Source organism: Mariniflexile sp. HNIBRBA6329, assembly GCF_043558645.1.
Lineage (GTDB): Bacteria > Bacteroidota > Bacteroidia > Flavobacteriales > Flavobacteriaceae > Mariniflexile.
Genome location: NZ_JBIFXS010000003.1, coordinates 230,686 through 288,356, shown reverse-complemented (window position 1 = coordinate 288,356; position 57,671 = coordinate 230,686). Strand labels below are relative to the sequence as shown.

Here is a 57,671-nt window from a genome sequence, read left to right as displayed (position 1 = left end):
GGGTAACTAAAACTGTTTTAAGTAACAATCAAGCTGCTAAAACCAGAAATAATGGCTTTACACCATGGATTTTTGTAGATTTAGAAACCGTTGGAGTTGGCGAACTCTATGAAATTTTAGTAGATAACCCGAGTGTAGATCCAAGTTTCATTTACACCGAGCATACAGACAATACCATTCATTTAAGTTCAAGTGATATCACTTCAAGACCAACAACCTTCACTATTTTAGACGATTCAACGTTAAAAGTCGATTATTCTGAAACCGGTGAAAATGCTTTGCGTTTTGAAGTTGATGGTGTTATTACTGACGATTTTGGAAGTTATGATATGGGAATTCAACAAGCATTAGCCCAAGGCGATTTGAGATATGGTTATCCAAAACGTATTTACCAGTTTGCTTCTCATGCTAAATTTCTAGAGTACCTTACTGAAAATGGCGTATATAAAGATGAAAATGATAATGACCAATTGTATTTTATCATCAAGGAATATTTACCTAACAGACGTACTTTTCAATATACCGAATTTCCTATACGTGTAAAGATTATGAACGCGCCTGCATCTGGTGTGTTTGCTAGTCCACAGGTAGAAAGTGCTATTGCACTTGCACCTAAAAACCAGATGATTAGCAGGTTGGCAACCGTGTCGCAAAGCAGTACAAGAACTGGAATAACCTATTCAGATGGTAATGCTGTAAGTGGCACTGCAACTATTGATTGCTCCGCTGAAAAAGCTATAGATGGTAACATTAATGGTCGTATAAACGCACAATATTACCAAAGAGGTTTATTGCCTGTTGGTAGTTTTTCCCAAACTCAATTTGAAAGTGAGTCTTATTATGATCTAGATTTTGGCGAAGAAAAAATCATAGATTATTTTGATATTTGGAGCACCGTAGAGCTCAATGGTACTGCTCTGGAAACTATCACAGACCAATTTAAAAACTTTTCGGTTTTTATTTCAGATACGCCATTCACCGGTACTACATTTGCGCAAACACAGGCTGAGGCAGATTACGAATATGTTAAAGACGGAGCACCAACACGAAAATTTTCTCAAAACAATTTAAATGCCGTTGGTCGTTATATGCGTATTCAATCTTATCATCCTTCTACTATAGAATTGCAACTTGCAGAAATAGAAGTGATTGGTCGTAAAAATGAAGGTACATTAAGTAATGATGAGCTTGCCGAAGAATCAATTAAAATATATCCAAACCCCACAAACGGTACTTTAAACTTAAATTTGAACAAAACATATACGCAAGTGAATATTGGCATTTATAATATTTTAGGACAAACCGTTTTATCTACTTATCACGATAAATTACAGGATACTGAACTTAAGTTAGCTGGTGAATCTGGAATATACTTTGTAGAAATTAAAGGTGAGAATAACCTAAATGTTGTGAAAAAAATTATTAAGAAATAAGTATTGGTCTTGACAATTAATGTCTTGTAGAGTTTAAAACTTTACAAGACATTAAACTATTTATAATTTAAATTTTCTGACTTGTTATTTCGCTTTCCTTATAACCAATACGTTGTGCCATAGTATAAACTGTTTTTCCTTTTTCTACTGAAAATGGCTTTGTGTAGAGTTTCCAACCACTATTAAAATCCAATGTTTCGTTTGGGTTGTCTGAAATGATATATGCGATAGACGCACCGTTTGTTTTGGTTGAAAGGGTTATCTTATCTCCTTTAGACGTTTCGACTGCGCTCAACGTGACAACATCTGTTGTTGGCTGTTCAAAATTTGGCCACATTTGATTGATAAGTTGTGCTTCAGGCATCATGCCGTAATCTATGTGCGTATCACGGAATTCCAATAAAGTCGCTCGCATACGTTTTCGAATTTTAGCAAATTCTGGATTGTTCGCCAAATTATGTAATCTATGTGGATCCTTTTTTATATCAAATAATTCGTCGGCTTCTTTGGTTTTGAACCAAGTAGATTGAACGTCATTTAATTTATTCTGATTACGAAGTTGAATCATTTCTTCCATCATGGGTACTTGCAAGCGGTATGAAACATCCTTGTACCACATTTTTTCTGGAAAATCATTAATCACATAAAGATATTGTTTATCGTAAACTGCACGAGAACGGTCAGTTATTTCATCAAAACGGTCTGATGTCCCAAAAACATAATCACGAGGCTTTGTATCTTTTTCACCCATAAAGGCTTTACCTTGTATATATTCTGGAATATCAACACCTGCAAGACTTAATACTGTAGGAGCTAAATCTACAAACGAAATTAAACGATCGGTATGCCCTTTTGTGCCTTTTAAATCTTTCACCATAAACGGAACATGTAATCCACTTTTATGGATGTCTCTTTTTTGTCTTGGTAATGGCCCACCATGATCACTGTAGAAAAAGATTATGGTATTATCATATAGTCCATCTTCTTTAAGTTGCCCAATAAGTTTTCCGACTTGTTTATCCAGTAATTCAATATTACTATAATTGCGAGCCACATCTGTACGGGACGTTTTTGTATCTTGAAAATAAGGTGGCAATGGCACACTGTCGGGATTGACTGTTAGAGGTAAATTACTATTTTTCCAAATTTTACTTTCGTGTGTTACATCAAAATTAAATACAGAAAAAAATGGCTGTCCTTTTGCTCGATTTCTCCAATGCGATTCATCACTATTTTGATCCCAAACCGTTACAGGAACTGCAAATTGATAGTCTGTTTTTTTATGGTTGGTTGTAAAATAACCTGCTTTACGCAAGTATTCCGGAAATGCTTTTACATACTCGGGAATAACGGCAGCATATTCAATAATGGGATTGCCTTCTATATCGACTATGTCAGTTTCTTTGTCATAGTTTCGGGTTCCCCAAGATTGAATGTCTTTTCCAGTACGCATGTGCATGGTTCCCAAACTTGTTGGATACATGCCGGTTACAATGGAGGAGCGACTTGGTGCACAAACACCCACAACCGAATAGGCGTTCTCATAAACCATACTTTCTTTGGCTAAAGCATCTAAATTGGGAGTTTTAGCTGTATGGTCTCCGTAAAAGGATAGGGTAGGACTGATGTCTTCACAAACAATCCAAAGGATGTTAGGCTGTTGTTTTTTGGTTGCAATTTCTTTCTTTCTAACCTGAGAATTGCAGGATAAACATAGGAATCCTAGCAAAACGATTAATAAATGCTTCATTATAATTCGATTTTTATAGTCCCTTGTTGTCTTGGTTTTAATTGAAACGTGCCTGTTACAAGCCTTCCTTCGTCTACTAATGAAAATTGATATTCACCAAAAAAACCGTTACCAGTTATAAGCCCTTCAGTAGTTGTTTCTAAGTTCAAATTTGTATTCCAATCGCCATCAACTAAAGAAAAATAGGCTTTACCCATAGCTCCAATATCGCCGTTAGGTTTATAGATATCTACTTTTTTCTTGGCATTTTCTGTATATCCCCAGAATAGAAATTCGCTAACATTTGGGTGTGAAAATGCAGCAATCATAAAATCCCGAGTGTACTGCTCTCTAATTTCAGGTTCTTGAATGTCCATGGTAAATTCTGAAATACTAATTTGTTTGCCAAGTGTAGCATAAAATGCTAAAATCTCAAGGACACGTTCTGGCGGTGTTAAATCGCTACCAATATGGCTTTGTATACCAATACCTTGTACCGAACCATCTGTGTTTTCATCGATACGTTTTATGAAATCGTAATACCATTGTTGCTTTTGGGTGTCCAATCCGCCTTTGCTTATAATACCGTATTCGTTGGTAAAACGTCTCGCTTTGGGTTCTAAAGCTTTTGCTAGCCTAAAACCTTCATATAGAATATCTTCCGATCCTGTAATGGTTTGCAAATCAGTATTGGTGTAGGCTTCGTTAACCACATCCCAATTTGAAATAGTTCCTTTTGTAGTGGTTAATACATCTGTAACATGCTGTTTTATCAGCGTTTTTACCATTTCAGGGTTGTTTTTATTGGCTTCAATTTCGGGTATTAAATATCTAAATCCTGGCCAAATTAAAACATGCCCTTTAACATTTATGTTATCTTTTTTTAATTGCGCAATGGCGTCAATTGTTTTTTGTTTTCCTTTTGGGGTGCTCCAACTTTTAATTTTTAAATCATTTTCAAAAACAGCCAGATTAAACGACTTTTTAAAGTTTTTATATTTGAAATTATCTTCAACCACATCGTCTGCATTTAGTGCCGCTCCAAACGGAAAATCATGTTTTACCAACTTAATGTTCATGGTTTTGTTTGCTAATGGCACACCATTTTTTACGAATTGAACCTCAAAATTCCCTTTTCTTATGGCTTCAATGCGTTTGTTGGCTTCAATACGCCATTTGGCATCGGCTTCCATACCTTTATATGTGATTTCGGTTTTTGGTAGCTCGCTTAATTTTGTGCCTTCAGGAAAACTTTCAAAATGAATATCTTTTAATAGAAATGACTGTTCCCTAAACCCAAATTGCATAACGATTCCCAAATCACTTTTCTTAACGTATCGGTTGGTTTCAAACGGGATGTAATAGGTTTGCCAGTTACTTGAAAAGGTTTGTGTAGATTCTATATTTCCTTGGTAATTGTCCAATTGTTTGAAAATAAATAAGGCTTTGGCTTCACCAGTTTCTAAACTTGAAGTAACCGTTTTTGCTTTGAACGACAATAAGAACACGCGCCCTTTGGCGTAATTGTCTTTTTCAACGGGAAAGTTGGCCGATAAGTTGTAAATAAACTTGGGTTCGGAATCTGTTTTGAACAATAACTGAGTTTTTCCAGCTTCATCCTCACTTTTTTCAATACTGCCTAATTCAGATTTTTTAGTGATGAATTTTAAGCGTTCTTCAATAATCAAATCTTTGCCTTGAGGCTTAATTTGCGCCAAGGTTATGTTGGAAATTAAAAACAGGAGTATGTAAAAAAGCTTTTTCATTTTAAAATGTAGATTTCCAATTATTGAGTTTATTAAGGAGTTCCGAGGTTAATTCAGGCATTTTTTTTGATAGATTATTGGTTTCTGAAGGGTCTTCGGCTATGTTGTACAGTTCGGTTCTGCCTTCATTATACCAGTTAATCAGTTTATAATTACCTTTTCTTATGGCAGACGATTTGGTATCGCCAGTATTGGTTGGACGTGCTTTTGATGAATGCCAAAACAGGGTTCTTTCATCCCATTTTTCGTTGTTATTTAGAACGGGTAGAAAGCTTTTTCCATCGGTGTTCAATGACTTTTTTGTAGTTATATCCAATAGAGTAGGAAAAACATCCATAAGCATTACCAACGATTGGTTTTCTGCTTTGGGTTGAAAATGGTTTTTCCATTTTACAAATAGAGGTACTTTAATACCGCCATCGTACAACCAACCTTTTCCTGCTCGAAGCGGAAAGTTTGAAGTAGCCAAATCTCTTTTATTGGTACCATCATTGGATAATCCACCGTGGTCTGATGAAAAAACAACAATGGTGTTATCATCAATATGCAAATCCTTCAATAATTGCATCAACTTGCCAACGTTTTCATCCATAGTTTCCACCATGGCTGCATATTTGGGATGATTTTGACGCATTTTGGTTCGTCCAGTTCCTTCATTAATGTATTCTGGTTGATTTCCGAAGTCAAAATTATTGATTTCTTCTTCGTTGCGTTTGATGTCTTTTTCCTTGGCCTCTAAAGGTTGATGCACGGCATAAAATGAAAACATGGCCATAAATGGTTTGCTCTTATCTACATTTACAATGTATTTCGCCACATTATCGGTCATCACATCCATAAGATAATCACCTTCTTTACTCACAGCATCTACATCTGGAATTGGTGATTTTTCAGATTCTCCATTGCCTCGCTTTGCAACATTGAAAGGATAGAGAAAACTTATTGGAGACCCTGCATGACCAGCAGCAAAACTAAAATCGTATCCAAAATCCTTCAAGCTGTTTTCATCACCTAAATGCCATTTGCCAAAATAGGCAGTTTGATAGCCTGCAGCTTTGATGTTTTTTACAAAATTTTTAGTGTCTGGAACTTGGTTCATTTCAAACCCATCATCTGGAACATCGCCATTTTGAATGGGGTAATTTCCCGTCATCATTGCATAACGGGAAGGCACACAACGCGGATAATTTGCATACGCATTATTGAAAACAACCGATTCTTTTGAAAGGGCATCAATATTTGGGGTTTGATAGATTCTAGATCCATTGACACTTAAATCATGATAACCCAAATCATCAACATGAATGATAAGGATATTAGGAAGATTTTCAGAAGCATTATTTGTGGTATGTGAAACTTGGTGAGTTTTACATCCAAAACATAATGATGCTAAAAGTGAAATGGTTAAAACTTGAAATTTCATTTAGTTGTTCTTTTTCTTGCCTTTAATTTTAACATTCGTATCATCACCATCTTCGTTGTCATCATTATTTTTTCCTTTGTTTTTCCCAACGTTAAGCCTTGAAGGAACGAAGTATTCTTTCTTCCAGTTTTTTAGAAGAGTAAGCATTTCTTTGGTTTTTGCAGGTTCTTTGGTTGAAAGATCGTTTTCTTCACTTATATCTTTCTTCAAGTTATATAGCTCAATTTTATTAGTATCCAAAAATTGAATCAATTTATAATCTCCAGAACGCACTACGGCAGCTTTGGAATCGCCAGTACTGTGTGGTCTGGCTTTTTTTGAAACCCAAAATACTGTTCTGTCTTTCCAATTGTCTTTGCCTTCCAAAACGGCTTTATAACTTTTGCCATCAATACCTTCAATCTTTTTGTTTATTGAAAGATCTAAAAGCGTAGGGAATATATCCATTCCTAAAACAATCGATTCGTTATCTGCTCTCGGTTTTAATTTATCTGCCCATTTAATGAAAAGAGGCACACGAATACCACCTTCATATAAATGCCCTTTTCCTGCTTTTAATGGGAAATTGGTAGTTGCTAAATGGCGTTCATTTTTATTGCCATCGTTTGAAAGACCACCATGATCTGAAGAAAACACAATAATGGTATTTTTATCAATACCCATATCTTTTAAGGTTTGAAGTAATCTTCCAACGTTTTCATCTACATTTTCAACCATACCAGCGTAAGCGGCATCGTCTTGACGCATTTTTCGTCTGCCTTCGCCTTCTTTAATATATTCAGGCGTATTGCCAAAATCGATGGACTTCAACTGTTTTTTATTACGCGCTTCATCTTCTGGTTTTGCTTCAATAGGCGTGTGTACGGCGTAAAACGCTAATACAGCCATGAAAGGTTGATCTTTTGGGTTGTTTTTTATGAATTTAATAGTGGCATTGGTCAATAAATCGGAAGCATAATCACCTTCTTTACCGGTTTTTTCTAATTCAGGAACAACTTCTTTGGCTGGCCTCCCTTTGATATCATAATTAAAAGGGTAGAATCTACTACCTAAACCTCCAGCTCTTCCTGCTGCATAAGAATGCTTAAAGCCAAAAGGTTGTGGGTCGCTATCTCCTTCGCCTAAATGCCATTTACCTACGTACAAGGTGTTGTAGCCAGCATTATTAAATTGCTTCACGAAGTTTTTATCTTCAGGAATAGCACCTAAATGCCCTTTATCTTCGTTTACAGGATAAGTACCCGTCATCATACCATAGCGTGACGGTGTACAACGTGGATAACTGCTATAGGCGTTGTTGAATGACACAGATTCGCTTGCCAATTTATCAATATTGGGCGTGTTGTAAAGTTGCGAACCTGTAAAACTTAAATCGTGATACCCTAAATCATCGGTATGAATGATTAAGATATTTGGTTTTGTTTGTGCCAATGCAATGATTGACATACAAAAGAAAAAAAGAAAGGTGTATTTTTTCATATGAAGATGATATTTGTTTTTTAAGTTTTATTTAGACTGCATTTACTGCTTACTGTTTAATTCAATAATTGAGCCAAAAAAAGTGATGATTTTTAAGCCATCACTTTTTACCATAGTCACCAAATAAATCACTTAGTTAAGTGCGATTTTAGTTTGCTTTTTAATTGCATTACCACTGGTTTATATGCTGGGTCTTTTACTAAGTTTTTAGTTTCAAGCGGGTCTTTTTCGTAGTCGTACAACTCAAGGCCAACAATGTTATCATCTTTATAAGGCTTGAAAGTTCTATACTCGTTATCATGCCATTCTACATATCGGTAACGGTCGGTTCTTATACCGTAACCCATGCGTTTTTGACGTGCATATTGGTGGTAGGCGTAGTCCACATCAATAGTAGTTGAAGGATCGGTATCCAATAATGGTGCTAAAGATTTTCCATCTGTTTGCGTGCTTTGAGGCACACCAACTAAATCGAAAACTGTTGGGAATAGATCAACCAAATTCACAGGGTTGTTTACCAGTTTGTTTTTTGCTACGCCTGGTCCTGCGAACATAAAAGGAATGTGGGTTGCTTGTTCAAAGTTTGAGTGCTTACACCATTCGGTATGGTCGCCTAAATGAAATCCATGATCGCCCCAAAGAACAATAACTGTTTTATCGGCAATATTTCTTTTTTCCAATTCATCTAACAATTTACCTAGTTGCGCATCGATATAAGATATACAAGCCATGTATCCGTGAATCAATTCACGTTGCTTAGCTTCAGGTAATTTATCCCCAATATCCATATTGTTATCAATGTCTGAATAGGCTCTTAACTCTCCAAAATTATGATAGGCAAATCTTGGGGTTCCTTCTGCCATTTGTTGGAACTTTGCGATTTCAATTTTATTTCTATCGTACAAATCCCAGTATTTTTTAGGAGCTACAAATGGTAAATGAGGTTTTTGATAACCAACACCTAAAAACCAAGGTTTGTTTCTAGATTCCAAATCGGCTATTTGTTTTAAGGCCGTTTGCGTGTAAATACCATCTTGATAGGCTTCGTCAGAAACATCGGCACTTTCTGTACTTGGTTTTAACTTATTGAAAGCATATACGCGTTGTTTTCCATTTTGTTTGATTCCTTTTGCCTCGGCCTCTTTCATTAAATCATCATACTGCTTTTTTGTTGCAGGGTCTTGGTAATAAGAAAAAGCAGGTTCGCCATATTTTGGATCGTAATTTTCTGGTAATTCATGCGGAATACTCCAGCTTTTTCCATCGTGCCCTGGTGCAGATGACCCTTTATGGTATATTTTCCCAACGGCGGTAGTCTCATAACCTTGGGAAATTAAATACTCTGGCATTGATATTAAATTTGGCGCCGATTCTCTAAAATCAGTATGTAAATCCCAAACTTTGGTTCTATCGGGGTCAGTTCCTGTCATAACACTGGCGCGTGATGGACCACAAACCGCATATTGCACATGGGCATTGGTGAAAGTGACTCCCATTTTTGCCAATCTATCAAAATTAGGCGTTATCATTTCTGAATGCCCGTAGTTTGATAATAAAGGTTTTAAATCATCAACGGCGATGAACAGAATGTTCTTTTGATTTGAATTGGAAGAAACATTTGTACTTCCATTTTTTTGTTGTGCTTTACACGTGAATAAAGCAAAACTCAATGCTATAACAAGAAATTTATTTGCTTTCATTGTTTGTTTTTCTATTTGTTATTATGTCTTGAACTGAAGTTTCTTCATCTTCTCTGTCTATAATGGAACCAAAATTCGTATCTGTAATGCTTCTAAAATCTTGAAGTGATTTATCGTTTTCGTACTTCTTCATCAATTCTTTTAATTCAGCTTTTAAATTTGAAACAACACTGGCATATTGCGGGTCGTTTATGATGTTGTTCATTTGTTGTGGATCTTTCTCTAAATCATACAATTCCCAAACATCTATATTATAATAAAAATGAGCTAAAGTGTATTTTTGGGTTCTGATACCATAATGCGGTTGTACATGATGCCAATAAGGAAACTCGTAGTAATGATAATACATCCCCTTTTGCCAATTTTTAGAGGTATAACCAATTAAGTTGCGTTTAAAACTCTCTCCCTGCATTTTGTGTTCCGTTTTTATATTCGCCAAATCGAGTAGGGTAGGAGCAAAATCTATGTTGGTAATGATGTCTTCATTCACACTACCAGGTTTTACAAATTTTGGATATTTTACAAGAAAAGGCATTCTTAGTGACTCTTCGTATATAAAACGTTTATCGAAAAATCCGTGGTCTCCTAAATAAAATCCTTGATCTGAAGTTAATACAATAATCGTGTTATCTGTTAATCCATTTTTATCTAAATAATCCAATACACGACCAACATTATCATCAACCGATTTTACACAAGCCAAATAATCTTTAATATAGGTTTGGTAACGCCATTTTCTACCTTCTTCATTGCTCATACCTTCTGGTTGAACAATTTCATCTGGTCTAGCGCCATAAAATGCCCAAGCAATTTTTTCCTTACCTTTTAAATTAGCAGGTTCTTCAAGCTTCATATCGCGACGCGAGAAATAATCCATGGTCATTTCGGTATCTCCAGCTGTTAGTTCACGACCTTTGTAATCGTCGTTAAAGGTAGCAGGATAAGGCATTTCAATATCCTCCCAAAGTTTTTCATATTTGGTATCTGGTTCCCAAGGTCTATGAGGCGCTTTGTATTGTAAAACCATCATAAATGGTTCTTTTTTATCACGTTGTTTGTCTAACCATGTTAAGGCGAAATCTGTACTCAAGTTTGTTGAATAGCCTTTTTCAACTTTATCTACACCATTTTCATTAAAAACAGGATCCCAATAATGACCTTGTTGTCCAGCGGAATTGTGATATTTAAACATATCGAACCCTTTAGGTTCTGTTCCTAAATGCCATTTCCCAAATAAACTGGTTTGGTAGCCATTTTTTTGAAATTCTTGAGGAAATGTCCATCGTGTTTCGTCAAACTGACCGCCTCTTTCATTTTTATAGAAACCATTTTTGTTACTGTAATCGCCAGTTAAAATAGCAGCTCTACTGGGACCACAAATAGCATTTGTACATAATACATCTTGAAATAACATACCCTCTTTAGCTATTCTGTCAATGTTTGGTGTAGGCGCAATATCTTTATAAATACCACCATAAGCACTTATAGCTTGCGTGGTTAAATCATCAGCCATAATGTAAATGATGTTGGGCTTTTGTGCAGCCAAGGAATCTTCTAGTACACCTAAATCGCTCGTTTTTTTACTATTACCACAAGAGATGATGCCTAGTAATAAAAACGCACCTGATACAAGAAAAGTGAATCGGAGGATTGAATTATTTTTCTTCATGTTATTTTTCTAAATTAATTAATTCTGAAACACTTAAAGTGGTATTTTTTAAGTCTTTATCTGCTGAAGAGTCACCTGTCATGATTGTAAAGTCTCCAGGTTCAACTACAAAATTATAGTCGCGGTCGTACATAGCTAAACTTTCGGCATTAATATCCAATGAAACGGTTTTGGTTTCACCAGGATTTAAGCTAACTCGTTTATAGGCTTTTAATTCTTTTACAGGTCTTGTATACGAACTGATATTATCTCTTATATACATTTGAACCACTTCATCTCCAGCTACTTTTCCTGTATTGGTAACTTGTACATTTACGGATATTTTATCATCTTTTCCAGCAAAAGTGGTTTTCGATAATGTTGGTTCAGAAAAACTAAACGTTGTATAGCTTAAACCATAACCAAATGGGTGTAAAGGCACTTTTTTCTCGGTATTGTATTTATGAATATAAGCAGTTGGTTTGTGGTTGTAAACCATTTGCAATTGCCCCACACTACGAGGAATGGTTAACGGTAATTTTCCTGATGGGTTTACTTGACCGAATAATATTTCAGCTGTAGCTTGACCAGAGAAGGCACCACTTTCCCATGTATTTACAATGGCAGAAGCGCGTTCTTCTAAAGTTGGTTCAGCTATGGGACTACCACTTACATAAACAACAATTACAGGTTTACCTAAATCTAAAATTTTGTTAGCTAACTTCATTTGGTTCCCTGATAATTTTAAAGTAGCCCTATCAATATTTTCACCAGTCGTTTTACGCGACCAATCGTGACGGAATGAGTTTTCACCCAAAACCAAAACGCATATATCTGCTTGTTTTGCTTTTTGTGCAGCTGTGGCAATATTGGCATCGGTGATTTCTTTAGAACGGTCTCCTGAATCAAAATAATTAACTTTATAACCATTGGCTTCTCCAATTTGGGTGATGCCTTCAACCATAGTTACCACGTTTTCTTCAGGTTGTGGTGATACCCAATCACCCAAAGTCGTTTGATTGTTTGCATTCGGACCCGTGATGAAAATTGTTTTTCCTTGACCTTTATCAGATAGTGGTAAGGTGCCGTTTTTGTTGGTCTGTAAAACAATAGCCTTACGCGCTTGTTCTAAGGCATTTTGTTGATGTGCTTTAGAAAAGTTTACCGTTTTTGCCTTTTTTATATCTACATAAGGATTTTCAAAAAGTCCCATTTTGAATTTGGCTTCTAAAATTTTGCTACAAGCGAAATTAACACGCGACTCATCAACTTTTCCTTCTTTAACCAGTTCTACTAAAAGCTTATCAAAAACAGGCCCGTGCATGTTCATATCCATACCTGCATTTACGGAAAACTCGATAGATTGTTTAAAATCTTTCGCCACATGGTGCCAAAGAGCAATTCGTGATACATCGTTCCAATCGCTTACATAAAAACCTTTAAAGCCCCAACGCTCGCGCATTAAATCATTCATCATAAATTTGTCCATATGACCTGGCATCCCTGCTACCTCGTTATGTGCAGCCATGATGGAGAACACGTTCGCTTCTTGTACGGCACGACGGTAAGGCGGTAAGAATATTTCAAATAAAGTTCTTTCAGACACATCGGTTGGTGATGCGTTTAACCCATTTATAGAAGAACTTCCCGCTATTAAATGTTTAGCACATGCAATAACGTTTTCTGTTCCTGTGAAATCATCAGATTGTAATCCTTTTATGGTTGCAATCCCCATGTTTCCAACAAGGTAAGGGTCTTCGCCATAGGTTTCACCAGTACGTCCCCAACGTGGGTCGCGTAATACATCAATGTTTGGTGTGAACGACCAATGCATCCCGTTCGCCCTCATTTCTAATGCTGTTTGACGACTTCCTTCCATAATCAAAGCATCATCAAAAGTGGCTGCTTGCGAAATAGGTGAGGGGTAAATGGTTGAACCACTTACCAAACCATTTCCATGAATGGCATCGATACCAATTAATAATGGAATTTTTAATGGCGATTTTAATGCTAAGCCTTGAAGGTAATTAGCTTCTTCTGGAGTAACAACATGAAGAAATGAGCCAATTTTTCCAGCTGCGGCAAGTCTTCCAACACTATCACTATGAACACCAGGGTAGAAGCCTAAGGCATCATTTTTATCTAATTCTTCTTCTGAAATTTTAGATTCAGCCGCCCTCATATGCTCTAATCCTACATATTGACACATTTGATAGACTTTGTCTTCCAAGGTCATGCGTGACATTAAATCATCTATTCTGTCAGAAATGGATGCAGAGGCATCTAAATACAGTGGGTTATCGTTGTTTGAAGCTGCTTGTTCTCTGTTTTTACATGCAAACAACGCTAAAGTAGATAATGCTAATACAACAATGGCTTTACGCTTAATTTTCTTCATGTTTTTACTTTTATTTACTTTATATTTCTTTAGTTGGAAATTAAATTATTTCCAGATATTTCACTTAGTGGTATTGGTAAAGTCATTTCTTTTTCAACATTACCTAAAATGAAATCACCTGAATTACCGCCTGTTGAATTGTAAAAAACTACAGCGGCATTATGGTGGTCTACTTGTTTTTGAAGATAGTTAATACCTCTTCTTCTTACATCATACCATTCGTAGCCTTCACCACAAAGTTCATATTCACGCTCTTTCATAATGCGTTCTCTAAAAACTTCTTTGGTAGGTACACTTGTAGCATTCCAATCAGCTGGTTGTATGGTTGTTCCGGTAGCAGTAGTTCTTGCTCTTAGTAATACTTTATTAACATATTGATAAGCTGATGCAGGGCCATTTATTTCATTTTCTACTTCAGCACGTCTTAATAAAATATCCGCATATCTCATAATAATATGGTTTGTTGCCTGTGTTGTGCTATTGTAAGTTTGGTCTGGATATTTGTTTAAAAATGCTCTTGCAAAATTACTGTTTCCAGATTGTCTAGGAAAAAGGTTTCTAATGCTACCGTTATTTGTTCTAGTGTAAGAATTGTAAATGTATGTAGCATCTATTCTTGGATCTGCAACAGCAGGATTTAAAGTAATGATGGCTGCATTATTACCAGCAGGGATAAAATTCTGTCCGGTATAATCTAAACCTGAATATTGAATGATATGATCACTAAACATTTCTTTGTTTGGTTTGATACGGCTAAAAGCTTGTGCTCCAGCAGGTATGGTTGGGCCATCTTGTAGGGATACATCTCTTAGTAGCGCGCTTGTTCTTGCAGCCCCAGTATTGCCATATTGTAGTTCGAGAATAGATTCTGATGTGTTTTCGTTTCCTTCCTCCCAAAGTTGTGCATAAGTTTGAGTCAAACTATAGCCACCAAGATTTATAACAATATCTAACTGATCTTTAGCCTCAACCCAAAAATTAGTACTGTTTACTTCGGTTAATTTACTTTCGTCAATATAGTTTGGATCTGCTTGTTCTCTTCCAGCTAACCACATATAGGCATCGGCCATATAGGCGTTTGCCGCATATTTAATTGGGCGACCTACTAAGTATTCTCCTCTGTTTGGTAATAATTGAGACGCTAATTTAAAATCTTTGAACACTTGGTTAAATACATCTTCTTTAGGGCTTTTCGCTATATTTAATGTTTCTGTTGAAGTAGGCGTAATTCGTAAAGGTACTTCTCCAAAAAACCTAACCATATTGTAGTAGGTTAAACCTCTTAAAAAGTAGGCTTGACCAAGTGCTGTATCTCTATTAGGTAATTCTGTGTTTTCAACATTTGCTATTAATGAATTAATAGTATTTACTGTTTGGTACATGCCGGCCCAAAGCTTATCTAAATTATCATTAGTATTTTGAGTTGCAAAACCAGTAGCGTCATTATTACTTCCTTGATTGGAATGAAATTTCCCTGAATGTGGCCATATTAATAAATGAAATCTTGCCCCATAGTAGTCGAAGGCTTGTAAATCGTAGTACATACCATTAACGGCAGTTTCTAAACCTTGTGGCGTTGAGAAAACTTGACCTTGTGTAAATTGGTTTTTAGGCTCATCGGTTAGTGCGTCATCAAAAAGGTCTTCAAGGGTGTCTTTACATCCAAAAGACGTGCTTAATACAGCGATTAGTAATAAAATTGATTTTATATTTTTCATTGCTTAGTATTTTTAAAATGTAACATTTAGTCCAACTGATACTGTTTTTTGATTTGGGAAAGATCCCCAATCAATTCCTAGTCTTAAAGGGTCATTAGCGAAGCTATTTACCTCTGGGTCAAAACCACTATACTTTGTAAATAGCAGTAAATTTTGACCAGACAAGGTGATTTGAGCATTATCTATACCTTTTATACGGTCTACAGGAATGTTATAGGCTAAGTTAATGTAACTTAAACGTAAAAAACTACCATCTTCTACAATGCGATCAGAAAACTCACTTGCGTAATCTATTCCAAAACCACCTGTACCCACTCTAGGATAATTACCATTAGGGTTACTTACGGGATCAAACGCATCAAGATAAGCGTCTCTACTTACGTTTTTGGTACTGTTATCTGCATAGGCAGTTTCCATTAGGTTACCATTGGCAATATCATTTCCTTGGGTACCATTAAAAAGCAAGCTTAGTGAAAAGTTTTTGTATGCAATAGTTGTTCCAAACCCGTACGTGAAGTCAGGATTTGGGTTACCTATTATTGTACGGTCTTCGTTGTCAATATTTCCATCACCGTTTTGGTCTACATAGCGTACATCGCCAACAGCTAAATCTACACCTCCGTATTTTAAATTACCATCATCAGCGGTACCAATAATGCCATCAATTCCAGCAGTAATTAGTTCATCAGCGGTACGTATAATGCCATTAGTTTGAAAACCATAAAACAAGCCTATTTCTTTACCTTCTACAAAAATATTTGCAGCTTGTTTAAAATCATTACCTCCAGAAACTTGACGTCCTAAAAAGGCAACGACATTGCCTAATGCACCTTGGTTTGTTGGATCTAAGCCTAATTTGGTGATTTTGTTACGATTTACAGACACGTTTCCAAATAAACTCCATGTAAAATCTTTTGATTGGATCACATCTGTACTTACAGCAAATTCAATTCCTCTATTTATTAATGTACCTTGGTTGGCAAAGAAACTTCTAAAGCCTGCACTAGGTCCTAAAGGAATGTCTATTAATAAATCGTTACTGGTTTTTTCATAAACATCAACAGTGGCTGTAAATCTATCATTAAATAACCCAAAATCTATACCAGCATTATACTGTTCCTGGGCTTCCCATTTTAAATCTGTATTAGCTAAGTTTGCAGGTGTTACTGCTATTAAGTTATTAGCTGAACCTAATGATAAAAATGCATTTGTTTTATCATAAGGCTGTAAAAATTGGTAAGAACTTATACTTTGGTTACCTACTTGTCCATATCCTAAGCGGAATTTTAAATCGGAAAATAAATTTTGCTTTTTCATGAAAGGTTCTTCAATGGCTTTCCAAGCAAATGAAGCAGCAGGGAAATATCCCCAACGATTTCCTTTTGCAAAGCGGCTTGAGCCATCTGCTCTAAAAGTTGCAGTAAATAAATATCTGTTCATTAATACATAATTCATACGCCCAATGAACGAATAGATTGTTGGATATTGGCTATCTAAATCTAATGGGGTGACGTTTTCAGCAAATTCTATACCATCCGCTCTTAATACATGGTTGAAAAAACCTGAACCAGTTGTACTTGTTGTTTGTATTTTAAGTTTGTCTATTAAGTAACCAACAGTTCCATCAATACGGTGATTTTTGTTGAATCTCTTTTTAAACATTAACGTATTATCTATATTGTATCTAAATCGATCTAAGGTGTATCTGCTAGCTTCCCCATTTGATTGTGCACCTCTTAGGATGGAGTTTCCAAACCATGTAGTTCTTAGTTTAGTTCTATAATCGGCACCAAAAAGCAAACGATACGTAAACACATCAGATAACTTGTAATCGAAGTTGAATTTACCAAGAATACGGTTTTCTTTAGATAAATCATCGAAATCCAACACCCACGCTCTAGGACCATCAATAACAGTATCAACATCATCCGATTGATTATTGTCTGCAAAATTTACAATAGGAGCTGCTAAAATTACTTGACGTACCATACTGTGGTTAGAACCACCAAAACCGTCGGTTCCTCGAGATGCTACTAAATCAATAATCGATCCTGATGTTTTTATGTTTAGCTTAAGTCTTTTACTTAAATCCTGATTAAGGTTAATATTGAAATCTATTTGCTCTGCTTTAGCTCTTGGGAATGTACCTTGATTACTAGTAAAAGCACCTGATATGTAATAATTACCAGTATCAGATCCACCAGAAATAGACATTCTGTGTTTTGTTACTAAAGATGTTCTATAAGTGTCATCTGCCCAATTAATTCCTTCCACGGGTGTTAATTGTGTATCGTTATAGCTTACGGATCCATTACTATTTATTACATAAGGTAAAGCATTTGATGACGCCCCTAAAGCCGCTCTCATATCATTTTGGTAGTTGGCGTATTCTAAAGTGTTAAGAACTTCAGTATTGCGAGTTACCCTACCAACACTAGTTTGTGTAGTGAAATTAAACTTTGCTTTACCTTGCTGGCCTTTTTTTGTAGTTATAATGACAACACCATTTGCTCCTCTAGAACCATAAATGGCAGTTGCGGAGGCATCTTTTAATATTTGAATGTCTTCAATGTCATTAGGGTTTATAGCAGAAATTGCATTTTGAGGCGATAAATAAGATCCTGTTGTACTGGTTGAGCTTCCAACATCCTCTGTAGCAGAATCAACGATAATACCATCTATCACATAGATAGGCTCTGTACTGCCAGTTAAACTACCAGCTCCTCTAATTTTAATAGCATTTGTAGCTCCAGGCTCTGCGCCATTAGCACTAACTTGTACGCCAGCAGCTCGTCCTTGTATTAAAGTTTCAATACCTTTTGCCTGTTGTGCTGCTGTAACGGTTGGTTTAATACTTGAAATTGAACCAGTCACATCTCTTTTTTCTACAGCGCCATAACCAATAACGACAACTTCATCAAGTTGTGTTTGGTTTTCTTTTAGAACGATTGTTAGGTTGTTTTGATTTGTAATAACAAGTTCTTGGGATGCATATCCTATGTAGCTTACTACTAATGTGGTTGGTGTACTCCTAACAGTTATTGTAAATTTTCCGTCAAAATCTGTTATTTGACCATTAGTGGTTCCTTTTTCAAGAATGGAAGCTCCGGGTAAAAGAAGGCTTGAGCCATCTGTTATAGTTCCATTTATCACTTTTTGTGCTGTTATAGCAAGTGGTAAAATGAAAAGGAAAATAAAAACGTATTTTTTCATAATGTATAATAGTTTAGTTGATGCTAAATTATTTTATTAGTTTGGTTTTGGGGTAATAGTATATGTCATAAAAGGTTTAAAAATTGTCAACCACTTAAAAAATAAGAAGTTGTAAGTGTAATAACCTTAATTAATATAAGAAAATTCTTTGTTTATATAGTGTTTTTGATAAGTTTATAAAGATTGAGGCGTATTAAAAATTTATATGTTTGATTATTTTTAAACCTATTTTAATATATAATGCACCTCAAGAATGGTATGTAGAATTATATTTACCAAAATGTAAAATATTATTTGTACTAAAATGAAATCTATTTTAAAATTAAATTTAGTTGCTTTTTTTAGCGTGTTATTACTTTCGTGTCATTTTAAGGAAGAGAAAGTATCTAATTTAAATAAGCCTAATGTTTTATTTTTATATATGGACGATTTACGTCCTGAATTGGCATGTTATGGCAAAACACAACTCATATCACCTAATATAGATGATTTGGCATCTCATGGTATAATATTTGATAATGCGTATTGCAATGTGCCTGTTTGTGGTGCTTCTCGAGCTAGCATGCTAACAGGAATGCTTCCAACAAAAAGTAGATTTTTAAACTATAATTCATTTGTAGAGCAAGAAACGCCAAATGCTGTAACACTTCCACAGCTTTTTAAAAATAATGGATACATTACTATTTCAAATGGGAAAGTATATCACCATTTAGATGATAGAGAAACGGATTGGGACGAAGTTTGGCGTCCCTATGCTTTTGATAAAAATGATAAAGGTTTGGCTCCTACAGACTATTGGCAGTCGCTATGGCGTGATTATCAATTACCAGAAAATATAAAATTATATAAAGAAACAGGAACAGGGCCTGCTTATGAAAAAGCCGATGTAAACGATTCCATATATATTGATGGTCTAATGGCCCAAAAAGTTATTAGAGATTTGAAAAAACTAAAACAAAAAAAGCAACCATTTTTTTTAACCGCTGGATTTATTGCTAACCACCTTCCTTTTAACGCACCCAAAAAGTATTGGGATTTATATCCAACTGAAAGTATTAAACAACCATATAATAATTTTATTCCTAAAAATGCACCTTCACAATCGGTATGTGGTTCTCCTGAGTTAAGGCAATATGCTTTTATCCCCAATGAAGGGCAAGTAACTGATAGTGTGGCCAAAGAGCTTATCCATGGATATTATGCCACTGTAAGTTATGTAGATGCATTGATAGGTGAAATTTTAACCACCCTAAGAACACTTGAGTTAGATAAAAATACTATTGTAATTTTAGTATCAGATCATGGTTATAATTTGCAAGAACATACCGAGTGGGCTAAATTTACTAACCATCGTACCTCGGCTAAAGTTCCATTGCTAATTAATTTACCTAATAATAAAGCCAAAAACAAAACAACTGATGCTTTGGTAGAGTTGGTAGATATTTACCCAACGCTTGCCGATTTGTGTAATTTAAAAATTCCTGAAAACCAATTAGATGGCAAGAGTTTGGTTTCAATTATAGACAATCCAAGTTTAAAAGGAAAGGAGTCTGTTTTAATTAAAAGACTAAATGGTTATACTATAAAAACCTCAAAATATGCTTACACCGAGTATATTAATGAAAAAAACAATACGGTAATGCAAAAGATGCTTTTTGACCATGTACAAGATCCAGATGAGAACACAAATGTAGCAAACGAACCAGAGTATGCCCATATAGTCAAAATGCTAAGCAATACACTTCGCAATCAGTATGGTAAGAATATGAACGATTAAGGCTTACAAACTTATATCCATATTTCGTGTAGTAGGCAAAGAGTTTCTATTGCTTGAAGCCCAGTTTAAGAGTATTGCTCATATTGTTATTTTTTAATAAAAAAATTAACTATTTAGCAATTTTAGATATTGATTATTATCAAACCAATAATGACAATATTTATACCGTTGTTTTTTGTTTTAATTTTAGCTTAGGCCTTACTAAACTATAAACTAATTAAAGCAATGAAAAAACTAATTACCCTGTTTGTTGCGGGATTGTTATCTCCAATGTTTTATGCACAAACTACAACTGTTACAAAACAAAACACACTCATTAAGTCAAATCATAATTTTGGGTTGACTAACCCTGTAGTTAATGAAGGTAGCCCTATGACTTATAACCCATCAGAAGTTGATACAAAAGGGGCTGCGTTTAGTATCAATTACACAAATCAAGGAGGAACCAGTTTTGATGGTTACCCAAGCGGCACTGTTGGAGGATTTAAGGCAGGTGGTACTTATTACTCTGGTAATGTAAATGCTTGTGGAATGCCAGTGCAAATAAGCAATTTAACCAATGCTTTAAGAATTAACTGGAAAACCTCGCAAGCCAATGCAGATGATCTAGACGATAAATGGTGGGCTACCATTAATGTAATTTTTGATAGTGGTGACAGAGATTCCATACCAAATCCTGAAGCACGCGATTACGATTTGGTAATCCAGAATGTAAGTTATGAACAGGATGATTTATCAGACTTTATAAATCCAGGAGGCAGGTATTGGTATTTTGCCAGAGAAACCCCAGGTGGTGCCATAAAACCTTTTACAATTTATTTAAATGGTGATGCTTACAGTTTTGCGGTACGTTATAAGTTTTTTGATTATCCGTCAGAACATCCAGATTATGATAAGAATGATAAAGTACATATCAAATTTATTCCTATGGATAATAGTACCCCTATTCCGTATTTAGACCATTCTTTAAAGCAGTTTATTGACTGTACCGTAAATTATTTAGATTATTTACCGTTAAATACAGATGAAAGAATTTTGGCAGACGAAAAAGTGGCTGAGAGCACCTTATGGATTAAATCCATATCGGCGGGTTATGAGGTGTACGAAGGCGCTTCAACATTAGCAAACGATTTCTTTTATACAACCATAGACACTACAGCTCCTGTAGCTTTAACCAATTTAATAGTTACAGAACAATTAGGAGAAGCTGTTTTAACTTGGGAGGCTTCAACAGATGTAGCGTTTGATAGTTATTCGGTATATCGTTCAGACAATGGAGGAACGTATAACTTAATAGCTTCAGAAGTGAGAGAAAATAATTATACCGATGCAACTATTAGTACAGGTATTTACAATTATTATGTAACAGCTACCGATCGTTCGTTTAATGAATCGGCGCCTTCTAATATTCAAGTTTTAGATTTGGGTGGAGCTACTCCAAATGCACCAACTGATGTTTTAGCTGTAAGTAATAGTTGTACCTCAGTTGATTTGACTTGGACAGACAATTCAGATAATGAAGATGGGTTTAATATTTTGCAGAGTACAAATGGAGGTAATTATACTTTAGTACAAGCATTAGAAGCTAATATACAAAGTTTTAGTATTACTAATTTATCCGAAAGCACTTCTTATACCTTTATAGTAAATGCAGTAAATACCTATGGAACGTCTGATGATGTTACATCCAATGTAATTTCAACAAATGCATGCCCCGTTTATTACAGCTTAATTGTAAATGCTATAAATGGATTGGTATCTCCTAGTAACGGTTCGTATCTTGAAGGGTCTAACATTAGTTTACATGCCACACCCAATGCAGGTTATGAATTTAGTCATTGGTCTGGTGATGCTACGGGCTCCGATAATCCCCTGTCATTACTTATGAACGGTAATAAGGTAGTTACCGCTAATTTTACAGAAATACCAACCAATAGTACTACAACAATATCAGTTGTTGAGGATTCCCATGTAAGAGCAGGCGCATATAAAAATGACAATTTTGGATCTTTTAATAGTGTTCAAATTAAACAAAGCAATGTAAATGACGAAACAAGAATTGGCTATTTAAAGTTTAACTTAAGCGGTGTTAGTAATATTATTTCGGCAGTACTAAGAGTAAACAATACAGGTGGAAATGGGAGTGTGGATGTAAAAACAGTATCGGCTGATAATTGGTCTGAAAGTTCTATAAAGTGGAATGGAAGACCTTCAGAAGGAAATGTAATAGGAACTTATAATTTTAATGGCTTAGGTACTTACGATATAGATGTTACAAGCTATGTTGTGGCTGAATCTCAAGGAAATGGTATAGCTAGTTTTGTGTTAAAAGGATTAACTTCTGATTATATAACTATTTCAAGTAAAGAAGGAGGAGTTGGAGCTTCATTAATCATAGAATATAATAATGGTGGTTCACAAAAAATTTCAAAAAGTAAATTACAAGCAACTCAAGTTGACAGTGAATTGAGTACTAATAAAACTGTATTATATCCTAATCCGGTAAAGTCGGTGTTAAATATTAATATGGAAAATGCCGATATTGAAAAAGGTACCATAGAAATTTTTGACAGCATTGGAAAGTTGGTAAAAAAAGTAGCTGTTACAAGTGCTAGAATGAATATGAATTTAGATTTACCAACAGGCATGTATTTAGTGAAAATTCAAAACAAAGGAGTTATTGAGGTAAAAAGAATTGTTAAGCAATAAAAAGCGTATGAAGAACTAGTTTAATTATGTTGGCACAACATGCAATAAAAAATGGGGTTTTTAAAGCCCCATTTTTTATTTAATACTATTTAGAAAGTTTAACTCCTGTTGGATCTTCTATTTTTTTATCCCACGACCTACCATCCAAAGGATAAACATTGGAGCGTTTTGCCCAAGCATCCCATTTATCATCTAATTTTTTAATTATCTCAGGATGTTTTAAAGCTAAATCATTGCTCTCAGACCTATCTTCACTTAAGTTGTATAACTCCCAGCTTTTGTAGTACGGAAATTTATTAGCATTATTTAATGCCACTAGTTTCCAATCACCATCTCTAATGGCTCTTGCACCAACATGTTCGAAGAATAGCGTTCTATCATGCTGTTTTGTAGAATTGAAACTGTAAACAAGACTTTCTCCTTCAAAAGGTGTAATTTCATTACCCTTAAAATTTTTTGGGTATTCTGCTTTAGCAAGTTCTATAATGGTTGGCATAAAATCGATGACGTGCCCTGTTTGCTTAATTAGTTTCCCCTTTTCTTTAATGCCATTGGGCCAGTGAATAATTAAAGGTGTAGAAATGCCGCCTTCATGTTCCCATTTTTTATAATTCTTAAAAGGTGTGTTGCTAACATTTGCCCATGGTTTTCCATAGCTTTCAAATGATTTTTCACTGCCTAAATCTTCTAATTTTTCAATTTTTATTCTAGATATGGGCTGTAAACAGCCACCATTATCTGAAACGAACATAATAACTGTATTATCTAGTTGTTTATGTTTTTTTAATGTTGAAATAATTCTTCCCAAACCTTGATCCATACAATCTATTTGAGCCGCATAAATAGCCATGCGTTTATCCATTTCAATTTTTTGCTCCTCTGTTAAGCTATTCCAATCGGGGATGTCGGAATCTTTCTCTGAAAGCTTAGTGTTTTTGGAAATGATCCCTAGTGTTTTTAATTTTTCAAATCAAGTTTTACGCAGTTCATCCCAGCCATTCATATATTTCCCTTCATATTTTTTAATGTCCTCAGGTTTGGCATGGATGGGCCAATGGGGTGCAATATGTGCAACATAAAGGAAAAATGGATTGTTTTTTGTGTTAAAATGGGTTTCCATAAAACCTACAGATGCATCATTAACAGCATCAGTAAAATAGTAATTATTTTCTGGTTGAATATGAGTGTTACCATTGTAAAGGTTTACAGGATTAAAATAATCAGATTCTCCTTTTAAAATCCCATAAAAGCCATCAAAACCTCGCTGTAAAGGCCAGTTATGTTTGGGACTATCTTGCTCGCAATGGTCATCTTTGTTTACATGCCATTTTCCTGAGATGTATGTTGAGTAACCCGCTTTTTGAAGAACTTCGCCTATGGTTACATTTTTATTATTTAATTCGGCTATGTAACCAGGTTGTTGTAAGTCTACTTTGGTCATCCAGCCCAAACCTGTTTGATGTGGATATAAACCAGTAAGCAAAGAAGCTCTTGTTGGGCAACATCTGGAGGTATTATAAAATTGAGTATATCTAATGCCATTATTAGCTAAATTGTCTAGATTAGGGGTGTTAATTTCACTTCCATAACAGCCAATATCCGAATATCCTAAATCGTCTGCCAATATTAAAATAATATTTGGGCGTTGACTTTTTTTGTTACTGCTAGTAGTTTTAAACTCACTAGAGTTGTGTTGTTTTTGGGTTAAATTACACGAGCATATCATTATAAATGATGCTACTAAAACAGGTTTTAATTTTAAATAGTACATTATTAGTTTTTGTACTAAATTATTTAATAAATTTTTTTTCTAGGGTTAAAAAGCATCTAAAATAGTTAACTAATTGTCTGTGCTTTAAATTTTATAGCTGTGTAACGTTTTAAAAATACCATGGTTATTGTTTTTTTAAACTTTCTAAAAAGCCACTAGGCGTCATATCGTAGAATTTTTTGAAAGAAGTGCTAAAATATTTAGGATTTGAAAAACCAGAACGGTAAGCAACTTCTTTAATACTGCATTCTCCTTCTATAAGAAGTTTTTTGGCGTATTTTAACTTGGTGTGAATGATGAAATCTTGAGGAGATAAATCGACTAAATTTTTAAGTTTCATGTAAAGCGACGTTCTACTCATACTAAAACTACTTGATAAATCGTGTACTGAAAACGATTCATTCTCTATATTTTCAATAACGGTATTTTCAAGATTTTGCATAAACTCTTGGTCGTTTTTATTTCTAAATAATGAGGCGTTGTCAGCTTCATTGTCATGAATGTATTTTTCACGAAGTTTTTGTTGCCATTTTAGGGTATTAATCATTTTAGCCAGTAAAAACTTAATGTCTATGGGTTTTTCAATATATTCTGCAATACCGGTTTCTATACTTTCCAGTTTTTGTGCCGAGTTTTGCAATACCGTAAGCATAAATACGGGAATGTGGTTTAGATTAATATCGTCTTTTATTATTTTAGACATTTGCATACCATCCATTTCAGGCATGATGAGGTCGGTTAATATAAGATCTGGATATATTTGAGATGCTATTTCTAAACCTTCTTTACCGTTACTAGCTTCAAATATTTGAAAATAGACACTTAAGGTGTTTACTAAAATATCGCGTAACTCATCATTATCTTCTACAATTAAAATTTTACTATCGCTAAAAGCATCAATTTCAGATTGGTCTTCAATATGATTATCCATATTGCTTAGGGTTGCTTCTTTTGAAGATAATTGTTTGTCATATTCAGACTTCAAGTTTTTTAATAAGATAGTGAATGTGGTCCCTTTATTTTCTTCACTTAAAAAATCGATAGAGCTCCCTGTTTTTTCAAGAAGTTTTTTTACCATCATAAGTCCTAAACCTGTACCCGGACGTTGGCTATTAATGGCATTTCTTGCCCTGAAATAGCGTTTTAATATGAATTTTTGTTGGTCTTTTGGTATTCCTAAACCTTCATCAATAATCTCAATTTTCAATTGATTCGTTGGGGTTTCGTATAGATTTAGATATATTTTTCCGTTTTCAAAGGAATACTTAATGGCATTTGAAATGAGGTTTAAAAGAACTTTATCGAAAACATCTTTGTCAAAATAAAAATCACTTTCATTTAAATTAGAGTTTAAAATAATTTCTAAGTTTCTTTCTTGGGTTAATGGTCTGAAATTATTGATGCGTTTTCTTAGATGATGTTCAACATCAATTTTAGAAACGTCTATGGAAAGATTGTCTTCAGAAGTTACTTTTTGAAAATTAAGCATTTGTTCAAAAAGTGAGTTGATGCGTTTTACGGTGGTTTTTATTCTTTTTTTAGAGTCTTCACCGGTTCCTGCATTTTCAGTAACATTATCTAATGATGATAATAAAATGGTTAATGGTGTTTTAATTTCGTGGGTTATATTATTGAAAAAATCGATTTGCTCATCGGCGTTTTTCTTTTTTACGATAACGCTCGTAAAATGAATAATGGCATAGATAATGCCAAGTAGAGCCAATATATATACAACATAGGCTCTGTTTGTTGCCCACCATGGTGGAAGTATTTTTATGCTTAATTGTCTTTCCTCACCAGGCTCTAAATATTTATTATAAGCTCTAACTTTAAATGTGTAATCTCCTGGACTTAGGTTTGTATAAGTTGCAAAATTATTGAGGCTAGGGGCAGACCATTGTTCGTTAAAACCTTCTAATTTATACGAATATTTAGTTTTGGAGGCAGAGCTGTAGAGCACACCTGTAAAGCCAATTTCAATGGAATTTTCGTTGTGTTTTAAAACAATGGATTTTGTTTCATTTATATGTTTGAATAATGGTTTCTCATCTGGTTTAACTGCTTTATTGAAAAGTTTAAAGGCATCAAAAACCAATTTTGGTTTATAACTATCGCCTTTAATATTTTTTGGATTAAAAAGTGTTACGCCATTAACACCGCCAAAAGCATATAAACTATCGCTTAGTTTGCTGTAGCTGCCATAATTGTATTCAGTACTTGGCAATCCATCTTTTCTATCAAAAACATTAATAATCGTGTCTGTATTTTTTGTTACAATGTTTACCAACCCTTTTGTGGTACTTGCCCATATATTTGTGTCTGAAGTAGCAATAATGCCCTGCACAATATCAGATGGCATGCCAGAATTTATGGTTAGTTTTTTTATGCTTTGGCTTTTTGGGTTGTAGAACACAACGCCTTCACCATTGGTTGCAAAAATAAAATCGCCTTTTGAAGTTTCTATTACAGAATTAATGGTAGAGTATGCTAATTTGTTTTTGTCTGGTTTAAGGGCTTCAATAAGTTCGAAATTTTTTGTTGTGTCATCAATTTTATAAACCCCGTAACGACCAACCGTTAAAATATGACCAGAACTTGATTGGTAAATTGATTTTATTTGTTGAATTGGGTAAGTTTCAACTTTATTTTTTATGTTGATTTTTGCCAAATTGCCTTCCATCCCGCCAGCCCAAATATTATTGTTTTTATCTCTAAAAATTGTATATACTTTTTTGGGCAGATTGGTATTTGATGCATTATAATGAACACAATTGTAATTGTTAATGTTCATTTTTAAGAGACCATTGTTGTAGCTTCCAATCCACATGTACTCATCTTGGGGCTCTAATGCCAATACAATATCTTCAGAAGGTATCTTTGAATTGGTTAAATTATCAATATGTTTCCATTGGTTTGTTTTGGTATTCCAAATGCTAACACCTTTTTTCGTTCCAAACCATATATTGCCATTTGTGTCTTTGGCAATAGATCTTGTAAAATTGGCAACAATACTGTTTTTATCGTTAAGTCTATGCTGTATTTTTTGAAACGGAAACCCGTTAGAATCAAAATAGTTAATGCCTCCGCCATAAGTGGCTATCCATAAAATGTTTTCATTGCCTGATGCAATGTCATAAACACCATTACTAGATAAAGAATTTTCGTTGTTAGCATCTTCTTTATATTGGTTTAATATTGAAAATGAATTGTTTAAACGAAATAACCCATCACCATCTGTAGCAAGATAAATGGTATTGTCATCTTTTTTTATGATGTCCGTTATGGGGTTTGTTATTTTTATACCTAAATTTAAAACAGTACTCTTTGTGAGGTTATTATCAACTTTATATAATTCACCCGCTTTGGTGCCAATTATAAAATAGTTGTTAATTTGACCTATAAAACTAATGCTATTTAGTTTTGAAATTAGTTGGATTTCATTATATATGTCTGTTTCTATATCATATACAAAAAGGCCTTTAGAAGTACCAAATAGGATTTTGTTTTCGTATGTATAAATAGCTTGAATGTTTTGGCTGGTGATAACTCTATCCAGTTTTTTAGTGGTGTCTTTTGCAGAAACCTTCCAAAGTCCGTTAAAACCTCCAACCCAAATATTGTTGGCTTCGTCCTCCGTAATACAAGTTATTAAAGAAGGGTTTATATCTCCTTTTGAAGGGAATATTTCAAAAGTATCAAAGTTTTCATTGTACTTACAAACGCCTTTTTCCAATCCTATCCATACCTGTTGTTTACTATCAATAAAAATTTCAGATACCCTGTTGTTCAATTCTTCAGGCAGCCCATTATACGTGTTGTAGATTTGATAGAATTTAGAGTTGTGTTTTAAAACCCCTTCCTCAGATGCTATCCATAAATTACCGGCTTTATCCTGTTCAATTGCATACGTAATGCTTTGAGTGGAGACATTTTCTCCAGCTAATTGCTGAAACTCAATATTGTTTTGAGAAAAAATAATCTGAAAACTTAAGAAAAGGCTAATTATTAATATGTAGGCTTTAGTATTCAATCTGTATAAATGTTACATTAGAATTAGTTGTAAAGTTAAAAGTAATTAAAATAATATTTATCTGCTCCGATTTATTTTAGAGTTGTAAAATTTTCAGGTGATCATAATTAGGATTCATGTTGTTTATAGGTTACTGAGGACTTACTATATTAGACTGGACAAAAGTTGTATAAATTAACTTTGAATCATGAAAAAAAAGAAACAGAATATTACATCACATCATTTAAACAAAAGGCAGTAGAATTAAGCTATGCCTGTGGTCATGTTAAACAATTTTGTAAAGAACTGGATATTCCTTAGTCCTTACTGCATCGCTGACGACGAGAATCGCAAGATTACAGCAAGAACAGTTTTTCAGTTAGAGGGGGCAAAATTGACAGATGGGAAAAAAGAAATAATATTACTAAAGAAGTAATTAAAGGATGGATTTGCATCGGCATCATCTCTTTGGGTCTGTTGTTCTCATTCTTTGAGAGCCTTAATATTCTGGCTCTCATTAAATTTGCTGTTTTCATTGTGATAATTTGAATTTAGAGTTAGTAAATTCAAATTATTAATTGTCCTGTTTTTAGGGAAGCCTACATTTAGTATAAGAGAAATTTTGGGATATTTTGATCTGTTTTTTTACAGGTTGTTACAATTCAAGCGCATATCCATACAATTGATGAATATGTCTATGTTATGATTTGCTATTTTCACTAAATTCACCTTTTCTATTCCTAAAATTGATTAATAAAACACAAAATTTTATTTATGAAAAACATTGTTTTATGCACGTTGATAATCCTTTGTCAAAACACTTTTAGTCAAGATGATTGGCAAAATCCAGGTATGTTCCAACAAAACAGAGAAAAAGCTCGTGCTTCCTTTTTTACATATGCAACATTAGAAAAAGCCAAACTTGATAATATCGAAAATGAGGCATACATTAAGTGTTTAAACGGTAAATGGAAATTCAATTTTACCGACCATTCAGATCAAGGCATCCCAGATTTTCAGAATGTAAATTTTAATGATAGCAAATGGGATGAAATTCCAGTGCCTGGGAATTGGGAATTATATGGATATGGATATCCTAATTATACAAATATCGAGTATCCGTTTGATAAAAATCCACCTTTTATAAAAGCATCACAAAACTCGGTAGGGTCTTATATAACGTATTTTACGGTAGATGAAAATTGGTTGAACAGAGATGTTTACATTCAATTAGGTTCGGTAAAATCTGGTTATTATTTATGGGTTAATGGAAAAAAAGTAGGTTACAACCAAGACTCGAAACTTCCTGCTGAGTTTAATATCACACCTTATTTGAAAGAAGGTATTAATAAATTAGCGGTTAAAGTATTAAAGTTTACAGATGGTAGTTATTTAGAAGATCAAGATTTTTGGAGATTATCGGGAATTCAACGTGATGTTTATCTTTTTGCTAGACCAAAAATTCAAATAAGAGACTTTTTTGCAAAAGCATTATTGGATGCTAATTATAAAAATGGCGAATTTAGTTTAGAAACAGAAATTAAAAATACATTCAATAAAAGAGCGTCTCGTTTAAAATTACAATATCAAATTCTAGATGCTGATGGAAAAGAAATACTGTCTAATGCATCAACTTTTAATTCTAAAGGTTCTAGTATAAATACCGTAAATTTCACGGGTAGCATTCCCAGTGTAAATAAGTGGTCTGCCGAAAATCCATATTTATATACCTTATTAATCAATCTAGAAGATAATAAAGGGGTAACTATTGAAGCTACTTCAGTAAAAATCGGATTTAGAACTACAGAAATTAAAGACGGACAATTGATGGTAAACGGGAACCCCATTCTTTTAAAAGGTGTTAATAGACATGAGCATAATCAAGATTATGGACATGTAGTTAATAAGGAAGATATGTTGGCAGATATCAAAATGATGAAGCAGTATAATATTAATGCAGTTCGCACGTGTCATTATCCAGACATGCCTTTATGGTATACATTGTGTGATCAATATGGTTTGTATTTGTATGATGAGGCTAATATAGAGTCTCACGGTATGGGCTATGATCCTAAAAATACATTAGCCAACAATCCGGCTTGGAAAGCGGCACATGTCGAGCGAATTACAAACATGGTAAAGCGGGATAAAAACCATCCATCAATCATTGTGTGGAGTATGGGTAATGAAGCAGGTGATGGGCCTAACTTTTTAGCTGGCTATAAAGCCATTTTAGAATTGGACAAAGAAAGACCGATACATTATGAGCGTGCTGAGAGATTATCAGATATTAAAGAACAGCACACCGATATTTTAGGTAACATGTACCAATCTATTGAAGATGTTCAAAAATGGTTGGGAACAGATGCTAAAAGACCATTTATTTGGTGTGAATATGCACATGCTATGGGAAATAGTAGTGGGAATTTTAAAGAATATTGGGACTTAGTAAGAAGTAATAAGCAACTTCAAGGAGGCTTTATCTGGGATTGGATGGATCAAGGTTTAACAAAATATAACGATGAAGGTGTTAAATTTTGGGCTTACGGAGGTCATTTTGAACCAGAAGGAGTGCACCATGATGGGAACTTTTGTTTCAACGGATTGGTCGATCCAGACATGACACCACACCCCGGTTTGTATGAAGTTAAAAAGGAATATCAAAACATTCATTTTAAAGATTTAAAAATTTCAGAAGGAAGTATTACCATCGAAAATGAAAACTTTTTTTCAGATTTAGAAGATTATATCATTCGTTGGGAATTAATGGAGAATGGTTCCGTCATACAAAAAGGTGTTTCCAATCTAACAGGTGTTTTGCCTCAAACAGAAAAAGCATTCAACTTAGGCTTAAAGGATTTTAATAAAAAAAACGGAAAAGAATATTTTTTAAATATGTATGCTTTGCAGGGTGAAGAAACCGAATTGATTCCTTTTGGACATATAGTAGCTTCCCAACAGTTTGCGTTATCATCTTTTGAGAAGACCGCGGTTAAACCAGTAACTTCCAATCAAATTGAGGTTGAAGAACCGCCTGAGAGCATAGCTGTTACTGGCGAGGACTTCGCTATTCAAATATCCAAAAAAACAGGAGCTATTTCATCGTACAAATTGAATCATTATGAGTTGATAGATAATCCTTTAGTACCGACATTTTGGAGAGGGCCAACAGATAACGATTTTGGTAATAAACTACCTGAGCGTGCTGGGGTATGGAAAGAGGTAATGAATAATGCCACATTAAAAAGTATAAGTTCCAATAAAGTATCACCATCGGAATCAGTTGTTAATGCCATCCTACAACTACCAACGGTAGAAGGTGAGATTGCTATGGCGTATACTATTTTTGGTAATGGCAAAATAGATGTCAATTATAAATTTGAAGCTTCTAAAGCCGATTTATCTGAAATCCCACGTATTGGTATGGTTTTCAGAATGCCTAAAGAATTTAATAATCTTGAATACTTCGGTCGCGGTCCTTGGGAAAATTATATTGATAGAAATACTGCAGCTTTTGTTGGTCACTATAGCTCTAAAGTAGCAGATCAATATGTCGCCTATGGCAGACCACAAGAAAACGGACATAAAACAGATGTTAGATGGTTTAGTTTAAAAAATCAAATAGGCTTAGGCTTCGAAATTGAGGCAAACGGAGAAACCATAGAGTTCAATGCACTGCACCATAGCACCAATGATTTTGATCCAGGAAAGGAAAAACTGTTAAGAACGCCTGCTGATGTAAAGGACAGAGATTTTGTTGAAGTCCATATAGATCATAAAATGATGGGTGTTGGTGGCGATACCAGTTGGGGAGCTAAGCCACATGCCCCATACATGTATTATGCAGATAAGGTTTATGAGTATTCGTTTTCAATAAATCCAAAGTTTTAATAAAGCAAATAATAATTCAATAAAAAATAAATGATGATTAAATTTATTAAGCAATCCAAAAGACTTCAAACTATTTCTTATGTATGTGTTTTGTTTTTAGTAGCATACAGTTGTAAACAAAAAGCAGAATCTAAAAAAGAAGAAAAGCCAGCATTAGTAAAAATAACCAACCCTATAGTTGATGGTTATTTTGCAGATCCAACCTTGGTTAAATACGAAGGTAAATACTACATGTATGCCACTATAGATCCTTGGGGAGGTGATGAGTTAGCCGTATTTGAATCATCAGATTTTAAAAATTGGGAACGTAAACATATCAATTGGCCAACCAAAGAGGCGTGTATATCACCAACATCTCAAGAAAGTAGAGTTTGGGCACCTTGCGTTATTCAAGCGCCTAACGAGAAGTTTTATATGTATGTATCTATAGGAAGTGAAGTTTGGGTTGGTGTTAGTGATAAACCATTAGGTCCTTGGGGAAATGCTAAACCAGATGGAAGTCCGCTTGTTAAAGGCGATATGTTCCCGGAATATCATATGATAGATGCGGAGGTTTTTGTAGATGACGATGGTAAATCTTATTTGTATTGGGGATCTGGCTTAAAATGGAAAAATGGGCATTGTTTCGCAGTTCAGTTAAATGAAGACATGATTTCTTATGATGCGAGTGCTGTTAAAGATATTACGCCACCACATTATTTTGAAGCGCCATTCATGATAAAGCGAAACAATAAATATTATTTAATGTATTCTGAAGGTAAATGTATCGACAGTACTTATAAAGTATGTTATTCGGTGGGTGAAACCCCTTTTGGTCCATGGAAAGAAGGTGTAAATAGTCCTGTTTTAACAACCTCAAAAGATTCTACCACCTTAGGCCCTGGGCATCATGCCATGTTTAAAGAAAGCAATCAAGATTATATTTTATACCACAGGATTAAAGATAATAATGATACACTTTTAAGAGAAATAGCAGTAGACAGTTTAAACTTTGATGCAGAGGGTAATATGTTAAAGGTTGAGCCAAAAGGCGGTATAATGAGTTTTATAAATAAGTAATTAAAACTCTATGAAGAGAATTAACGCAATATTAATATTAGTAGCAGTCGTTCTATTAAGTTCTTGTGAAAAGAAAGCAGAAAAGAAACCTTTTGAAGAAGGGGAGTTTAAAAACTGGGCTAAAACGCCACCTATGGGATGGAATAGTTGGGATTGTTATGGGCCAACAGTCAGAGAAGATGAAATGAAGGCAAATGCCGATTACATGGCAGAGAACCTTAAAGAATATGGTTGGGAATATGTCGTTGTAGATATTAGGTGGTTTGTAGAAAACACAAAATCTGGCGGTTATAATCAAAAAGATCCTATATATGTTATGGATGAATATGGTAGATATTTACCTGCTGTAAATCGTTTTCCTTCAGCTGAAAATGGCAAAGGTTTTAAACCATTGGCTGATTATATTCATAGTAAAGGACTAAAATTTGGAATTCATATCATGCGAGGGATTCCAACTATGGCGGTAGATAAAAAACTTCCTATAAAAGGAACGGATGGTATCACGGCAGATCAAATTTATTCAAAAGAAAACCAGTGTAAATGGTTAAGAGATAATTATACGGTTGACGCTAGTAAACCTGGAGCACAAGAATATTACAATTCCATTTTTGAATTGTATGCCGATTGGGGTGTCGATTTTATTAAAATTGATGATCTTTCTGCACCTATTTATCATGAAGATGAGGTGAATCTTATTCGTCATGCTATAGATCATTGTGGTCGCCCCATCGTATTAAGTACGTCGCCAGGAGAAACGCCTTTAAGCGCAGCAAATCATGTGAGTAATCATGCGAATATGTGGCGTATGGTGAATGATGTTTGGGACAGTTGGTGGCATATAAGTCATCTGTCGGAAGTTAGTAAAGACTGGTACGGTTATATTAAACCAGGGACGTGGCCAGATTGCGACATGATTCCTTTAGGACGACTTTCAGTAAGAGGTGAGGTTGGAAAAGATAGAATGACCAACCTAACAAAAGATGAGCAATACACATTAATGACATTGTTTACAATTTTCCGATCGCCATTATTTTTTGGAGGCGATTTACCAAGTAATGATGCCTTTACATTATCGCTTTCAACAAATAAAGAGGTGTTGAAAATGCATTCAGAAAGTTCAGATGTTAGAGAACTTTTTAGAGAAGAAGGTAAGGTCGCTTTGACTTCAAAAAATGTGAGCGATAAGCTTACTTATCTGGCTTTATTTAATATGGCAGATGAGTCACCATTAGATTTAGAAGTTAAGCTTTCAGATTTGGGATTTGTGGGTAAGGTAAAAATTGTAAATATGTGGACTGGGGAAGATCTTGGTGTTTTTGAAAATGATTTTACACAAAATTTAGCACCTCATGCCTCAGGTTTATATAAAATAGAGGCTTCAAAATAAGATTTTTTAAAGCACTAATAAATTCAAATAATGAGAAAACAAGTTAAAAATAGGTTTGCGATATTATTTTATTGTTTAATAACCATAGGTTTTATGTCCTGCAAACCTCAAGAGAAATCAGAAGCTTTTGAGTCGTATTTGTTTGTTTATTTTACTGGTAACGGTCCGGGAGAAGAAGCTGTAAGATATGCATTGAGTGACGATGGGTATAATTATTATGCCCTTAATAATAATAAAGCGGTTATAAATTCAGAAGACATAAGTTCTACAGGAGGGGTTCGCGATCCTCATATTTTAAGAAGCGATGATGGAAAGACGTTTTATATGGTTGTAACCGATATGGTTTCTGCCAATGGATGGGACTCTAACAGAGCTATGGTCTTATTGAAATCAACCGATTTAATTAATTGGACATCCAGTGTTGTCAACATTCAAAAAAGATTTCCTGAAGGGAATGAAGATTTGTTGCGCGTTTGGGCACCACAAACCATTTACGATGCAGAAGCCAAAAAATATATGGTGTATTGGTCTATGAAACATGGTGATGATAAAGACAAAATATATTATGCTTACGCCAATGATGATTTTACCGATTTAGAAACCACACCAGAACAATTGTATGTTAGTCCTAGCAATGCAGCGTGTATCGATGGCGATATTATTTTAAAAGATGGAAAATATCACCTGTTCTTTAAGAATGAAGACGAATCGAAAAAGGGTATTATGCAAGCTGTTTCAGATGAATTAACAAGTGGTTATAAAGAGTTGGATGGCTTCATGAATGTCACAGATAAACCCGTTGAAGGCTCTAGTATTTTTAAATTGATAGATTCTGATGCCTATATTTTAATGTATGATATGTACACCTCAGGAACGTATCAGTTTACAAAAAGTACAGATTTAATCAATTTCTCGGTGGTTGATGATGCCATTTCAATGAATTTTCATCCACGTCACGGCACCATAATTCCTATTACGGCATCAGAAAAGAAAGCGTTGTTAGAAAAATGGGGAGCTATAGATAAAAGTAATTTTGTAAGCTTTGATTCCGAAGCTATCAGAAAATATAATGTTGATATTAATGATGAAGCAGGTACGATGTACATACCTGTAAAATTAGGAACAGATTTAGCTCATTTAGATTTGAAAATTCAAACTGTTCCATGGGCTAATATGTTAACCAACGGCGCACAAGATTTTTCTAAAGGGAATGTTGACTATGTCATAGAATCAGCAGGAAAACAAAAAACGTATGCCGTTTCTGTGCATGAGGATAATAACCCTGTTTTAGACGGTTTTTATGCCGATCCAGAAATTATCTATTCACATAAAAATAACAAATATTATATCTACCCAACCAGCGACGGATTTACAAATTGGTCTGGCACCTATTTTAAAACCTTTTCTTCACCAGATTTGGTACATTGGACAGATGAAGGTGTTATACTAGATTTGTTAAAAGACGTAAGTTGGGCAAATAGAAATGCTTGGGCACCAGCAGCGATAGAAACAAAAATAGATGGTGTTTATAAATACTTTTATTATTTCACGGCTGCTCAAAATATTGGGGTAGCGGTTTCAGATAATCCAGAAGGACCTTTTGTGGATTCTGGAAAAGCCTTAATAGTAGATAAGCCTAAAGGGGTGACAGATGGCCAACAAATAGATCCAGATGTTTTTGCAGATCCTGTTTCTGGAAAGCATTATTTATATTGGGGAAATATGTATATAGGCTGTGCTGAATTAAATAAAGATATGGTTTCTATAAAAGAAAACAGCATGAAGGTATTAACGCCAGATAGCACATTTAGAGAAGGTACAGAGGTGTTTTACAGAAAAGGAATCTATTACTTTTTATGGTCTCAAGACGATACTAGGAGTCCTAATTACTGTGTTCGGTATGCCACTGCCAAGTCACCTACCGGCCCTTTAACCATTCCTAAGGATAATTTAATTTTAACGAAAAGACCAGAAGACGGTATTTATAGTACAGGACACAATAGTGTGATACAAACGCCAGGTACCGATAATTGGCATATCGTATATCATAGGTTTAATCGCCCTAAAGGCATCACCATGGGAGATGCTGCAGGATTTAATCGCGAAGTTTGTATTGATAAATTAGAGTTTAATCCAGATGGAAGCATCAAGCCCGTAGTACCAACAGTATCAGGAATAAAATCTATAAATTAAAATTGAATGAATCTACGAAATAATCTGTTTAGTAAACTTTTGATACTTACTGCGCTAGGGTTCTTTAGTTGTAAATCGACAAGAATAGCCCAAAAAACATGAAAAAAATCATATTAAAGATAGTCATACTATCAGTTTTAAATATAATCACACTAAATGCTCAAAACACAAATTTTGAAGGCTATTTATTTGCTTATTTTGAGGGGAAAGGTCTAGGCGACATGCAAGAACAGTTGCGATTGGCTGTAAGCGATGACGCTGTAAATTGGAAAGCATTAAATAAAAACCAACCCATCTTGAAATCCAGCGAGATTTCAAGCACTGGCGGTGTTCGCGATCCACATATTTTAAGGACGGAAGATGGTAAGCACTTTTATATGGTGGCTACAGATATGAATACTGTTAAAAGTGGTTGGGATACGAATCCAGGTATTGTCATGTTAAAATCAAACAATCTTTTAGATTGGGAGTCTTCAATTATAAATTTAGAAAAGCAATATCCTAAAAAATTTAAAAACGTCAAATGGGTTTGGGCGCCACAAACCATTTACGATCCTAAAGTTAAAAAGTATCTTGTTTATTTTACGGTTCGATTTCATGATGACCTAAATTTAGATTTTTACAGTGCTTATGCTAATAAAGATTTTAGTGGTTTCGAAAAAGCGCCAACACTCATGTATCGAGCTAAAGATGGTGCTATAGATAGCGATATTATTTTTAAAGATGGTACATATCATTTGTTTTATAAAGGAAATACAAAAGATAAAGACGGTAAGGAAATAAAAAATGGTATCAAGCAAGCTACAAGTAATTCGTTACAAGGGCCATGGATTGAAAGTTTCGACTATATTGATGTTTACGCCAATACATCAACGAACGTAGAGGGCTCTTCTGTTTTTAAATTGAATGATTCAGACGACTATATTTTAATGTATGATTTGTATTCTAATGGCCGTTACGAATTTCAGTGTACTAAAGATTTGTACAATTTCACTTCAGAAACAGAATCGTTTACTAAAAATTTCTTCCCAAGACATGGAAGTGTTATAAGTATAACAAAATACGAGGCTAAAAGATTAAATAAAAAATGGGATGGTGTTCCTGCAAGTTTATTAACGAACGCCAACGGTGAATATTTGTTTAAGCCAGAAGGTAATCCCATTATTAAGCATAAATATACAGCAGATCCCGCTGCGTTTGTTGTAGATGAAACTCTATGGTTATATACTGGCCATGATTTTGCAGGTGGACAAACCGGTTACAAAATGAAAGATTGGTGCGTGTTTTCTACAACAGACTTGCAAAACTGGACAGAGCATCCAATACCTCTAAAAATCACTGATTTTTCTTGGGCAACAAGTGGTGCAGCTTATGCAGGGCATGTGATTGAAAAAAACGGAAAATACTTTTGGTATATCAGTAGTAATTCGACAGGAATTGGTGTGGCAGTATCCGAAAAGCCAGAAGGACCTTTTAAAGATGCTTTAGGAAAGCCTTTATTAACAAATAAGGATTGCTTTGCGTCATCGCATGCATGGGCGTGTATAGACCCAGCTGTTTTTACGGATGATGATGGACAGTCATGGATATTTTGGGGGAATGGACAATGTTATTACGCCAAGTTAAAAGAAAATATGATTGAAATTGATGGCGACATAAAACAAATAAATTTTGATGGTTTTGAATTTACTGAAGCACCATGGGTTCACAAACATAATAACAAGTATTACTTGTCCTACGCTACAGGTTTTCCTGAAAAAATAGCTTATGCCATGGCAGATACTATAGATGGACCGTATGTTTATAAAGGTATTCTAAATGAAATTGCAGGTAATAGTAATACGAATCATCAAGCCATACTTGATTTTAAAGGAAAGACCTATTTTATTTATCATAATGGTGCAATACAGACGGATGGAGGTAGCTATAGCAGGTCGGTATGTATTGATAAATTAGAATATAATACAGATGGCACGATAAAGCCAATTATAATGACTTCTTCTGGGATTAAAGAATAGTTTTGAACTGATTATCGACGGGTACAAGATTTTATGTTCATTATCTTAACGAAATTTAAAAAAATAAAATCAAGCAATATTAAAAAGCATTGTTTGGTTTTTTTTAGAACAATTATCTCGCATGAAACCTTCCAAAAACTTGTAATTAAAGCGTTTCAAAATTGCTTTTATCATATTATTCTTCAAAAAATAGCTTCAAATAGTAAAATAATAGGTAAAACCCAATTTGTCTATGTTTTTGATTAATGTGTCCATTTCAAAGCAGATCAATAGATTTAACTTTATCATAAGTTAAGAAAAAATACTTAAGAAGGCTTAGTTATCCTCTTAAGGAGATAAAAGACAACGTTTTTTTTACAAATTTATACCTGTTGAAATAAATAAATAACTTGTCTTTTATGTAATAGTAGTTGTTTAGTTTGGTTAGTTTAGGAGGGAGATGATTTATTATTCAATAATTTATTCTCCCTTTTTTTTAAATTTTCAAGCAGCTTAAAAGTGATTAATGTTTTTAAAGCCCCCATATTAAATTTTATCGCAATGAGAAAAAACTCCTTAAATCACAATATGTTTAGTTCACTTAAAATTCCTTTTCGAATTTTTATCGCGTTGTTTTCGTTATGCTTTAACACGTCATGTAAAAATTCAGAAGAAACAAAAAGTGCATTCGTAGTCCTAGAAAACCTTATTGGTGATCGTGCCAGTGAATTTGAGCTAAAAATTGTTAAAAACAATCAGTCAGACGACGCAGACTGGTTTAAAATTAAATCGACAGCAAATAGTGTAATTATACAAGGTACGTCTAATACAACTATTTGTTATGCTGCCTATCATTTTCTAAAGGATATTGGAGCTGCGTCGGTGAGTTGGGAAGGTAACAGAGTAAATTTGCCGGAAACTTGGCCAATATATTCCAAAACAGGAAACACACCCTTTAAATTTCGAGAATATTTAAATGCTTGTGTCTTTGGTTATACGACCCCTTGGTGGGATTGGGATAGATGGTCTCAGGAAATAGATTGGATGGCACTGCATGGTATTAATTTGCCAACAGCGCTTGAGGGACAAGAAATAGTTTGGCAACAATTATGGAGAGAATATGGCCTTTCCGACAGTCAGTTGCAAGAACATTTTGCAGGACCAGCTTTTTTGCCATGGCAAAGAATGGGTAATATAAATAGCCATGCAGGTCCGCTACCTCAAGAATGGATTAATAAAAAGTCAGATATTCAGAAAAAAATATTGCAAAAAATGAGAATGTTAGGTATGCATCCTGTGGTGCCGGCGTTTAGTGGTTATGTACCAAAAGCATTTGCAGAACAACATTCTAATTCTAAAATAAGTGAATTAAGTGCTTGGTCTGGGGGAGGTTTTGCAAGCACCTATTTATTGGATCCAAAAGATCCTTTGTTTAAAGAAATTGGTAAACGTTTTATTGAATTGTATTCCGATTTATATGGTAAGTCAGATTTTTATCTGGCTGATTCTTTTAATGAAATTGAACCCCCAGTATCAAAGGAACACAAAAACGAAGAATTATCGGATTATGGAAAGATTATTTATGAAACTATAGATGAAGCGGCGCCTGGATCAACATGGGTAATGCAAGGTTGGCTCTTTGGTCATGATAAGGAATTTTGGACAAAAGAAGCTACTATGGCTTTTTTAGACAAAGTGCCAGACGACAGACTTATTATTCAAGATTATGCCAACGATCGGTATAAGGTATGGGAAAACCAAGAAGCTTTTTATGGTAAACAATGGACTTATGGTTATGTGCATAATTATGGAGGGTCTAACCCTGTTTATGGCGATTTGGGTTTTTATAATAATGAACTTAAAAGTATATTAAATCGCGCCAATAAGGGCAATTTGGTTGGCTACGGCGTCATGCCAGAAGGGTTAAATAACAACTCGGTTGTTTACGAATATATTTATGATCTTCCATGGGCAAAAGGCCAAGAACCAGTAAGAAATTGGTTAAAAACGTATCTTAATGCTAGATATGGTAAAACACCTGAGCCAGTTTTTAAGGCATGGCAATTATTATTAGAATCGGTATATAGCACTAAATATTGGGAAACACGTTGGTGGGAGAGTAGAGCAGGTGCGTATTTGTTTTTTAAACGACCTACCTTAACAATCACAGCGTTTAATGGCAATCTAGGTGATAAGGAAAAGCTAAAACAAGCATTGGATATTTTGACTAGCCAATCAAAAAACTTTGATAAAAATAGTCTTTTCCATTACGATTTACTGGAGGCGTCAAGACAGTATTACTCATTAACTATCGATGATTTGTTAATGGAATGTGTTAAAGCTTATGATGAAAAGGAGATTGAAAAAGGAGATTTTTTATTATCTGAAATTCAGAAAAATGCTTTTAAAATAGATGACATGCTTTCAGGGCAACCTTTAAATAATCTTAACTATTGGTTAACCTCTGCCTGGAATTATGGGAATTCTTCCGAAACATCTAAGATTTATTTAAAAAATGCTAAAATGCTAATCACTATGTGGGGTGGTGAAGGTCATTTAAATGATTACGCATCAAGATCATGGAAAGGCATGTATAAAGAATTTTATTGGCCTAGATGGAACATGTTTTTAGAAGCCTTAAGAGAATCCGTCTTAAATAATACACCTTTTGACGAATTAAAGGAAAGAGAATTAATAAAAGAATGGGAAACAAAATGGTGTAATAATGATGACATGTATTAGTTTAATACAGATAACTTTTAGCTATGTTTATAAAATAAATTAATGATATAAGAGTAACTATATATTTATGAAACAGACGAATACACAATCAAACAAGACTTTAGTTCCCATTATAATTATAGCGAGTTTATTTTTTATTTTTGGTTTTGTCACTTGGATCAATGGTGCCTTGATTCCATTTATGAAAACGATTAATGAGCTTACCGATGCCCAATCGTATTTTGTTGCCACAGCATCTTACATTTCATTTGTTGTGATGGCATTGCCTGCGTCTTATATTCTAAACAAAATTGGATATAAAAAAGGCATGTCATTAGGTTTAATTATCATGGCTATTGGTGCTCTCGTATTCATACCTGCTGCCGAAGCAAGAACCTATTGGCTGTTTTTAACTGGTATTTTTATTCAAGGTATAGGTATGACCTTGTTACAAACGGCAGCAAATCCTTATATCACTATTTTAGGACCTATAGAAAGTGGCGCGAAACGTATTGCCATTATGGGTATAGCCAACAAGACAGCAGGAGCTTTAGGTTCTCTAATTTTTGGAGCTTTACTGCTGTCTGGAATCGATGAAGTAAAAGAGAAATTAGGAAGCGTATCTATTCAAGAAAAGACAGTCCTTTTAGATACGATGGCTGATAGTGTTTTTATGCCTTATTTAATTATGGCTATTGTACTATTTTTTTTAGGTCTATTAATAAGAAAAGCACCATTGCCTAACGTAGAAGCTACGGAAGCTAAAGAATTAAAAGAAGGAGAAACCACAAAGACGAGTATTTTTCAGTTTCCTAATTTATGGTTAGGAGTGTTAACATTATTTGTATATGTGGGTGTAGAAGTGATAGCTGGAGATACCATTATAGCATATGGTATATCTTTAGGCTTCTCAGCAGCAGATGCCAAATTCTTTACCACCTTTACTCTTTTAGCAATGGTGGCTACTTACGCCTTGGGCGTTATTTTAATTCCAAAATATTTAAAACAAGGTATGGCACTCAAAATTAGTGCTGTTTTAGGAATCCTTTTTAGCATCTGTATTTTATTAACATCTGGGTTTACATCTGTGCTATTTGTAGCATTTTTAGGTATTTCTAACGCTTTGGTTTGGCCAGCTGTTTGGCCTTTAACATTAGATGGTTTGGGTAAGTTTACAAAAACGGCCTCTGCGTTATTAATCATGGCGATTTCAGGAGGAGCTATCATCCCTCCTTTATATGGTAGATTAGTAGATGCGAACGCACATGAACTTATAATTTCTGGAATAAGTAAATCGGAAGCTATAGCATCGGCATCAACAAATAGTTATTGGATTTTAATTCCATGTTATTCCATCATATTATTTTTTGCAATATGGGGACATAAACTTAAAAGTTGGCCCAAAGGATAATTTTTGAAGATAGAAATAAAAAAATATAATCAATTAAAAAAACAAAGCAATGTTATATAGTAGTATAGATAAGGCAACAAGTTTTGAAAAACGATTTGAAAACGTAGAAACTGTAGTTTATGAAAACTCAACAGAAGCTTCCAAATCTGTTGCTAAAGAGATTGCAGCGCTTATTAAAGTAAAACAAAACCAAAAACAACCTTGCATATTAGGACTAGCCACAGGGTCTTCACCAAAGGGTTTGTACGCAGAATTGGTAAGGTTGCATAAAGAAGAAGGACTTAGTTTTAAGAATGTGATATCCTTTAATTTGGATGAATATTATCCTATGGAGCCAGACTCTATAAATAGCTATGTTCGTTTTATGAAGGAACAATTATTCAATCACGTAGATATTTTACCAGAAAATTATCATGTGCCAGATGGCATGCTAAAAAAGGAAGAAATAGCAGAATATTGTAATGACTATGAATCCAAAATAGAAGTATTAGGCGGTTTGGACTTACAAATTTTGGGTATTGGGGGTAACGGTCATATTGGTTTTAATGAATCAGGATCACTTCAAAATTCCAAAACCAGATTGGTCGCTTTAGATCATATTACTAGAGTAGCTGCTAGCGGAGATTTTTCGGGATTGAATAATACACCCAGAACAGCTATTACGTTAGGTGTTAAAAAAATAATGGAAGCCAAACGCGTTATACTCATGGCTTGGGGAGAAGGGAAATCCAATATTGTCAAATCTTCTGTAGAAGGAACCGTCACCAATTTAGTGCCAGCTTCTTTTCTGCAAGAGCATAATAATGCCACGTTTGTGTTGGATAAATCCGCTGCATCAAAATTAACACGTATCAATACACCTTGGTTGGTTGAAAAAGTGGAATGGACAGAAGCGCTCACAAAAAAGGCAGTATTAGGTTTAGCCTTGCATTTAGAGAAACCTATTTTGATGCTTACTGATGCTGATTATATTGAGAATGGGATGAGTGATTTACTAGCAGATTCAGGTCCAGCCTACGATATTAATATTCAAATATTCAATAAATTACAAAATACCATTACAGGTTGGCCTGGAGGAAAACCCAATGCTGATGATAGCAAACGACCAGAACGTGCCGAACCTGCAAAAAAGAGAGTTTTAATATTTAGTCCGCATCCAGATGATGATATTATTAGTATGGGTGGTACTTTTAAGCGCCTGCATGAGCAAGGCCATGAAGTGCATTTAGGCTATCAAACGTCTGGAAATATTGCTGTTGCAGATGATGAAGCCTTACGCTTTGCAAGTTTTGTATGCGATTACAACGAAAAGTTTGGCATAGAAAATAACGAAGCTTCTGCTATTTATAAAAAAGCAAAAACATTTCTTCAAAATAAAAAGACAAGCGAAATTGATATTGAAGAGGTACGCTATATAAAAGGACTTATTAGAAAAGGAGAAGCACAATCTACTTGTTATTTTATAGGTTTGCCAGATAGTCAAATTCATTTTATGGAACTTCCTTTTTACGAAACGGGTACCATCGAGAAAAAGCCTTTAGGTGAAAAGGATATCCAAATCACCATGGATTTAATAGAGAAAATTAAACCGCACCAAATTTATGCTGCGGGAGATTTAGCAGATCCACACGGTACACACAAAGTATGTTTAGATGCCATTTTTAATGCAGTTAAAAGATTAAAGTCAAAAAAGTTTATGGATGACTGCTGGGTTTGGCTATACCGAGGTGCTTGGCAAGAATGGAGTGTCGATGAAATTGAAATGGCAATACCCATGGGGCCAGATCAAGTACTTGAAAAACGTAAAGGTATCTTTAAGCATCAATCTCAAAAGGATGGCGTCGTGTTTCAAGGAGCAGATAGTAGAGAATTTTGGCAACGAGCCGAAGATAGAAACAGAGAAACGGCTCATATATATGATAAATTAGGTTTGTCAAATTATGCAGCCATGGAAGCTTTTGTTAAGTGGAAATATTAAGTTAAAAAAGTTGTAAGTAAATATCTTGTTTATTATAAAAAAGCATAAAATAAAGGGATTTAATCAAAAAATCCATATAAATGAATAAGATGTCCATTAGTTAACAAAGTCTTAACAATAAATTAGCAGTAACTAAAATTTAAATAATTTAAATATGGAAAAAATTAAACTTTTATTAATAGCCATGATGCTATGTTTTTCATCTATCTCTTGGTCACAGGATAGTGTCACTGGAGTTGTATCAGATGAAAACAATGTTCCTATAGCAGGAGCCAATTTAAAAATCAAAGGAACTTCAATTGGTGCATCTACTGATTTTGATGGTAACTTTTCGATTATGGCCAATTCAGGAGATGTTCTTGTATTCTCTTATGTAGGTTATAAAACCTTAGAGGTTGCTTATACAGGACAATCTCCAATGAATGTTAATCTCGAGGAGGATATTGCAAAGCTTGATGAAGTCGTAATTATTGGTTATGGAACAGTTAAGAAAAGTGATTTAACTGGTTCTGTTGCATCAATTGGTTCTAAAGAAATTCAACAAGCAAACAAAGTTGATGCCGTTTCGGCATTACAAGGTCAAGCGGCAGGGGTAGTAATTCAGCGTACAGATAATAAACCGGGATCGGGTGGTTTTAATATCCGTATTCGTGGAGCAAGTACTATCAATTCAAATGAAACTGCAAACCAAGGTGGTTTTAATCCAGGTCAAAATCCACTTTTCATTGTGGATGGTATCTTTGTAGATGATATTTCATTTGTTAACCCTGCAGATATTGAAAGAATGGATGTTTTAAAAGATGCTTCGGCAACTGCTATATATGGTTCTAGAGGTAGTAACGGGGTTGTTATAGTTGAAACAAAACGTGGTAAGACCGGAGATCTTAAAGTTAATTATAGTAATTATGTAGGTTTTAAACAAGCTTATCATCTTCCAGACATGCAAGATGGTCCTGGATATGTAGAATACCTTAAAGATGTTGTAGTGGGTAATCAGTTTGCATCAGGAAATTTAAGTTATACTAGAGATCAGGTTGTGCTATCAGATTATTTAGATGCTGAAGAATTACAAAATGTTGCCGATGGCATAAGTACAGATTGGGTAGATCTTACACTTCAAAACGGTTTTCAAACCAACCACACTGTTAACGTAAGCGGAGGAACAGAGAAAACTAAATATGCCGCAGGATTGGCTTACACTAAAGATGAAGGTACACTTGGTGGTGAAGTTTTTGATCGTTATAACATTAGAGGAAGTTTAAGCAGCGATCTTACTAAATGGTTGAATTTAAGTGTAAGTAACTATGTTACTCATGCACTTCAAAATTCTGCAAGTTGGGAAGGGTTTAGAAGTGCTTACAGATTAAAGCCAATTGGAAGACCATATAATGACGATGGTTCTTTAAGATTCTTTCCGACACAGAAGGAAACTCAAATTACAAATCCATTATTTGAGCCAAATGGAGAAACGAAAGAAACAAAATTCCTACAATATATAGGTGATATTGCATTGCAAATTAAACCTTTAGAAGGATTAACATTTACTACTAAGTTTTCTCCAAATGTAAAATATACAAGATATGGGGAATATCGTGCACTATATTCTAAAAGTGTAACAGGTAATCCTAAGAACAGAAGAGCTCAAGTAAACAATTTTAATTATTTTTCTTACACTTGGGATAATATTCTTAACTATAAATTTACGGAAGGAATTCATGCTGTAGATTTTACAGGTGTAATTTCTAGATTTAGCGAGCGTTCTGAAGGTTATTATAATCAAGTTAGAAATTTCACAACAGATAATTATTCATTCTACAATTTAGACGCAGGACTTGATATTAGAGAAGTTTCAAGTGATTTTATTAAACAAACTTTAGAATCTTATACTGGAAGAATAAATTATACTTTAATGGACAAGTATTTATTTACTGTAACAGGAAGATATGATGGAGCATCTATTTTAGCTGAAGGCAATAAATGGGCATTTTTCCCATCGGCAGCTGTCGCTTGGAAATTAATTGATGAAAGTTTTATGCAATCTCAAGGTATATTCTCTAACGCAAAAGTAAGGTTAAGTTATGGTCAGACCGGTAATAATGGTCAAGGCGGTGGATTAGGTCCATTAAGATCTCAATCCCTGCTTGGTAGTAGTGCTACGAATATTGGAGATGTTGCTGTTCCAAGTTTATATGTAACCGATATAGCAAATAAGGATCTTAAATGGGAAAAAACAAGTGAGGTAAACTTCGGTCTTGATTTCGGGTTTATAAATAATAAGATTAATGGTTCTATTGATATATATAATAGAAAAAATACTGATATTATATTTTACAAAGCTATTCCTGCGGTTACTGGTTTTACAGGTATTTATGATAATATTGGAGAGTCTACAAATAAAGGAATCGAGATTGCTTTAAATACCGTGAATATTGATAACGGTGATTTTAAGTGGACCACTAATTTTAATTTTGCATCTAACAAGAATACTATTGATAAATTAAACGGAAGCGATATCTTCTATAACGTTGGAGGTACAAGTCTTATTCATCGAGTAGGTGAGCCTATTGGAGCTATTTATGATTATGTGCTAGATGGCGTTTGGCAACTAGATGAAGCAACTGAAGCTGCAGCTTATGGGCAAACACCAGGACAAGTAAGAGTAAAAGACTTAAATGGTGATGGAGTGATAACTGCTGATAAAGATAGACAAGTTATTGGTCAAGTAACGCCAAAATGGACTGGAGGTCTTACTAGTACTATGAATTATAAAAACTTCGACTTTTCATTTTTTATAAGTACAAGTCAGGGTAATAAATTAATGAGTAATTTCCATACAAATAACTCATTCCCTTACGATAATGACCCGTCAAGACTTTTTAATGCATATGATGTAAATTACTGGACACCAACTAATCCTACCAACAATTGGTATCAACCAGGTAATGGTGGACAATATCAACATACTATTAAGTATAAAGATATTTCGAATACTAGAGTTGGTTTTATAACATTAGGTTATACGCTTCCTTCTAATATTTTAGATAAACTGAAAATTGAAGGTTTAAGGTTTTATACAACTGTACAAAACCCATTCATCTTTACAGATTATGATGGATGGGATCCAGATAGTGCTGGTAGAAACTCTTGGGGAGCCTCTTATTTGTCTCGTACATACATGCTAGGCCTTAATTTAAATTTTTAATTATCTGATAAATAAAATTCAAAAAAAATGAAATATATAAATCATAAAATAATTGTTATACTGCTTACTGCAAGTGTGTTTAACACGAGTTGCGACAGTTATTTAGAAGAAGAAAATAAGTCTTCTATAACTATTGAAACAGCCAGTTCTGATTCGGAGACATTTAATCAATTGGTAGCTTCGGTATATGAAAGAGCTAGAGAAACAACGACGCATTATCGTCCTGATATGTACTATACTTTAGAAGATCTAGGGACTGATGTTGTAACCAGAAGATCAACAATTCAAGGTACCGATGAAATTAATGATTATGTAAATATGAATTCTTTCACTTGGGCTGTAGGGGTATATTGGGCGAATCAATATAGTATCATTTCAGCAGCTAATACAGCTATAGATAATGCAGAAAACATTGCAGATCTTACAGATAGTGAAAAAGCTATTGGTATTGGAGAATCTAAATTTTTTAGAGCTTGGAGCTACTTTAATTTAGTAGAAAATTATGGAGGTGTTCCTTTAGTTTTAAATCAAGTTACAACAGGTCAAACTCAATATACACGAGATAGCGAAGAAGCAGTTTACACTCAAATAGTTCAAGATTTAGAAGATGCCTTAGCATCTGTTAATTCAACAGCAAGTGCATACGGCAGAGTAACTAAAGATGCTGTAAGACACTTGTTATCTAAAGTATTCCTAACAAGAGGTTACAAATCATTTGGAACATCTTCAGATTTTACTGAGGCAGCCTCTTTAGCAGAAACGGTAATAACTAATCATCCATTAGTATCTTCTTTTGCATCACTGGTTGATATAGGTAATCAAAGAAACTCAGAAGTAATTTTCTCTTATTTATTTGGAAGTAATTCAGTAAGCAGAGGGTGGGGCAACTCTAAGCATATGTTATATAAATTTAGATTTTATGACTACCCAGGTTTAGAAAAAACAGTACAAGGCTTAGGAGGCATGCCAACACCTTTTTATTATTCTCTTTTTGAAGATAATGATAAAAGAGCTGCCGCTACTTTTACTAGGGTTAATTATGCTACAGAAGATTATATAGGTTATGAAAATGGTACGCCTGTAAACGTTGCTGCTGGTGATACAGCGATATATTTCCCTAAAACAGTATGGACACCGACTCAGATTGCTGCAAAGCGCTATAAAGTAATTAATCCAGGGACTTATTTTCAAAATGACGGTGTAACAAATACACATTTTCCTATGTTTACTAAATTTGATGATCCTACCATAACATTTACTCAGCCAGATCAATCTTCACAAGGAGAAAGAGATATGGTTATGATGAGATCAGGTGAAGCTTATTTAATTGCTGCAGAAGCCTATTTTAAATTAAATAATTCTGTTGATGCAGCGGCACGTCTTACAACGTTGCGTTCTCGAGCAGGGTTAACTACGGCAGTAGCGTCAGGAGATGTAAATCTTGATTTTATACTTGATGAAAGAGCCAGAGAATTAACTGGTGAAGTAAATAGATGGATGGATTTAAAAAGAACAGGTAAGTTAATAGAGCGTGTTTTAGCTCATAATCCGCATGCAGCTTTAAATAATGCACTTAAAGAAAAACATCTTGTTAGACCTATACCTCAAACTGAAATTGATGCTTCAGAGCAAAGTATTACACAAAACCCGAACTATTAATATTATTTCAAAATAGTTTTGTAGAGTTAGTTTAGTTTTTTGTTAATTAAATATAGGCAGGCATGTTTGTAGCCTGCCTATATTTTTAATAAACTCATTTAAATTTTTTTGATTGAAGTGAAAATTAGTCATTTTTTGTCCAATCGAAGTTTTTTTTGAGTTACATAGCAGGACTATGAAAGGAAAAAAAGACATAGAGTGGGCGTAAAAGGGCAATTTTTTAGCCAATTGAAAAAAAATTAAACGAGTTCAATAACACATTTATCTTGAAAGTGAAAATTAGATATTTAATAAAAGCTTTCTATGAGCCTGCTTCTTATGTAAAAAATAAATTCATTTAGGTAGAACCTATCGGTCAAATAAAATCCTAGTGAGTTCAATACAAATTTCTCGTTAATATTATCAATGAAGTTAAATAATAATATAGTTAATGGCATTTTAACGGTTAGTATCATACTTTCCTTTTTAGTTTCCTGTAAAGAGGAAATAAAACCTTCTATTGATAAAAAATCTTTATCGGATAAAGTATACCCTTTTCTTGATACCGAAAACTCAAGATGGTTTTTCTTTTCATCTGCTAGCCGTCCATTTGGAATGGTTAATTTAAGTCCGGATACGCAAATTGGAGGCGATTGGGGCACCGGGTATCGCTACAATACGGACACCATAAAAGGCTTCAGTCATATCCATGCTTGGCAACTATCTGGTTTATCGGTTATGCCTGTAACCATTTCCCATGAAAACAAAGATCATATTTTTACTGATTTTTTCTCAAGTTTTAAACATCAAGCAGAAACAATAACGCCAGGATATCATTCAGTAGAGTTAGATAGGTATCAAATTAAGGTCGCATTAACAAGTACAAAACGAGTTGGGTTTCACCAATATTCGTTTCCGAAAAATAAAGAGGCAGGTATCCTCTTCAACTTAAATACCATATTGGGACCTTGTGAAAATGTAGAGGGCGTACTAAAGCAAACGGGGAAAAGCGAGTTGGCGGGTAAATTAGTAGCAGCTCCAACACACAGACGTCCTAAACCATTAACCATATATTTTAAAGTGCAACTAAATGTTCCTGTGACTGCTTTGGAAGAAGATGCTGAAACAGGAAATTATTTAATCAAGATAGAAAATACAGAGAAAGCTGTTTTAATGAAGGCTGGGATTTCTTATACTTCAATAGAAAACGCAACTAATAATATCCAGCAAGAATTACCCCATTGGGATTTTGATAAAGTAGTCACGGAATCGAAAACCGAATGGCATAATATGTTGTCAAGAATTCAAGTGGAAGGAGGAACCGATACAGACCAAAAACGATTCTATACCGATTTATGGCATGCTTTACAAGGCAGAAGAATCATTAGCGATGTTAATGGCGCCTATCCAGATAATACAGGTAAAACTTTTAGGGTTGGCCAGTTGCCATTGAATGCAGATGGTAAACCTAAATTCAACCATTACAATTCCGATTCATTTTGGGGCGCACAATGGACTATCAATACGCTTTGGGGATTGGTGTATCCAGAAATTATGGAAGAGTTTGTACATTCCTTAATGCAATATTATAAAGATGGTGGTATGATTCCCCGGGGGCCTTCTGGGGGTAATTATACTTATGTAATGACAGGAGCTTCCACAACACCATTTATCGTAAGTGCTATTCAAAAAGGAATCATAAAAGAAGATTTAGAATCTATTTATAGCGCACTCAAAAAAAACCACATGTCTGGCGGTATTATGGGAAAAGCCGGTTACGAACATACTACGGATATAGGAGGCGGTTTAAAATATTATTTAGAAAAAGGCTATGTGCCTTACCCTATTCCTGAAGGGAACTTCGGATTGCATCAAGACGGTGCCAGCCAAACCTTGGAATATGCTTATCAAGATTGGACATTGGCGCAATTGGCTAAAAAATTAAATCATGATGAAGATTACAATTATTTTATGGCTAGATCCAAAAATTATAAACATGTGTTTGATACCAACATAAGTTGGATGCGACCTAAAAATGTTGAAGGGACATGGGCCGAAAACTTTGACCCTTATCAATACGAACACGGATTTATAGAATCAAATGCGGCACAATCTACTTGGTTTGTACCACATGATGTTGATGGTTTAGCACTATTGATGGGCGGAAAAGACAAAGCTATTGAAAAATTAAATACGCAATTTGAAACAGCCAAAGCATTAAAGTTTACTTCAGGGACATCACATGATGCTGAATTACATCCAGAATATAGCCGCATTCCAATCAATTTCGGAAATCAACCTTCCATACAAACCTCATTTATTTTTAACCAATTAGGTAGGCCAGATTTAACACAATATTGGACAAGGACTGTGATTAAAGAAACGTTTAGTGGATTGGCTCCAAGCACAGGCTATAACGGCGATGAAGACCAAGGCTTAATGGGTAGTTTGAATGTGTTGTTTAAAATGGGCTTATTTCAAATGAATGGTGGAACGGAAGAAAATCCAGCATATCAAATAGGAAGTCCTATTTTTAATAAAGTTACCATACAGTTAAACCCAAAGTATTATTCAGGTGAAACATTTGTTATTAAGGCCTCTAATAACAGCCCTGATAATGTTTATATAGATGAAATAAAATTAAATAATAAGCCTAAAATGTATTTAAGTATATCTCATGAAGACATAGTGAATGGCGGCGAGCTGCTCTTGGAAATGTCTAATAAACCTAGTCAGTAGTAGAATAAATTTAAAAATGTTGCCAACTAAAACCTTATAAATACAATGAAATTAAAGATTAAACACCTTATTATTCTGGGAATATCATTATGCTTTGTTGTACAGATCAATGCTCAAGATGAGTTGCACAGGTATGTAGATCCCATGATTGGATCCGAAGGAGACGGACGCGTATTTATCGGTCCTTCATGTCCCTTCGGAATGGTAAAACCAAGTCCAGATTGTACGGTGAGTCCGAATAGTGGTTGGTTGCCCATGCCAAAAGAAGTAACCGGCTTTAGTCAAGTGCATGTTAGTGGCACTGGCGGCGGACCAAAATACGGAAACATTCAAATCATGCCATTTTCCGATGAATTAAATAAGATTGACCAAACCTCATTTAGACAAGAAGAAAAGGTAAAACTGGGATACTATGAAACTGTTTTTAAGGAAAATCAAATAAAAACAGAAATAACCACAGGAGAAAAAGTATCATTTTATCGCATAACATATCCTGAAACTGCCACTAAGGAATTGAAGATTGATCCAGGTTTCTTTTTAGGAGAACCAAAGGAGCCAAATCCAGATGCTAGAGAAGCCCAGCAATTTGTGGGGTCTCAAATTGAAGTGGTTTCAAAAACAGAAGTTAGAGGCTATAGCCGAATTAGAGGCGGCTGGAATAACGGTCGTGCCTACACCGTTTATTTTTGGGCCGTTTTTGATCAGCCCATTGCAAAATATGTGACTTGGAAAGATGGAAAATTATTCACAAATAAACCTGCACAATTTGATTCTGGAAAAAAAACAGGCGCCTTACTGTCTTTTGGAAAAGAAGGCAAACAAGAACTCAATGTTAAAATAGGCATCTCGTTTTTAAGTTCGTTAAAAGCAAAAAATAATATAGAAAAAGAGATTCCGCATTGGGATTTTAATGTCGTTTTGTTAGCGTTAGAAAATAAATGGGAACACTTGTTAAGCCGTATCACACTATCGCCAGATACTTCGGAAGATTATAAAAAAATGTTCTATACAGGCTTATATCACACTATGATAATGCCTGTTGATAGAACTGGAGAAAACCCTTTATGGACCAATGATGAACCGTATTACGATGATTTTTATTGTATTTGGGACACGTTTAGAACCTCTAGTCCGTTAATCACACTTATAGATCCAGACCGGGAAGTTGAAATTATTAACGCGATGTTGAATATTTATAAGCGTGATGGCTATTTGCCGGAAGGCAGGAGCGGAAATGAAAACGGGCGTACACAAGGAGGCTCTAATGCTGAAACAGTCATTGCCGATGCCTTTGTTAAGAATTTAAAAGGAATAGATTATGAATTGGCACTAAAAGCCATGCTAAAAGACGCTGAGGTACCTCCGGGAGGTAATGAAGAAAAAGAAGGACGTGGCGGATTAGTCGATTATTTGCGATTGGGGTATATTCCTTATGGTATAGATAGAGCAGGAAACAGAACTATTGATTATGCTTATAATGATTACAATATAGCTACAGTAGCCAAGGGTTTAAATCATAAGAATATTTACGATAGATATATAAAACAAGCTGATAATTGGAAAAATTTATGGCGTGCAGATTATGAGAATAATGGTTCTAAAGGATTTATTATGCCCAAAGATGCTTCAGGAAATTGGTTAGATGATGTGGTTTTTGGTGAATCAAAAATTCAGAAACCAACTTTTAAATATACTCCAACAATTACAGAATCTCCTTGGTATGTTTGCCACTGGTGTGTGTTTTTTTATGAAGGGACGTCTTGGGAATATTCTTTAAGCATCCCTCATGATATTCCTGAGGTTATCAAGCGAACTGGAGGTAATGTAGCTTTTAAAAACAGATTGGATACTTTTTTTGATAACGAATTGTATGATGTTTCAAATGAGCCTTCGTTTTTAACACCTACGATGTATCATTGGATTGGTCGTCCAGACTTAAGCAGTGATAGGATACGTACTATCATCAAAAATAATTTCAATAGTTCGCCAAAGGGTTTGCCTGGTAACGACGACTCTGGAGCCATGTCTTCTTGGTTGGCTTTTCACATGATGGGATTGTATCCCAATGCTGGTCAGCCATATTATTTAATAAATACACCTTTAATTAAAGAAACCACTTTGAAATTAGAAGGCGACAAGACTTTTAAAATTTCGACTAAAAATATGAGTGATAAAAGAAAGTATATTAAATCGGCCTCTTTAAACGGTAAGCCTTACGATAAATCGTGGATTTTACATAAAGATATCGTTAATGGTGGTGAACTCATTTTAGAAATGTCATCGAAACCATCAACTTGGGGAACCACTATTTTACCACCATCAAAATAATTAGGATATGAAAAACATAATTATAGTCATCATTTTATGTGCGATCAACCAGATCAGTTTAGCACAAAATAACATACCATCAATTAAAGATCATACAACTTTAAATTATATCTGTAAGCTGCATGGCCAAACAAGAACCTTGTCCCTTAAGAAACAAATAGTTTCAGATACTTTAGTGTTTCATTTAGAAACACGAGGCGTAAAAAGCAGTATTAAAATGACGCCAGAAGCTGTTAAAAGAGGAACTGAACTGAGTTTTAATCAAGGTGAAAATACACCTGTTATCGTATTGAAACCATTGGAAACGTTCTTTATCATTTCTAAGTCTTCTTACCAAGATTTATTAAAAAACAATCAATTTGTTTATAATAATACAACCTATGTATTGGATAAAAGTGAAAAAACGGATCCTGTGATTATTGACGGCATAGCCCTATCAACTTTGCACGTGGTAGCACAAATTGATAACACGGAAATGTGGATTTTACAAAATCCTGATTTTCCATTGCTTTGTAAAGTAACCAATAATCCATTGGGGATAAATTTTACGCTCACTGACATGGTTAGTGAATGAAGTTATCAATATTTATAAAAAGAAAAGAAAGAAGCGATTATTTTAAAAGAAGTAACTCGTGTTAATTTAAATGTAAAACAAGGTATCATAAAATAATAAATTATAAATGAAGGTTTTAATTAATTTAGTATTGGTATTTATTAGTGTTTGTACATACGCTCAAGGTATAAAAGAAAAAATGCAAACTGGTAAGTTTGAACCTAACTGGGAATCACTCAAGCAATATGAAATACCAGAGTGGTTTCGAGATGCAAAATTTGGTATTTGGGCACATTGGGGACCGCAATGTGAACCAGAACAAGGCGATTGGTATGGTCGTAATATGTATATGGAAGGGGAAAAACAATATGAATCTCATTTAAAACAATATGGACACCCATCAGAATTTGGTTTTAAAGATGTGATACATGAGTGGAAAGCAGAAAAATGGGATCCCGAAAAATTAGTGGCGTTATACAAGCGTGCAGGCGCCAAATATTTTTTTGCCATGGGTAATCACCATGACAATTTAGATTTATGGGATAGCAAATATCAAGAATGGAATTCGGTTGCTCTTGGTCCTCAAAAAAACATTTTAGAAGGGTGGTCTAAAGCTGCAAAAAATAATGGATTACCATTTGGTGTGAGCATTCACTCTGCCCATGCGTGGACTTGGTATGAAACGTCACAGAAATCAGATAAAGAAGGAGAATATGCAGGGATATCTTATGATGGTAAATTGACAAAGGAAAATGGTATAGGTACATGGTGGGAAGGATTAGACCCTCAAAAATTGTATGCTCAAAACCACTCATTAAGTGCCGGAAGTGAAGGGGAAGTTGTTACAGGAGATCAGTGGGGCTGGGAAAATGGTGCTTCTATTCCATCAGAAGACTACTGTCTTAATTTTTACAATCGTACAGTTGACATGATAAATAAATTTTCCCCGGATTTAATCTATTTTGATGATACGGTACTTCCATTGTGGCCTATAAGCGATGTTGGATTAGAGGTCGCTACACATTATTACAACTCTAATATTGAATTAAATAAGGGGAAACTTGAAGGTGTAATTTTTGGTAAAATTTTAAACGAAGACCAAAAAGAGGCTTTAGTTTGGGATGTAGAGCGTGGCGCTCCAGATGCTATTCAGGAAAAGGCATGGCAATCTTGTACATGTATTGGTAATTGGCATTATAAAAGAGATATCTATAATAACAACGGCTATAAATCGGCCAAAACGGTGCTGCAAATTTTAGTCGATATCGTTAGTAAAAATGGGAATCTTCTTTTAAATGTTCCTGTTAGAGGTGATGGTACCATAGACGAAAAAGAATTAAAAGTAGTAGAAGATATTACAGCATGGATGGCTATTAATAGCGAAGGTATTTATGAAACGCGTCCTTGGCATATTTATGGTGAGGGACCAAAAGTAGACAAAGCAAACCCACTCAAGGCGCAGGGTTTTAATGAAGGAAAAGGAGATGCATACACCTCTCAAGATATTCGCTTTACAAAAAAAGGAGATGTGCTTTATGCAGTAATCATGGAATGGCCTGAAAATAATCTGGATGTATTAATTAAATCTTTATCAACGAAGAGTCCTTATTATAATAAAAAATATAAAACGGTAAAAATGTTGGGAGGCAATCTTAGTTCTTACAAGTTTAATAATAAAGGGTTGCATGTTCAGTTTAAAGAAGGGCACCATAAAGTGGCTCCTATTGTACTTAAGATTTATTAATTATAGTTTAAGAATTAACCATGATAACCATCAGATTTAAACTTAATCAATTTGATT

Annotated in this window: 27 protein-coding genes and 1 pseudogene (1 of these 28 running past the window's edge); 17 read left to right on the top strand and 11 right to left on the bottom strand. The window is 34.5% G+C overall.

The genetic code is table 11. The annotated features are described in order from the left end of the window. Positions 1-1,433, top strand: partial view of a T9SS type A sorting domain-containing protein gene (locus ACGK9U_RS05775; RefSeq protein ID WP_394465417.1) — the 3' end only. 2,011 nt of this gene lie to the left of the window's left edge; 1,433 of the gene's 3,444 nt are visible here — the last part of the coding sequence; its start codon lies beyond the left edge, outside the window; its stop codon occupies positions 1,431-1,433. Positions 1,434-1,500: 67 nt separating this feature from the next. On the opposite strand, the gene ACGK9U_RS05770 is transcribed toward ACGK9U_RS05775, so the two are convergent. From ACGK9U_RS05770 to ACGK9U_RS05730, 9 genes are all read right to left on the bottom strand, one after another. After that, positions 1,501-3,183 carry a sulfatase-like hydrolase/transferase gene (locus ACGK9U_RS05770; protein ID WP_394465416.1) on the bottom strand — a complete coding sequence of 561 codons (1,683 nt, stop codon included), beginning with the start codon at positions 3,181-3,183 and terminating at the stop codon, positions 1,501-1,503. Beyond that, complete coding sequence (locus ACGK9U_RS05765; protein ID WP_394465415.1) at positions 3,183-4,928, bottom strand: endo-1,4-beta-xylanase; 1,746 nt, start codon at positions 4,926-4,928, stop codon at positions 3,183-3,185. Before ACGK9U_RS05765 ends, ACGK9U_RS05770 begins: the two co-directional genes overlap by 1 nt. A gap of 1 nt (position 4,929) precedes the next feature. Next, a complete protein-coding gene (locus ACGK9U_RS05760) occupies positions 4,930-6,351 on the bottom strand; it encodes a sulfatase (protein WP_394465414.1) in 1,422 nt (473 codons plus the stop codon). Then, a complete protein-coding gene (locus tag ACGK9U_RS05755) occupies positions 6,352-7,830 on the bottom strand; it encodes a sulfatase (protein ID WP_394465413.1) in 1,479 nt (492 codons plus the stop codon). Positions 7,831-7,958: 128 nt separating this feature from the next. After that, positions 7,959-9,530 carry a sulfatase gene (locus tag ACGK9U_RS05750; RefSeq protein WP_394465412.1) on the bottom strand — a complete coding sequence of 524 codons (1,572 nt, stop codon included), beginning with the start codon at positions 9,528-9,530 and terminating at the stop codon, positions 7,959-7,961. Continuing rightward, positions 9,517-11,199 carry a sulfatase gene (locus ACGK9U_RS05745; protein WP_394465411.1) on the bottom strand — a complete coding sequence of 561 codons (1,683 nt, stop codon included), beginning with the start codon at positions 11,197-11,199 and terminating at the stop codon, positions 9,517-9,519. Before ACGK9U_RS05745 ends, ACGK9U_RS05750 begins: the two co-directional genes overlap by 14 nt. A gap of 1 nt (position 11,200) precedes the next feature. Next, positions 11,201-13,576 (bottom strand): glycoside hydrolase family 3 N-terminal domain-containing protein, encoded by a 2,376-nt coding sequence (locus tag ACGK9U_RS05740; RefSeq protein WP_394465410.1) that lies wholly within the window; start codon positions 13,574-13,576, stop codon positions 11,201-11,203. Between the two features lie 29 nt (positions 13,577-13,605). Beyond that, on the bottom strand, positions 13,606-15,294 hold the full coding sequence (locus ACGK9U_RS05735; RefSeq protein WP_394465409.1) for a RagB/SusD family nutrient uptake outer membrane protein: 1,689 nt from the start codon (positions 15,292-15,294) through the stop codon (positions 13,606-13,608). A gap of 12 nt (positions 15,295-15,306) precedes the next feature. After that, positions 15,307-18,507 carry a SusC/RagA family TonB-linked outer membrane protein gene (locus ACGK9U_RS05730; protein WP_394465408.1) on the bottom strand — a complete coding sequence of 1,067 codons (3,201 nt, stop codon included), beginning with the start codon at positions 18,505-18,507 and terminating at the stop codon, positions 15,307-15,309. Between the two features lie 304 nt (positions 18,508-18,811). Between ACGK9U_RS05730 and ACGK9U_RS05725 the strand changes: the two genes are divergently transcribed. After that, complete coding sequence (locus ACGK9U_RS05725; protein ID WP_394465407.1) at positions 18,812-20,284, top strand: sulfatase; 1,473 nt, start codon at positions 18,812-18,814, stop codon at positions 20,282-20,284. A 225-nt stretch (positions 20,285-20,509) separates the two neighbouring features. Continuing rightward, positions 20,510-22,993 (top strand): T9SS type A sorting domain-containing protein, encoded by a 2,484-nt coding sequence (locus tag ACGK9U_RS05720; RefSeq protein ID WP_394465406.1) that lies wholly within the window; start codon positions 20,510-20,512, stop codon positions 22,991-22,993. Positions 22,994-23,078: 85 nt separating this feature from the next. Here ACGK9U_RS05720 and ACGK9U_RS05715 read toward each other — a convergent pair. Then, positions 23,079-24,719 (bottom strand): annotated as a pseudogene (locus ACGK9U_RS05715) (arylsulfatase). Between the two features lie 169 nt (positions 24,720-24,888). Next, the gene (locus ACGK9U_RS05710) at positions 24,889-28,794 is read right to left on the bottom strand and encodes a two-component regulator propeller domain-containing protein (protein WP_394465405.1); all 3,906 of its coding nucleotides are present in this window, start codon (positions 28,792-28,794) and stop codon (positions 24,889-24,891) included. A 753-nt stretch (positions 28,795-29,547) separates the two neighbouring features. Between ACGK9U_RS05710 and ACGK9U_RS05705 the strand changes: the two genes are divergently transcribed. From ACGK9U_RS05705 to ACGK9U_RS05640, 14 genes are all read left to right on the top strand, one after another. Beyond that, positions 29,548-32,664, top strand: a complete 3,117-nt coding sequence (locus ACGK9U_RS05705; RefSeq protein ID WP_394465404.1) for a glycoside hydrolase family 2 TIM barrel-domain containing protein — start codon at positions 29,548-29,550, stop codon at positions 32,662-32,664. Positions 32,665-32,694: 30 nt separating this feature from the next. Continuing rightward, positions 32,695-33,723, top strand: a complete 1,029-nt coding sequence (locus ACGK9U_RS05700) for a family 43 glycosylhydrolase (RefSeq protein WP_394465403.1) — start codon at positions 32,695-32,697, stop codon at positions 33,721-33,723. A 10-nt stretch (positions 33,724-33,733) separates the two neighbouring features. Next, a complete protein-coding gene (locus tag ACGK9U_RS05695; RefSeq protein ID WP_394465402.1) occupies positions 33,734-35,110 on the top strand; it encodes a glycoside hydrolase family 27 protein in 1,377 nt (458 codons plus the stop codon). A 93-nt stretch (positions 35,111-35,203) separates the two neighbouring features. Continuing rightward, positions 35,204-37,303 (top strand): family 43 glycosylhydrolase, encoded by a 2,100-nt coding sequence (locus ACGK9U_RS05690; RefSeq protein ID WP_394465401.1) that lies wholly within the window; start codon positions 35,204-35,206, stop codon positions 37,301-37,303. Positions 37,304-37,401: 98 nt separating this feature from the next. Beyond that, on the top strand, positions 37,402-39,321 hold the full coding sequence (locus tag ACGK9U_RS05685) for a family 43 glycosylhydrolase (protein WP_394465400.1): 1,920 nt from the start codon (positions 37,402-37,404) through the stop codon (positions 39,319-39,321). A 540-nt stretch (positions 39,322-39,861) separates the two neighbouring features. Further along, positions 39,862-42,042 (top strand): alpha-N-acetylglucosaminidase, encoded by a 2,181-nt coding sequence (locus ACGK9U_RS05680; protein WP_394465399.1) that lies wholly within the window; start codon positions 39,862-39,864, stop codon positions 42,040-42,042. 67 nt (positions 42,043-42,109) lie between these two features. After that, positions 42,110-43,432 carry a sugar MFS transporter gene (locus ACGK9U_RS05675; RefSeq protein WP_394465398.1) on the top strand — a complete coding sequence of 441 codons (1,323 nt, stop codon included), beginning with the start codon at positions 42,110-42,112 and terminating at the stop codon, positions 43,430-43,432. A 49-nt stretch (positions 43,433-43,481) separates the two neighbouring features. Then, entirely contained in the window at positions 43,482-45,410 is a 1,929-nt protein-coding gene (gene nagB / locus ACGK9U_RS05670) for a glucosamine-6-phosphate deaminase (RefSeq protein ID WP_394465397.1), read from the top strand. A gap of 154 nt (positions 45,411-45,564) precedes the next feature. Then, entirely contained in the window at positions 45,565-48,612 is a 3,048-nt protein-coding gene (locus tag ACGK9U_RS05665) for a SusC/RagA family TonB-linked outer membrane protein (protein ID WP_394465396.1), read from the top strand. Between the two features lie 75 nt (positions 48,613-48,687). After that, positions 48,688-50,271 carry a RagB/SusD family nutrient uptake outer membrane protein gene (locus tag ACGK9U_RS05660; protein WP_394465395.1) on the top strand — a complete coding sequence of 528 codons (1,584 nt, stop codon included), beginning with the start codon at positions 48,688-48,690 and terminating at the stop codon, positions 50,269-50,271. Positions 50,272-50,676: 405 nt separating this feature from the next. Further along, positions 50,677-52,989: a GH92 family glycosyl hydrolase gene (locus ACGK9U_RS05655; RefSeq protein WP_394465394.1), complete on the top strand. Its 2,313-nt coding sequence runs from the start codon at positions 50,677-50,679 to the stop codon at positions 52,987-52,989. A gap of 45 nt (positions 52,990-53,034) precedes the next feature. Further along, positions 53,035-55,317: a GH92 family glycosyl hydrolase gene (locus tag ACGK9U_RS05650; RefSeq protein WP_394465393.1), complete on the top strand. Its 2,283-nt coding sequence runs from the start codon at positions 53,035-53,037 to the stop codon at positions 55,315-55,317. Between the two features lie 139 nt (positions 55,318-55,456). Then, positions 55,457-55,891, top strand: coding sequence for a hypothetical protein (locus ACGK9U_RS05645; RefSeq protein WP_394465392.1), 435 nt, complete (start codon positions 55,457-55,459; stop codon positions 55,889-55,891). Between the two features lie 106 nt (positions 55,892-55,997). Continuing rightward, complete coding sequence (locus ACGK9U_RS05640; protein WP_394465391.1) at positions 55,998-57,614, top strand: alpha-L-fucosidase; 1,617 nt, start codon at positions 55,998-56,000, stop codon at positions 57,612-57,614. Positions 57,615-57,671 lie beyond the last annotated feature (57 nt).

Bases quoted from the DNA above. Each gene is read 5' to 3' on its own strand.
- ACGK9U_RS05770 (WP_394465416.1), bottom strand. From the start codon at position 3,183: ATGAAGCATTTATTAATCGTTTTGCTAGGATTCCTATGTTTATCCTGC.
- ACGK9U_RS05765 (WP_394465415.1), bottom strand. From the start codon at position 4,928: ATGAAAAAGCTTTTTTACATACTCCTGTTTTTAATTTCCAACATAACC.
- ACGK9U_RS05760 (WP_394465414.1), bottom strand. From the start codon at position 6,351: ATGAAATTTCAAGTTTTAACCATTTCACTTTTAGCATCATTATGTTTT.
- ACGK9U_RS05755 (WP_394465413.1), bottom strand. From the start codon at position 7,830: ATGAAAAAATACACCTTTCTTTTTTTCTTTTGTATGTCAATCATTGCA.
- ACGK9U_RS05750 (WP_394465412.1), bottom strand. From the start codon at position 9,530: ATGAAAGCAAATAAATTTCTTGTTATAGCATTGAGTTTTGCTTTATTC.
- ACGK9U_RS05745 (WP_394465411.1), bottom strand. From the start codon at position 11,199: ATGAAGAAAAATAATTCAATCCTCCGATTCACTTTTCTTGTATCAGGT.
- ACGK9U_RS05740 (WP_394465410.1), bottom strand. From the start codon at position 13,576: ATGAAGAAAATTAAGCGTAAAGCCATTGTTGTATTAGCATTATCTACT.
- ACGK9U_RS05735 (WP_394465409.1), bottom strand. From the start codon at position 15,294: ATGAAAAATATAAAATCAATTTTATTACTAATCGCTGTATTAAGCACG.
- ACGK9U_RS05730 (WP_394465408.1), bottom strand. From the start codon at position 18,507: ATGAAAAAATACGTTTTTATTTTCCTTTTCATTTTACCACTTGCTATA.
- ACGK9U_RS05725 (WP_394465407.1), top strand. From the start codon at position 18,812: ATGAAATCTATTTTAAAATTAAATTTAGTTGCTTTTTTTAGCGTGTTA.
- ACGK9U_RS05720 (WP_394465406.1), top strand. From the start codon at position 20,510: ATGAAAAAACTAATTACCCTGTTTGTTGCGGGATTGTTATCTCCAATG.
- ACGK9U_RS05705 (WP_394465404.1), top strand. From the start codon at position 29,548: ATGAAAAACATTGTTTTATGCACGTTGATAATCCTTTGTCAAAACACT.
- ACGK9U_RS05700 (WP_394465403.1), top strand. From the start codon at position 32,695: ATGATGATTAAATTTATTAAGCAATCCAAAAGACTTCAAACTATTTCT.
- ACGK9U_RS05695 (WP_394465402.1), top strand. From the start codon at position 33,734: ATGAAGAGAATTAACGCAATATTAATATTAGTAGCAGTCGTTCTATTA.
- ACGK9U_RS05690 (WP_394465401.1), top strand. From the start codon at position 35,204: ATGTCCTGCAAACCTCAAGAGAAATCAGAAGCTTTTGAGTCGTATTTG.
- ACGK9U_RS05685 (WP_394465400.1), top strand. From the start codon at position 37,402: ATGAAAAAAATCATATTAAAGATAGTCATACTATCAGTTTTAAATATA.
- ACGK9U_RS05680 (WP_394465399.1), top strand. From the start codon at position 39,862: ATGAGAAAAAACTCCTTAAATCACAATATGTTTAGTTCACTTAAAATT.
- ACGK9U_RS05675 (WP_394465398.1), top strand. From the start codon at position 42,110: ATGAAACAGACGAATACACAATCAAACAAGACTTTAGTTCCCATTATA.
- nagB (WP_394465397.1), top strand. From the start codon at position 43,482: ATGTTATATAGTAGTATAGATAAGGCAACAAGTTTTGAAAAACGATTT.
- ACGK9U_RS05665 (WP_394465396.1), top strand. From the start codon at position 45,565: ATGGAAAAAATTAAACTTTTATTAATAGCCATGATGCTATGTTTTTCA.
- ACGK9U_RS05655 (WP_394465394.1), top strand. From the start codon at position 50,677: ATGAAGTTAAATAATAATATAGTTAATGGCATTTTAACGGTTAGTATC.
- ACGK9U_RS05650 (WP_394465393.1), top strand. From the start codon at position 53,035: ATGAAATTAAAGATTAAACACCTTATTATTCTGGGAATATCATTATGC.
- ACGK9U_RS05640 (WP_394465391.1), top strand. From the start codon at position 55,998: ATGAAGGTTTTAATTAATTTAGTATTGGTATTTATTAGTGTTTGTACA.